The sequence below is a fragment of the Streptomyces sp. NPDC030820 genome (genome assembly GCF_055572075.1).
In genome coordinates this window covers 1-55,476 of the sequence record NZ_JBVIEB010000025.1, presented here as the reverse complement: position 1 = coordinate 55,476, position 55,476 = coordinate 1, and the positions used below count along the sequence as shown (strand labels likewise).

General features: G+C 68.9%; 57 protein-coding genes, 6 pseudogenes and 1 riboswitch. Of the genes and pseudogenes, 26 read left to right on the top strand and 37 right to left on the bottom strand.

Annotated elements, in window-relative coordinates:
* Positions 1-10 precede the first annotated feature (10 nt).
* Entirely contained in the window at positions 11-496 is a 486-nt protein-coding gene (locus tag ACZ418_RS40720; RefSeq protein WP_468373353.1) for a hypothetical protein, read from the top strand.
* Positions 497-550: 54 nt separating this feature from the next.
* The gene (locus tag ACZ418_RS40715) at positions 551-1,282 is read left to right on the top strand and encodes a hypothetical protein (RefSeq protein ID WP_468373423.1); all 732 of its coding nucleotides are present in this window, start codon (positions 551-553) and stop codon (positions 1,280-1,282) included.
* Between the two features lie 104 nt (positions 1,283-1,386).
* On the opposite strand, the pseudogene ACZ418_RS40710 reads toward ACZ418_RS40715, so the two are convergent.
* Together ACZ418_RS40710 and ACZ418_RS40705 are read right to left on the bottom strand one after the other, a co-directional pair.
* Positions 1,387-1,741: pseudogene (locus ACZ418_RS40710) on the bottom strand (transposase); the annotation flags it as partial.
* A gap of 434 nt (positions 1,742-2,175) precedes the next feature.
* Entirely contained in the window at positions 2,176-2,808 is a 633-nt protein-coding gene (locus ACZ418_RS40705; protein WP_468373351.1) for a M15 family metallopeptidase, read from the bottom strand.
* A 342-nt stretch (positions 2,809-3,150) separates the two neighbouring features.
* Between ACZ418_RS40705 and ACZ418_RS40700 the strand changes: the two genes are divergently transcribed.
* Both ACZ418_RS40700 and ACZ418_RS40695 read left to right on the top strand, forming a co-directional pair.
* A complete protein-coding gene (locus tag ACZ418_RS40700; protein ID WP_468373349.1) occupies positions 3,151-3,690 on the top strand; it encodes a GNAT family N-acetyltransferase in 540 nt (179 codons plus the stop codon).
* 237 nt (positions 3,691-3,927) lie between these two features.
* Complete coding sequence (locus ACZ418_RS40695) at positions 3,928-4,842, top strand: IS982 family transposase (protein WP_468373347.1); 915 nt, start codon at positions 3,928-3,930, stop codon at positions 4,840-4,842.
* 144 nt (positions 4,843-4,986) lie between these two features.
* Here ACZ418_RS40695 and ACZ418_RS40690 read toward each other — a convergent pair whose 3' ends face one another.
* From ACZ418_RS40690 to ACZ418_RS40640, 11 genes are all read right to left on the bottom strand, one after another.
* Positions 4,987-5,382: a nuclear transport factor 2 family protein gene (locus ACZ418_RS40690; RefSeq protein ID WP_468373344.1), complete on the bottom strand. Its 396-nt coding sequence runs from the start codon at positions 5,380-5,382 to the stop codon at positions 4,987-4,989.
* Positions 5,383-5,526: 144 nt separating this feature from the next.
* Positions 5,527-5,679, bottom strand: a complete 153-nt coding sequence (locus ACZ418_RS40685) for a hypothetical protein (RefSeq protein WP_468373341.1) — start codon at positions 5,677-5,679, stop codon at positions 5,527-5,529.
* A 25-nt stretch (positions 5,680-5,704) separates the two neighbouring features.
* Positions 5,705-6,049 carry a helicase associated domain-containing protein gene (locus ACZ418_RS40680; RefSeq protein ID WP_468373339.1) on the bottom strand — a complete coding sequence of 115 codons (345 nt, stop codon included), beginning with the start codon at positions 6,047-6,049 and terminating at the stop codon, positions 5,705-5,707.
* An 865-nt stretch (positions 6,050-6,914) separates the two neighbouring features.
* The gene (locus tag ACZ418_RS40675) at positions 6,915-7,475 is read right to left on the bottom strand and encodes a P-loop NTPase family protein (RefSeq protein ID WP_468373336.1); all 561 of its coding nucleotides are present in this window, start codon (positions 7,473-7,475) and stop codon (positions 6,915-6,917) included.
* On the bottom strand, positions 7,475-8,287 hold the full coding sequence (locus tag ACZ418_RS40670; RefSeq protein ID WP_468373333.1) for a DUF6042 family protein: 813 nt from the start codon (positions 8,285-8,287) through the stop codon (positions 7,475-7,477). The genes ACZ418_RS40675 and ACZ418_RS40670 overlap by 1 nt, the downstream gene beginning before the upstream one ends.
* The gene (locus ACZ418_RS40665) at positions 8,280-8,714 is read right to left on the bottom strand and encodes a hypothetical protein (protein WP_468373331.1); all 435 of its coding nucleotides are present in this window, start codon (positions 8,712-8,714) and stop codon (positions 8,280-8,282) included. The genes ACZ418_RS40670 and ACZ418_RS40665 overlap by 8 nt, the downstream gene beginning before the upstream one ends.
* Positions 8,715-9,287: 573 nt before the next feature.
* Positions 9,288-9,929 (bottom strand): hypothetical protein, encoded by a 642-nt coding sequence (locus tag ACZ418_RS40660; RefSeq protein ID WP_468373329.1) that lies wholly within the window; start codon positions 9,927-9,929, stop codon positions 9,288-9,290.
* A 372-nt stretch (positions 9,930-10,301) separates the two neighbouring features.
* On the bottom strand, positions 10,302-10,547 hold the full coding sequence (locus ACZ418_RS40655; protein WP_468373328.1) for a hypothetical protein: 246 nt from the start codon (positions 10,545-10,547) through the stop codon (positions 10,302-10,304).
* Positions 10,548-10,705: 158 nt separating this feature from the next.
* Positions 10,706-10,978, bottom strand: a complete 273-nt coding sequence (locus ACZ418_RS40650) for a hypothetical protein (RefSeq protein ID WP_468373326.1) — start codon at positions 10,976-10,978, stop codon at positions 10,706-10,708.
* A 314-nt stretch (positions 10,979-11,292) separates the two neighbouring features.
* On the bottom strand, positions 11,293-11,505 hold the full coding sequence (locus tag ACZ418_RS40645) for a hypothetical protein (RefSeq protein WP_468373324.1): 213 nt from the start codon (positions 11,503-11,505) through the stop codon (positions 11,293-11,295).
* A gap of 189 nt (positions 11,506-11,694) precedes the next feature.
* A complete protein-coding gene (locus tag ACZ418_RS40640) occupies positions 11,695-12,612 on the bottom strand; it encodes a dihydrodipicolinate synthase family protein (protein ID WP_468373322.1) in 918 nt (305 codons plus the stop codon).
* Positions 12,613-12,683: 71 nt separating this feature from the next.
* On the opposite strand from ACZ418_RS40640, the gene ACZ418_RS40635 reads away from it, so the two are divergent.
* Together ACZ418_RS40635 and ACZ418_RS40630 are read left to right on the top strand one after the other, a co-directional pair.
* Positions 12,684-13,619, top strand: coding sequence for a LysR substrate-binding domain-containing protein (locus ACZ418_RS40635; RefSeq protein ID WP_468373320.1), 936 nt, complete (start codon positions 12,684-12,686; stop codon positions 13,617-13,619).
* Between the two features lie 188 nt (positions 13,620-13,807).
* Positions 13,808-13,945: pseudogene (locus ACZ418_RS40630) on the top strand (IS5/IS1182 family transposase); the annotation flags it as partial.
* Between the two features lie 196 nt (positions 13,946-14,141).
* On the opposite strand, the gene ACZ418_RS40625 reads toward ACZ418_RS40630, so the two are convergent.
* Genes ACZ418_RS40625 through ACZ418_RS40615 form a run of 3 tightly spaced genes read right to left on the bottom strand, consistent with a single transcriptional unit; the run spans position 14,142 to position 19,767 of the window.
* Positions 14,142-15,410 carry a KAP family P-loop NTPase fold protein gene (locus ACZ418_RS40625; protein ID WP_468373318.1) on the bottom strand — a complete coding sequence of 423 codons (1,269 nt, stop codon included), beginning with the start codon at positions 15,408-15,410 and terminating at the stop codon, positions 14,142-14,144.
* 44 nt (positions 15,411-15,454) lie between these two features.
* Positions 15,455-17,857, bottom strand: coding sequence for an FxSxx-COOH system tetratricopeptide repeat protein (fxsT, locus tag ACZ418_RS40620; RefSeq protein ID WP_468373316.1), 2,403 nt, complete (start codon positions 17,855-17,857; stop codon positions 15,455-15,457).
* On the bottom strand, positions 17,854-19,767 hold the full coding sequence (locus ACZ418_RS40615; protein ID WP_468373314.1) for a VMAP-C domain-containing protein: 1,914 nt from the start codon (positions 19,765-19,767) through the stop codon (positions 17,854-17,856). The genes fxsT and ACZ418_RS40615 overlap by 4 nt, the downstream gene beginning before the upstream one ends.
* A gap of 43 nt (positions 19,768-19,810) precedes the next feature.
* Between ACZ418_RS40615 and ACZ418_RS40610 the strand changes: the two genes are divergently transcribed.
* Together ACZ418_RS40610 and ACZ418_RS40605 are read left to right on the top strand one after the other, a co-directional pair.
* Positions 19,811-20,125 carry a hypothetical protein gene (locus tag ACZ418_RS40610; RefSeq protein ID WP_468373312.1) on the top strand — a complete coding sequence of 105 codons (315 nt, stop codon included), beginning with the start codon at positions 19,811-19,813 and terminating at the stop codon, positions 20,123-20,125.
* A 710-nt stretch (positions 20,126-20,835) separates the two neighbouring features.
* Positions 20,836-21,099 carry a hypothetical protein gene (locus tag ACZ418_RS40605; protein ID WP_468373309.1) on the top strand — a complete coding sequence of 88 codons (264 nt, stop codon included), beginning with the start codon at positions 20,836-20,838 and terminating at the stop codon, positions 21,097-21,099.
* On the opposite strand, the gene ACZ418_RS40600 is transcribed toward ACZ418_RS40605, so the two are convergent.
* The 5 genes from ACZ418_RS40600 to ACZ418_RS40580 form a co-directional block, all read right to left on the bottom strand.
* On the bottom strand, positions 21,062-22,006 hold the full coding sequence (locus tag ACZ418_RS40600) for a DUF3710 domain-containing protein (RefSeq protein ID WP_468373306.1): 945 nt from the start codon (positions 22,004-22,006) through the stop codon (positions 21,062-21,064). The genes ACZ418_RS40605 and ACZ418_RS40600 overlap by 38 nt on opposite strands.
* Positions 22,007-23,085: 1,079 nt before the next feature.
* On the bottom strand, positions 23,086-24,162 hold the full coding sequence (locus ACZ418_RS40595) for a UbiA family prenyltransferase (protein ID WP_468373303.1): 1,077 nt from the start codon (positions 24,160-24,162) through the stop codon (positions 23,086-23,088).
* Positions 24,159-24,809 (bottom strand): hypothetical protein, encoded by a 651-nt coding sequence (locus tag ACZ418_RS40590; protein WP_468373300.1) that lies wholly within the window; start codon positions 24,807-24,809, stop codon positions 24,159-24,161. The genes ACZ418_RS40595 and ACZ418_RS40590 overlap by 4 nt, the downstream gene beginning before the upstream one ends.
* Positions 24,793-25,740: a hypothetical protein gene (locus ACZ418_RS40585; protein WP_468373298.1), complete on the bottom strand. Its 948-nt coding sequence runs from the start codon at positions 25,738-25,740 to the stop codon at positions 24,793-24,795. Before ACZ418_RS40585 ends, ACZ418_RS40590 begins: the two co-directional genes overlap by 17 nt.
* The gene (locus ACZ418_RS40580) at positions 25,740-26,675 is read right to left on the bottom strand and encodes a UbiA family prenyltransferase (RefSeq protein WP_468373413.1); all 936 of its coding nucleotides are present in this window, start codon (positions 26,673-26,675) and stop codon (positions 25,740-25,742) included. Before ACZ418_RS40580 ends, ACZ418_RS40585 begins: the two co-directional genes overlap by 1 nt.
* A gap of 442 nt (positions 26,676-27,117) precedes the next feature.
* Between ACZ418_RS40580 and ACZ418_RS40575 the strand changes: the two genes are divergently transcribed.
* Positions 27,118-27,747, top strand: a complete 630-nt coding sequence (locus tag ACZ418_RS40575) for a class I SAM-dependent methyltransferase (RefSeq protein WP_468373296.1) — start codon at positions 27,118-27,120, stop codon at positions 27,745-27,747.
* Here the strand turns inward: ACZ418_RS40575 and ACZ418_RS40570 are convergent.
* Together ACZ418_RS40570 and ACZ418_RS40565 are read right to left on the bottom strand one after the other, a co-directional pair.
* Entirely contained in the window at positions 27,744-28,391 is a 648-nt protein-coding gene (locus ACZ418_RS40570; protein ID WP_468373293.1) for a DUF3159 domain-containing protein, read from the bottom strand. The genes ACZ418_RS40575 and ACZ418_RS40570 overlap by 4 nt on opposite strands.
* A 68-nt stretch (positions 28,392-28,459) precedes the next feature.
* Entirely contained in the window at positions 28,460-28,822 is a 363-nt protein-coding gene (locus tag ACZ418_RS40565; protein ID WP_468373290.1) for a hypothetical protein, read from the bottom strand.
* A 187-nt stretch (positions 28,823-29,009) separates the two neighbouring features.
* Here ACZ418_RS40565 and ACZ418_RS40560 point away from each other — a divergent pair.
* From ACZ418_RS40560 to ACZ418_RS40535, 6 genes and pseudogenes are all read left to right on the top strand, one after another.
* Positions 29,010-29,929 (top strand): annotated as a pseudogene (locus ACZ418_RS40560) (helix-turn-helix domain-containing protein); the annotation flags it as partial.
* Positions 29,930-30,641: 712 nt separating this feature from the next.
* Positions 30,642-32,534 carry a pentapeptide repeat-containing protein gene (locus ACZ418_RS40555; RefSeq protein ID WP_468373288.1) on the top strand — a complete coding sequence of 631 codons (1,893 nt, stop codon included), beginning with the start codon at positions 30,642-30,644 and terminating at the stop codon, positions 32,532-32,534.
* 129 nt (positions 32,535-32,663) lie between these two features.
* A complete protein-coding gene (locus tag ACZ418_RS40550) occupies positions 32,664-33,881 on the top strand; it encodes a hypothetical protein (RefSeq protein ID WP_468373286.1) in 1,218 nt (405 codons plus the stop codon).
* Between the two features lie 153 nt (positions 33,882-34,034).
* Entirely contained in the window at positions 34,035-34,568 is a 534-nt protein-coding gene (locus ACZ418_RS40545) for a hypothetical protein (protein ID WP_468373283.1), read from the top strand.
* Between the two features lie 86 nt (positions 34,569-34,654).
* Positions 34,655-34,804 carry a hypothetical protein gene (locus tag ACZ418_RS40540; protein ID WP_468373281.1) on the top strand — a complete coding sequence of 50 codons (150 nt, stop codon included), beginning with the start codon at positions 34,655-34,657 and terminating at the stop codon, positions 34,802-34,804.
* Between the two features lie 200 nt (positions 34,805-35,004).
* A complete protein-coding gene (locus ACZ418_RS40535; RefSeq protein WP_468373279.1) occupies positions 35,005-35,550 on the top strand; it encodes a hypothetical protein in 546 nt (181 codons plus the stop codon).
* Between the two features lie 31 nt (positions 35,551-35,581).
* On the opposite strand, the pseudogene ACZ418_RS40530 reads toward ACZ418_RS40535, so the two are convergent.
* The 3 genes and pseudogenes from ACZ418_RS40530 to ACZ418_RS40520 form a co-directional block, all read right to left on the bottom strand.
* Positions 35,582-35,904 (bottom strand): annotated as a pseudogene (locus tag ACZ418_RS40530) (transposase); the annotation flags it as partial.
* A 77-nt stretch (positions 35,905-35,981) separates the two neighbouring features.
* A complete protein-coding gene (locus ACZ418_RS40525) occupies positions 35,982-36,857 on the bottom strand; it encodes a PhzF family phenazine biosynthesis protein (RefSeq protein ID WP_468373277.1) in 876 nt (291 codons plus the stop codon).
* Positions 36,858-37,331: 474 nt separating this feature from the next.
* Positions 37,332-37,655, bottom strand: a complete 324-nt coding sequence (locus ACZ418_RS40520; RefSeq protein ID WP_468373274.1) for a hypothetical protein — start codon at positions 37,653-37,655, stop codon at positions 37,332-37,334.
* Positions 37,656-38,358: 703 nt separating this feature from the next.
* Between ACZ418_RS40520 and ACZ418_RS40515 the strand changes: the two genes are divergently transcribed.
* From ACZ418_RS40515 to ACZ418_RS40500, 4 genes are all read left to right on the top strand, one after another.
* Positions 38,359-39,261: an FG-GAP repeat domain-containing protein gene (locus tag ACZ418_RS40515; protein ID WP_468373272.1), complete on the top strand. Its 903-nt coding sequence runs from the start codon at positions 38,359-38,361 to the stop codon at positions 39,259-39,261.
* 196 nt (positions 39,262-39,457) lie between these two features.
* Positions 39,458-39,588: riboswitch (FMN riboswitch) on the top strand.
* Between the two features lie 249 nt (positions 39,589-39,837).
* Complete coding sequence (gene ribB / locus ACZ418_RS40510; RefSeq protein ID WP_468373270.1) at positions 39,838-40,494, top strand: 3,4-dihydroxy-2-butanone-4-phosphate synthase; 657 nt, start codon at positions 39,838-39,840, stop codon at positions 40,492-40,494.
* 94 nt (positions 40,495-40,588) lie between these two features.
* Entirely contained in the window at positions 40,589-40,738 is a 150-nt protein-coding gene (locus tag ACZ418_RS40505; protein ID WP_468373268.1) for a VOC family protein, read from the top strand.
* A gap of 24 nt (positions 40,739-40,762) precedes the next feature.
* Complete coding sequence (locus ACZ418_RS40500; RefSeq protein WP_468373265.1) at positions 40,763-40,987, top strand: VOC family protein; 225 nt, start codon at positions 40,763-40,765, stop codon at positions 40,985-40,987.
* Here ACZ418_RS40500 and ACZ418_RS40495 read toward each other — a convergent pair.
* A complete protein-coding gene (locus tag ACZ418_RS40495) occupies positions 40,977-41,753 on the bottom strand; it encodes an alpha/beta hydrolase family protein (protein ID WP_468373263.1) in 777 nt (258 codons plus the stop codon). The genes ACZ418_RS40500 and ACZ418_RS40495 overlap by 11 nt on opposite strands.
* Positions 41,754-42,098: 345 nt before the next feature.
* On the opposite strand from ACZ418_RS40495, the gene ACZ418_RS40490 reads away from it, so the two are divergent.
* Positions 42,099-42,506: a hypothetical protein gene (locus tag ACZ418_RS40490; RefSeq protein ID WP_450987212.1), complete on the top strand. Its 408-nt coding sequence runs from the start codon at positions 42,099-42,101 to the stop codon at positions 42,504-42,506.
* Between the two features lie 9 nt (positions 42,507-42,515).
* A complete protein-coding gene (locus ACZ418_RS40485; protein WP_351811225.1) occupies positions 42,516-42,734 on the top strand; it encodes a helix-turn-helix transcriptional regulator in 219 nt (72 codons plus the stop codon).
* A gap of 346 nt (positions 42,735-43,080) precedes the next feature.
* On the opposite strand, the gene ACZ418_RS40480 is transcribed toward ACZ418_RS40485, so the two are convergent.
* The 3 genes from ACZ418_RS40480 to ACZ418_RS40470 all read right to left on the bottom strand — a co-directional run bounded on the left by ACZ418_RS40480 (position 43,081) and on the right by ACZ418_RS40470 (position 44,697).
* A complete protein-coding gene (locus tag ACZ418_RS40480) occupies positions 43,081-43,473 on the bottom strand; it encodes a hypothetical protein (protein ID WP_468373260.1) in 393 nt (130 codons plus the stop codon).
* Positions 43,474-43,636: 163 nt separating this feature from the next.
* Entirely contained in the window at positions 43,637-43,795 is a 159-nt protein-coding gene (locus ACZ418_RS40475) for a hypothetical protein (protein WP_468373257.1), read from the bottom strand.
* 5 nt (positions 43,796-43,800) lie between these two features.
* Complete coding sequence (locus ACZ418_RS40470) at positions 43,801-44,697, bottom strand: recombinase family protein (RefSeq protein WP_468373254.1); 897 nt, start codon at positions 44,695-44,697, stop codon at positions 43,801-43,803.
* Positions 44,698-44,922: 225 nt separating this feature from the next.
* Between ACZ418_RS40470 and ACZ418_RS40465 the strand changes: the two genes are divergently transcribed.
* The gene (locus ACZ418_RS40465; protein WP_468373252.1) at positions 44,923-45,648 is read left to right on the top strand and encodes a dienelactone hydrolase family protein; all 726 of its coding nucleotides are present in this window, start codon (positions 44,923-44,925) and stop codon (positions 45,646-45,648) included.
* A gap of 85 nt (positions 45,649-45,733) precedes the next feature.
* On the opposite strand, the gene ACZ418_RS40460 is transcribed toward ACZ418_RS40465, so the two are convergent.
* From ACZ418_RS40460 to ACZ418_RS40445, 4 genes and pseudogenes are all read right to left on the bottom strand, one after another.
* Positions 45,734-46,171 (bottom strand): hypothetical protein, encoded by a 438-nt coding sequence (locus tag ACZ418_RS40460; protein WP_468373250.1) that lies wholly within the window; start codon positions 46,169-46,171, stop codon positions 45,734-45,736.
* Positions 46,172-46,513: 342 nt separating this feature from the next.
* Positions 46,514-47,277: pseudogene (istB, locus tag ACZ418_RS40455) on the bottom strand (IS21-like element helper ATPase IstB); the annotation flags it as partial.
* 282 nt (positions 47,278-47,559) lie between these two features.
* Entirely contained in the window at positions 47,560-48,282 is a 723-nt protein-coding gene (locus ACZ418_RS40450) for an ABC transporter permease (protein ID WP_468373247.1), read from the bottom strand.
* A 2-nt stretch (positions 48,283-48,284) separates the two neighbouring features.
* Positions 48,285-49,205 (bottom strand): ABC transporter ATP-binding protein, encoded by a 921-nt coding sequence (locus ACZ418_RS40445; protein WP_468373245.1) that lies wholly within the window; start codon positions 49,203-49,205, stop codon positions 48,285-48,287.
* 122 nt (positions 49,206-49,327) lie between these two features.
* Between ACZ418_RS40445 and ACZ418_RS40440 the strand changes: the two genes are divergently transcribed.
* Together ACZ418_RS40440 and ACZ418_RS40435 are read left to right on the top strand one after the other, a co-directional pair.
* On the top strand, positions 49,328-50,482 hold the full coding sequence (locus ACZ418_RS40440) for a sensor histidine kinase (RefSeq protein ID WP_468373411.1): 1,155 nt from the start codon (positions 49,328-49,330) through the stop codon (positions 50,480-50,482).
* 14 nt (positions 50,483-50,496) lie between these two features.
* On the top strand, positions 50,497-51,159 hold the full coding sequence (locus tag ACZ418_RS40435; protein WP_468373242.1) for a response regulator transcription factor: 663 nt from the start codon (positions 50,497-50,499) through the stop codon (positions 51,157-51,159).
* A 374-nt stretch (positions 51,160-51,533) separates the two neighbouring features.
* Here the strand turns inward: ACZ418_RS40435 and ACZ418_RS40430 are convergent, their stop codons facing one another.
* A complete protein-coding gene (locus tag ACZ418_RS40430) occupies positions 51,534-51,725 on the bottom strand; it encodes a hypothetical protein (protein ID WP_468373238.1) in 192 nt (63 codons plus the stop codon).
* A gap of 487 nt (positions 51,726-52,212) precedes the next feature.
* Entirely contained in the window at positions 52,213-53,409 is a 1,197-nt protein-coding gene (locus tag ACZ418_RS40425) for an NAD(P)/FAD-dependent oxidoreductase (RefSeq protein WP_468373236.1), read from the bottom strand.
* A gap of 118 nt (positions 53,410-53,527) precedes the next feature.
* On the opposite strand from ACZ418_RS40425, the pseudogene ACZ418_RS40420 reads away from it, so the two are divergent.
* Positions 53,528-53,861 (top strand): annotated as a pseudogene (locus ACZ418_RS40420) (IS110 family transposase); the annotation flags it as partial.
* Between the two features lie 196 nt (positions 53,862-54,057).
* Here ACZ418_RS40420 and ACZ418_RS40415 read toward each other — a convergent pair.
* Positions 54,058-54,840 (bottom strand): dienelactone hydrolase family protein, encoded by a 783-nt coding sequence (locus ACZ418_RS40415; RefSeq protein ID WP_468373233.1) that lies wholly within the window; start codon positions 54,838-54,840, stop codon positions 54,058-54,060.
* A 127-nt stretch (positions 54,841-54,967) separates the two neighbouring features.
* On the opposite strand from ACZ418_RS40415, the gene ACZ418_RS40410 reads away from it, so the two are divergent.
* Positions 54,968-55,476, top strand: a 509-nt coding sequence (locus ACZ418_RS40410) for a DJ-1/PfpI family protein (protein ID WP_468373230.1), incomplete at its 3' end; no start/stop codon positions are given.

Sequence of the window (55,476 nt, the reverse complement as noted above, 5' to 3'; positions counted from 1 at the left end):
TCACGTGTCGATGAGCACTGTGCACCGAAGGGCGGCGCTCGCCACCGCCGCGGTCGCCATCGCGGCCGGGGTGGGACTCGGATCCGGCCCCGTCGCCACCGCCTCGCCGGGGCCTGCGCCCTCAGCCCGTCACTACGTCACCGATGCACTGGGCACGCACCAGGCCGGACTGGCTTCGGGCGGAGCGTCCGCGGCCAGCGCCACCTGCGCCCATGCCTCCTACGGCGGCGGGTTCTACACCAGCCTGGGCGGAGGCTGGAGCAGCCTCGCCGAGCGCTCCGCACCCTGTCGGGCCGCCTCCGCCACCGGAACCCACACCACGGGGTCGCGGTGGTACGTCTACAACGAGAGCCAGGGAGAGTTCATCTGCCAAGGCCGCGCGTCCGGCGTCGGCAGTTCGATCTGGTACAACTCGGGCAAACCGCGTGTCGACCCGTGGGAGTGGTCGTGGTCCGGAGGGACGTCCGACCCCCAGTGGAACCGCTTCTGTAACTGATACCCGGGGTGGGGGCGCGACACCGCGCCCCCACCCGGGCCGTCGGGAGACATCATGAAAAAATGCGGCACCACCCGTATACGCGCTCTGTCCGCCTTCACGCTCCTTATATCCGTGGCGTCCGCCGGCTGCACGGCCAAGCCCCTTGCCGCACCACCCGATCAACACCGGCAGCCGTTCCACCCAGGACAGGGTCCGCTCATCGACCCGGCAACCCTCGCGAAGCTGACCGGTGTGGCCAAAATCCGTCTGAGCCCCGGACCGTACGGCCTCGCCGACGTCAAAGACACTCTCACCGACTGCCGGTATCCCCTGCGTGGCGCCCTCCGATGGCTCACCCACGCACGCCACCTGACCCTGTGGGACCTCATGACGTACGAGAAGGGACCGGCCAAAGCAACGAGCGTCATGACGTTCACCGGTGATTATGCAGCCCACCTCAAAAACCCGCTGTCGTCGGCGCAGGACGGGCTGGCGCGCTGTGGTGCGGCCACCATGCGCGGCACAGTACGTATGCCCAGCGGTCCACTGCCGGTCATCAGTTTCAACGACGGCCCGCCGCCGTTGAAAATCCCCCGGGCCACCTGGCACCCGAGCGCCTGCACTCTCGCCGTCACCAGCATCCGCCAGGATGTCGGTAACACCACGGTCACCGGTGCCCTCACCTGCCACGATGGCACAGTTCCAACCTCACGAAACGCCACCGACATCCTGGTACCGCAAGAGCGCGACCTGCTGGGTGTCGCGCTTACACGGGCAACAACGCTCGCACCAGCGCGGAAGTGAGTGCAGGGGCATGTCAGATCAAATCGCCGAGAGCGGTCTTCACCGGCTCCCCGGGAGCCGGGCCCCGCCGGTCCCCTGAGCGCCGCAGCAGCAAACACCGTGCCAATGACGAAGCCGGGGGTGTTCGGCGGCCGGCTGACTGTCTTCAGGGTCAGTCCGAGGTGCTTCTTCGCCCAGGTCACGAACTTTCCGGCATAGCCGGAGTCTGCCCAGGCGATGGTGATTTCGGGGTGCATCAGCCGCAGGCGGAACAGGACTTCCTTCGCCGCGTCGCGGTCGGTCATGTCGGCCGGGGTGACCATGACGAACAGTGGCAGGCCCTTGGTGTCCACAACCAGGTGCTTTGCGGCCGTTGATTTTCTTCGCGCTGTCGTAGCCGCGCGAGTCGCGGCCGACGGTCTCCGCAGCTTTGACCGACTGGGAGTCGATGACGGTGGCGACCGCTCCAGGCGCCCGGCCCTTGACCAGGTTCTGCCCGGAGTTGGGATTCGTATGCGTTCGCGATGCGGTCACTGCGACCCTTCGCCGAACGTTTCCTTCCGGGCCCTCCAGGCCCTCGTGACGCACCGCCGCGAGCAGTAGACCGCGTTCGAACGGCGGTCCACCCCAGCCACCCAAGTCGCCCCGCACTCGGGGCACTCGGCCCGGCCCGCACCGCTCAACTCCGCGGCCACCCGCTTGCGCAACCGGCGGTCCCGGCGCCACTGCCTGGCACGACATGACACCCAGCAGTACACGGCACCGGGCCATGCGTCTGGCCGCAGCCGTTCACCGCAACCCCCGCACACCCGGTCCCCGGCCTCCCCGGCGTCCTCGGACACCAAGCCAGCCTAGATGATTGATTCCAAGGGGTGTCGGTGACTGTCTGCTGGCGTTCCTGCCGCTCGAGTTGGTCAGGCTGGTCCGTAGATGGCACTGCCAGCCTTGCTGATCAGTGCCCAGTAGCGGTCGCCGTAAGACCAGTGCCACCACTCAGTGGGGTAGTTGACGAAGCCAGCGCCGCTCATGGCTCGGGCCAGGATGTCGCGGTTGCGACGTGCTTGGTCTGATATTCCCGAGGCGTCCAGCGGACAGTACTTCTCGTCTCCGGTGCGGTGGCCGTTCACAGCACCGCCCATGTCCAGCTCGACGCCATCGGCATCAACGAGCGTCAGATCGAGGGCCGCGCCGGCACAGTGTGGCGCCACCTCGACCGGGGAGACGAAGGCGCTGGCCTGGCGCCGCAGTTCGACCGGGTCGGTGATGCCGGAGCGGCGTAGGCGGTCCTCGTAGAGGGCAAACCGCCGCGCCTGCTCGGTGCTACTGCGATGCCCTTCTATGACGAGGAACCTGACGCCGTCGGGAAGCATCTCCGAGGCCGAGCACAAACGCTCAAGCACGCCGATCCGGACCCGGCCGTATGCCCCTGCCTCGTCTCGCTCCCGGGGGTCCAGCACAATCACCGGGACCGAGGCGATCTCTGCGAGAGGTTCGCCGCAGTCCTGCACCGGGATATTGATCACCTTGGGATCACTCAGCAAGATCATGGATCTTGAGCCTAAACGTTGCGGGCCCGCGAAGTATCCCGCCTCACCTGCTGCCGGCACCACCAGCTTCCGCCCGTCGGGCCGACAAGTTCCAGCCGCCGGGCCTACAGGCAAAGGACCTGCTGGTTCTATTCACGAATCCCGAGAATCCCGACAGCAGATGTACGGCACTTCAGGAGGCGGCCCGCCGCCGAAGTCGATGTTCACGAGAACGGGAGGCATCTCGTCCCTGGCAGCGTGGCTCGTAGGGCCCGGCCCCGTTGGCGAGGATGGGGCTCGGGCCGTGGGTTGATCGGTCCGCGATTCTTGATCGCTGCCGAGCCTGCTGATTAGCTGGCCGGTATGACTGATCTTGGACCCATCGCCTGGCCACCTGCCCCGATCAGGACCGAAAGGCTCGTGCTCCGTGAGCCCGAGGCCCGGGACCGTGCGGCGTTCATCGAGCTGCTCGCCTCGCCAGAGGTGCACACCTACCTCGGCGGCCCCCGGCCGCGTGACGAGCTTGAGCGCGAACTGCCCGGGGTTCCCGAGCGGTGGCCCGGGAGTTTCGTCGTTGATCTCGACGGGTCGATGATCGGCCAGATTTTGCTCAGGAGAGCAACGGGGCACCGTCGCCCGGCCGCCATGGGGAAGGCCGATCTCGGCTACCTGTTCCTGCCGCGGGCTTGGGGATTCGGGTACGCAGCCGAGGCATGCGCGGCGGCACTCGGCTGGCTCGCCGGCGTGCTCCCCGGTGAGCCGGTGGTGCTCACCACCCAGACCGCCAACGTCGGCTCGATGCGTCTCGCGGCGAAGCTGGGGTTCACCGAGGTAGAGCGGTTCGAGGCATGGGGCGCCGAGCAGTGGCTCGGCATGTGGTCCCCGGCCACGCCGTCCGATTGAGCTCGTGCTCGACAGGGCGGATCGCAACTCGACAGCACTGCTAGGACGGAGCCCAGCGCTGTTGAAACTCGTGAACATCTCACCAGGCGGAGACGGCCGAACCCCTCCCGAAACGATGTCGAAGCGCTGTCCGTTCTCATGGACGAAGCCAACCTGCCGTCGATCACGGAAAGCGACCGTGAACCGAAAACCGCCCGCGGCTCCCCACGCAGAGGCGAGGGAGTCCAGCATCGATGGGTGAAGCCGGAGTTGGAGTCCCTCGCAACCGCACTCTATGTGAAGACCGACGACCTGTTGAAGGCGTCACCGCATCTGGCGCCCTGGCGTCCGATGGTGGGGATCGCTCCGCAGCTGACCGATGCCGAGCTGGTCACGCTGGCGATGATGCAGGCCATGCTGGGCTTCACATCCGAGGCCAAGTGGCTTCGCTACGCGCACTGTCACCTGCGGCATCTCTTCCCGTACCTGCCGAAGCAGCCCGGCTACAACAAACGGCTGCGCAAGACCACCGAGCTGCTGCGGCAGGTGACCCGACTGCTGGCCATCGACACCTCCGTATGGAGCGACGACGTGTGGATCGTGGATTCCACTCCGGTGGAGTGCGGACGTTCTCGCGAGACCGTCAAGCGCTCCGACCTGGCAGGATGGGCCGAGTACGGGTACTACGCCAGTCACAGCCGTTTCTTTTGGGGCCTTCGCCTGCACCTGGTGTGCACCTTGCAGGGTCTGCCGATCGCCTTCGCCCTGACCGGCGCCAAGGCCAACGAACGTGAGACCCTGCTGGACCTGCTCACCGCCGAACCGGGCCTGGCCGTCGCACGGCCTGGACAGACACTGATCGGCGACAAGAACTACTTCGGCCGCGCCTTCGAGCGCGAGTTGGCCGAACAGGACATCCAGCTGCTGCGGCCGGCCCGCAAGGGCGAGCCGGAACGGCCTGGTGCCCCACTGTTCAAACCGTTGCGGCAGGTCATCGAGTCGGTCAACGAGACCTTCAAGGGCCAGCTCAACCTCGAACAGCACCGAGGCCGCACACCGCGTGGCGTGATCGCCCGCGTCATGCAGCGCATCCTCGCGCTGACCGCCGCGATCTGGCACAACGACCGTACCGGCCAGCCCGTCCTGCGCTCACTGACCGCTTACGATCACTGACCCCTTGGAATTGATCATCTAGGGCCCAAAGCTACTCAAAACCGGGGGATAGAAAACAGGCACCAATCTCCAAGGGGGCTTCTCTGGCGCCCCAGCTGAGGAATGTCGCCGTCGGTCACACTGCGGCCGACGGCGTTGACGGGCTCAGGGCTCGCTGAAGAAGGCGCTCATGCCTTCGACGTCCGACAGGTAGCTGTCGATGGCGGTGATGCGGCCGCATTGGGTGGTCAGCACGGTCGCGAGGTGTTCGTCGAGCCTGCGTCCGTCGGGGGCAGTTGCCGTGTTGCGGAGCGAGAGGGCGGCGCCATGTGCGCCGACGAGCACGTGCAACAACTCGGTGTGCAGTCCCTGCCCAGCGATGTGCCGGGCTCTGCCCACGACCGCATCCTTGCCACGGATCGTGCCTGAGATGGTGCCGGTTCCCGGCATGGTCCAGGTGACGTCGTCGGCCAGCAGGCCGCTCAGCCTCTCCCAGTCCCGGGCCTGGAACTCGGCGAGGAAGCGTTCGGCGACCGTCAGGTCGGCACTGTTCTCGGACATGATCTCCCCTTCTTCAGCGGCCGTCGTCAATCCCCCATCGACCCTAGGTCGTTCGACACCGCAGCACGCGCCAGCAGCCTGGTGCTCTCACTACCGGCACTGTTTATGCGGTCAAGGACAGGACGGCCCACCACCACATGCTCATCACGACGACGGATGGCACCCCGACTGTCCGGCACCTCGTCTCTGACCGGGGATTCGCATGCGGGCCGCGCGGCGGCCGTCACCGACGACGACGTGGCGCAGGGAGTAGCGGTACATCTGCCCGGAAATGATCAGCTCGATATCCATCGTCATGCAGACCACGCCACACGGTCCTGACCTACAAGAAAATCCGCTGCCGGGCCAGCCACTTTTCGATGTCCATGCCGTGGACGGTGATGCCGGGTGTGACGATCGTGGGGTCGCTTTCCTCGCGTACGAGTTCGCGTAGTGCGGCGTAGTGGCGTTGCCAGTCCGCCGGCCACGAGGGGTTCCAGTCCTGGTCCACGGCCTCCAGCGCGGTCTTCCATTCGGGGTGGTCGTGGAGGGCGCTGGGGCGGCGGAGGTGGGACAGCCACTGCCCGATCGGCCTGCCCTGCCCGTCCGTCAGGGCCTGCCAGACGTCGGCGAACGCCTGGAACAGCTCGGCATCACGCCGCTGGCCCGGAGCCTGCGGAGCCCGCAAAGCCGTCCACGACGCCCGCAGGAGCCTTCGAGCGGGGCGTCGCGGCCCTGGCCCAGTACAAGGCACGCACGGTCTCCGTGACAGTCCCCAGAGGCCACGTAGAGCGGCTGGAAGACGGGACCGAGGTCCGACTTGGGGTGTTCCTGAGCAACACCAAGACCAGACGCGGGAAGCTCACCCCGACAAACTCCAGCAGCTCGCCCACCTCGGACTCGAATGGGCAGCGGCATAGGGCAGGCAACCGGCGGTTCGCAATAGACGCGGACCGCGATGCCTTCGCTGCGCATCAGGACCCGGTACCGAGCAAGACCGTCACTCGTTCGCCGTGTATCGGCAAACAGACGCACTGGGATGGCGCAGCGTGCGCGGGGACGCCGTCCTGATCGGGTCGCGCACGAGAGGCAGTCGGGTGGAGGGAGTTCTGTGGGTGGTGCCCGTAGTCGGTGAGACGACGTGGTCGCTTGTGCATCGGGTGGCGTCCGCCTACGGGATACAGGCCGCGGATCTGGCGGGAGGGTGGCGGTGGGCGAATCGGGTGCAGCGCAAAGACCATGGACGTGCAGACGTGGAGGTGTTCCTCGACGGGATGGCGCAGAAGCAGCTGGCCCCCTCGATCAGGTCAGTTTCCACCTGCACCGCGCGGCCGGAATCATGGAGGGCATGCAGACGAAGCTGAATCTGCTCCGGCCCCCGTACTTCACGTCGGAGCGATTCGCGGATTTCCGCGGTCTTCTGTCTCGGCATCCGGAGCACAGTCTCCCGGCTTCTCTGAAGTGCGGCGCTTCCTTGGCCTTGAGGATGTGCATGTAGGCGCTGGTATCCCGGGCCGCTCGCCCTGTGACATGCGTGGTGCCCGGGAGGGGCGTCAACGGTCGATCGGGAGCACCTGGTCCAGGCCGCTCTCGCGCAGGATCTGCTGGACGGTGTCGTCCAGGGTGCTTGCCGCGTCGATAACGGTCTCCAGGCCGTCGGGCAGTAGGTCCTTCTCTCGGTACCAGTCGCGCAGGTGGTCTTCGGTGACGTGCTTGAGGTACTCGGCATCGGGTTTCGTCGCGTGCCGGAGCACCGTCTCCGTGTAGGGCACGTCGAGGTAGTAGCAGCGTGAGACGCCTCGGTGGGCGCGCACCAGGTCCTGGAGCATCGTGCCGTAGCGGTCGGCGTACAGGATGCCCTCCACGACGACATGGAAGCCATTGTTCAGGGCGTAGCGGGCGGTCAAGTCGATCAGGCCGATGTTGGCGCCGCCGGGCCGGTCGCGTTCGCGCAGCACGATGCGGCGCAGGTTGTCCTGGCCGACGATCGCGAGGTTGCGGCCGAACTTCTCGCGCAGGCCGGCCGCGACGGACGACTTCCCCGAGGCACTGTTGCCCCGGATCATGATCAGGCGCGTGTCTTCCGTTCCCACCGTGCCCGGCACGCTCTCCATCACGCGTCGTCGCCCTCGATAGTCAACTGCAGCCGGTTCTCGTGGAAGTGGTCCCAGTTCATGACCAGGCGGAAGCGCTGGTGAGCCTCCAGGCGTTCCGCGTCGGCCGGCTCCCGGCCACACTGCACGCGGGCGTCCCCGGACTTCACGAGCTCCGCGAGGGCGATACGGACGTCGTCGGCATCCTGGCTGGTGGCGGCCGCCAGTCGGTCCAGGGACGTGAGGATCTCCTGCGGTTCGCCCAGATCGTCAACCAAGTGGTTGATGAGCCCGTCGACGAGCGGGCCGGTGCGCACTGTCCAGCGGATCCGGTCGAGCCGCTTGGCGAGGTTGGCGTCCAGGGGCAGCAGGTCACCAGGCAACGGCAGCGCTGCGGGCATCGACCACCGGGTGCCGTCCGGTGTCTCCTCGCGGCGCGCCAGGCCCCACGTCAGGTAGAGCTCGGAGAGGCCCCGCACGGTCTCGGGCACCGGGTAGCCGGCGGCCGTGAGCATGGCGCCGAACTTCTCCCAGCGATGTGCCTCGTTCGCTTCACGTCCCTCCGGCGCCTCCTCGTAGTCCCATCCCTCATCGGGCCACGAGAACGTGAGCACGCCGTCGAGATCACCGCCGATCATGTCCCAGTGGCCTTCGAAGAGCTCCTGCAGGAGGTCGTCCAGGGAACCGGTGAAACCGGGCTGGCTCGCGGTCGCGATCAGCATCGTCAGCGGGAAGCCCTGGCGGGGCAGGACGTGGTCCCAGCCCGAAGCCCACCAGTCGTTGTGCATCGCCATGTCCCGACGCGGCTCGGGTACAGACGGGTTCTCAGTCATCCGCAGCTCTTCCTGGAAAACGGCCGGACGCTCGCAGCGTACGCACTGAGGCGCGGCACGCTTTCACGGGCGCGACCCAGGCTTGATGGTCGGGGGCGACGTGCAGTTGCTTGCGTAGGCGCCCGCGCAGAAAACCGACGCGCGTTCGGCCCTCCAGGACCCGGAGCCCGCTCTCCGACGGGTCCAGGAGACGCCCCTCGATGAGGATCGGCGGGCGCAGCCACGTCCCGTGCTCTTCCCAGTGCCGACCCACCTCGGGGCGGCGAATCTTGACCCAGTACACCGGGTTCTCGGCGTAGCTTTCGATACAGCCGGCGTCGGACGCTCCGGTCGGCATGCCGCGGAAGTCCGCGGAGGGGATCGTCTCCAGCCGCCACGTGACGTCGCGCAGGTCGATGCCGCCGTAGTCGTGTATGGCTTCGTTCACTTCAAGCAGCAGCGTCTGTCTGCCGGTTTGGGCAGCGGTTGACGATGTCGGGCCCGTGGATGTTCACGAGAAATAGCAGCACGCCATGGGGACGGCCCGCCGCCCTCCGGGCGGCGGGCCGTCGAGTAGGAACCTGCGGTTGTCAGCCGGCTTTGGCGGGCCGAGACGGGGCTGGTTCCGTGCAGCTCAGATGTGGTTGACGCTGGATGCGACCTCGCGGGTCATGCCGAGCAGGGCTCGACCGCCTGATCACATGCCCGCGTCACACGGGGACCCGCACCGAGGCGATCACAGCGGACCTCGTTTGCCGAACGGACAATTCTGCGCCCCTGAGCACGCCACGTGCCACAATCGTTCCGAGCTCGAACAGGCGAACGCGAACGGGCCGCCCCGCGGGTGCTGGCCGGCCCGGAAGCACAGGACAGGGCGCCAGCACGAGACGGCAGCCCGGGGGCGGGGCGACACGGGAGGGCGGAGCGGCAGCCCGGAGCGCCGGGCGACAGCCCCACGGGGCGCGGCGGCCGGGGCGTCACTCGACGAGGGCGGGCGGACCCGTGACCGTCGGGGCGGTGGTCACTGCCCGGTCAGGCCCCACACGACGCCGTCGAACTGCATGGAGGTGGTGTCCTTGTTCGCCATGGTCACCGTCAGTCGCCCGACCCGTCCCTCGCTCGTCCTGATGCACAGGACCGTGCCAGCCTTCACCGGCTGGGCCCCGGCGCCGGCGGCGTCCACTGTGCCGGCGCAGTCCGCGTAGTCCGGAATGCCACTGCCGGTCCACAGGGACGCCTTCGCGTTGTTGTGGGCTCTGATCTCGCCGAAGTAACCGGAGAAGTCGGTCTTGTCGTCCAGCGGGTTGCCCGACGACACCGGCCGGACCGGGTCCAGGTCCTTGCTTCCCTCGGGCTGGTCGTCCAGCAGCAGCACACCCTGCCACTGCACCGCGGCGCTCTGCACCACGCCGGTCGGTCTGGTGCCCGCGGTCCCGGGAGACGCGGTATCCGCTCCCGGGGCGTCGGACGTCGCCGCGGCGGGCGACTCCGACGCGGATGGCTCCGACGCGGGCCGCGTGCTCGTCGCCGGCCGGGAGCCAGCGGCCGGGCCGGCATCGGCGCCCTGGTTGCCCAGCACCTGCCCTACGACGCCGACCACCGCGACCGCCACGGCTCCGGCCGCTGTGATCCCGGCGGTGATCCAGGCCGCCTTGTGTTCCACGGGCCAGCGGCCGCGGCCCTGACGCCTGCCGTCCCCAGCCCGCGCCCGCGTCTGCGCGTCCTGCTGCTCGCCACTTGTCTGGTTTTTGGCCACTGCCGCTCAACGCCCCCCGGCTTCCCTGGTGACCGATGTCACTCGGCGGCAGCGTACCGGCATGCCCGGCCACCCGACCGGAGAATCACGCTCTTGGCGGGTCCCCGGCGGTGCCGGCGGTTAGGTCGGTGTCGCCGGTGGGGCTCAGGCGGGCCCGCATGGTCCGACCGGCAGTGATCCGTCGGACGACCAGGACCGCCAGGGCCGCCGAGGCGAGCGAGGTCAGCGGGCCGTACGCCGTCCGCGACCCACGGGATCCGGGAACGGTGGCGCGGGGCGTCAGCCGAAACGGCCGGCGACGTAGTCGGCGGTGCGGGGGGGCGGCCGGGCTGCCGAAGACGGTGGCCGTGGGGCCGTGCTCGACGCTGCCCCCCCGGGGGCGCCCTGCTCGGCGAAGAAGAAGGCCCACTGGTGGGAGACGCGCGCGGCCTGCCGCTCGTGGGCAGGGCCGCCGCGCCATTCCACCCACTGCGGGTCGTCCAGGATGGTCTCGGGGTCGGCGATGCCGGCGCCCTCGAGGAACACGACCAGGTCGTGGTCGCTGTGGGCGGTGCCGAGGACCTCGTCCCGGCCTTGACTGTCCGGCCGCCCGTTCCGGCGGGCCGGTGCACGATGATCGGTGCGCTGGTCACGCCTCCCAGCGTGCCCTTGACGGGATCGCGGAGCGAGTCGGCCAGGGGCGGTCAGGGAGTGTCGCCGCACCAGTCCCAGCGGGTCGGGCCGCCGGGGCGCGGGTCGTAGAGCGCCCGCCCGTCGGGGCCGAACTGTCCCAGCTCGGTCTGGAGGGAGACGCCGGTGTCGACTTCGTTCTGCGTCCAGCCGGTGATGTCGAGGAGCAGGCCGTCCAGCGGCCCGCCGACCAGTTCGGCGTAGTGCCGGTCTGGCCGCGGGCCTGGATGGTCGTAGTCGGCGCCGTAAACCCGGCGGCGCAGCAGCTGCTCGTCATCACGGTCCATCCGTTCAGCTTTGCAGTCACCACTGACAGCGCGGGCCTGTCCGGGTCAGCTGCGGAAGCGTGAGAGCCAGGTGCCGCTGGCCTTCTGCGCTTGGCGTTCGGCGGTGATGGCGCGCTGTTTGCAGTCGTCGCACAGGTGCGGGTGGGTCTCCCGTGGGACGTCCCACCCGGTGGGCTCGATCGCCGAGCACAGGACCGCGACTCAACTCACTGAAGCGATCAGTAAGGGGCCCAGGGCCTGGCACCCTGCTGCTTGCTGCCGCCCACTTCGGATCACTCTCGGACGATATGCCCATCTCGCAACCCGAGAGCGCATCAGCCTCGCACCAACCCCGTTGGCAGCGGCGGCAGAACGCCGGTTTCCTGGCCTTGGAGGACGCTAGCCACAAGGTGGCCGGCCAACCCACCCACTGACATCCCGGAGAGCACGGACTCGGTCTCCCAGAATCGGGCTACCTGCTCTGTGGCCAGCAGGTGCGCCGCCTTCTCGACCGCCTGCAGGTATGTCTTCCGGATCTCATCCGTCATTCGGCCACCGTTCCGACCTCATCAACAGCCGCTGACAGGTCCATGTTGTGGATCGATCGCCGCCTCGGCCGCCTGGGAAGCTCGCCCCCGTGCGGAGTGTGGTGGCGCGGGAGCGGGCGGGCCCCATCGGCTTGCAGTCGAAGTCCACCGGGTTCCCCCGGGGGCCACGGGCCCGATGTCCCGCCGGTGTCAGGCCGCGGTCTCTTGGGGGGTCCTGGCGGCGGCCAGGTCTGCCGCTCGCCGGACCGAATCGGCGGAGGCGGCCAGCAGCGGCAGCCGGACGGCCGGGCTCGGGATACGGCCCTGGGCATGCAACACCCCCTTGATCACGGTCGGGTTCGGCTCGGCGAAGAGCGCGGCGGACAGCCGGGCCAGCTCGGCCCCCAGCCTGCGGGCCGGTCCGGCGGCGCCGCGCTGCCACAGCGAGATGAGCTCGGCGTAGTCAGCGGTGCGGACGTTGGCCGACGCCAGGATGCCGCCGCTGGCGCCCGCCGCGAGCAACGGCGAGATGACGGCGTCGTCGCCGCCGAGCACCGCGAAGCCCGGTGGCGGCGAGCCGAGCAGTTCCATCGCGGCTGCGTCGATCGCGCCGGTCGCGTACTTCGCCCCGACGACCTGCGGTAGGTGCCCGAGCGCGTTCAGGGTTCTGGTGCTGAGGGGCTGAGCGGTGCGGTACGGGATGTCGTAGACGACCAGCGGCAGACCCCCGTGTTCGGCGAGTGCCGTGAAGTGCGCCAGCGTTCCCGCCTCGCCGGGCCGGGTGTAGGGCGGCGCGGGAACCAGCGCCGCGGCGACGTCACCGCTCTGAGCGAGCTCCCGCAGTGTCGTGATGGCGGCGGCGGTGTCGTTCGTGCCGACGCCGACGATCAGCGGAGCTCCGTGTGCCCGACAGGCGGCCGAGCAGATACGGACCACGGCCTGCTTCTCCTCCGTGGTCAACGTGGCCGCCTCCGCGGTGGTGCCCAGGGCAACGAGTCCGCGAGCGCCGCCGACTGACAGTGCCTCATTGGCAAGCCAGGCGAGCGCGTCCGGGTCGAGGCGCAGGTCGTCGGTGAACGGGGTCACCAAGGGGACAAACAGGCCGGTGAGGTTCGCTTCGGGCTTCATGCGCCCAGCCTGACCGACACAAACCCAGTAGATCCAGTTCATGTTTCTTCGCTTATACGTAAGATCACCTTATGCTCGATGTCCGACGTCTCCACCTGCTGCGCGAACTGGACCGACGCGGCACCATCGCGGCCGTCGCCGAGGCGCTGACCTTCACCGCCTCGGCCGTCTCCCAGCAGCTGAGCGTGCTTGAGCGCGAGGCGGGCGTGCCCCTGCTGGAACGAAGTGGCAGACGGGTGGTGCTCACCCCCGCCGGCCGCACCCTCGTCACTCACGCCGACGCGGTCCTCGAACGCCTGGAACTGGCGGTCTCCGAGCTGGCCGGGGCACGCGAGGGCATCGGCGGGCCGCTGCGGATCGGGACGTTTCCCTCTGGTGGCCCCGCGATCGTGCCCGCCACCCTGGCCGAACTGGCCCGGCGGCATCCCGCGCTGGAACCGATGGTGCAGGAGATCGACTCGGCGCGGGTCTCCGACGGCCTGCGCGCCGGCGAACTCGACGTGGCCCTCGTCCACGACTACGACTTCGTGCCCGCGTCCCCGGACACCACGGTCGACCAAGTGCCCCTGTTGGAGGAGCCGATGTACCTGGCCACGGGCGCCGCCACCGACGCCGATCCCGCAAGAGGTCCCGCCGCCCGCGGTGACACGCTGGCAAAGCTGCTCGGACCGTGGGCCACGGCCCCATGGATCACGGCCCGGGACGGCACGACCGGTCACGCGATGGCCGTACGCGCTTGCCAGGCGGCCGGTTTCCAGCCGCGCATCCGCCACCAGGTCAACGACTTCCGTACGGTCCTGGCACTGGCTGCCATCGGGCAAGGCGCCGGATTCGTACCGGAGATGGCCACCGCACACGCCCCCGAGAACGTGGTCCTGACCCGGCTGCCCCTCTTCCGCCGTTCGAAGGTCGCCTTCCGCGCGGGGGGCGGCACCCACCCGGCAATCGCAGCATTCGTGGCGGCGGCGCGAACAGCGGTGGCGCCACGGGCCGTGCCTCCTTACTGATCGCTTCAGTGAGTTGAGTCGCGGGCCTTATGCTCGGCGATCTTGGTCGGCAGGGTTTGCGGAGTGTGTGCTGATCTTGTTCCTGACGACCTGTGGGAGCGGCTGGCCCCGCTGCTGCCGCCCGCTCCCGCACGGCGCCGCCGCTACCCTGGTCGGCTGCCTGTTCCCGACCGGGCAGCATTCGCCCCCTGTCAGCGGCACGAGCACCGGTCGAACGAAGCGTCGCGAGACTGAAATCCTGGCGGATCTTCCGCAGAGCCCGCTGCAGCCCCAACCGCCTGACCGTCATCGCCGCTGCCGTCCTCACCCTGGAAAGGCAACGCTGAAAACGCTCACTGACGGCGAGACGTCCCGATTCCCAGCGCGGAATCCCAGGCGCTGCCAAGACGCTTTCCGGCACCCGAGCGCCGTGTGTTGTCCAGATCGACCGCTGCGGACAAGCGGTCCGACGGAACTCTCGCACCAGGTTGGTGAACTCGCCTGTCAGACGGTTCCGGACTGACGCACAGCTTTCCCGGCGAGTCAGTCGGCGGTGTCCGGGCCCGCCGTACTGCGCAGCGTGCTGATCATCGCCAGCACCTCGGGACCGTCCGGCGGTGTGACGCGGTGCGGACCGCCGTAGGTGAGGAGGCTCTCCAGGGCGGCGTTTTCGGTGAACTCCCGCAGGCGAGTGGAGAAGCCGACCCGGTGGGCCTCCGCGTTCCGCGGTTCCGCCTGCGCGCGTTCGAAGTAGCCGGTCAGGATGCGCCAGGTCTCCGGTTCGGCGGCGAGGAGATGGAAGAAGGTGCGATGCCGGGTGCGGATGATCAGCAGGATCGCGAGCCGCAGCCGGAAGTCGTCCGTCAGGGCATGGCCGTTCTGGGCCCGGGCGACGGCCAGCGCCATACTGAGCACGTTGAGGTAGCGCTTCAGCCGCCGGGGGTTGCCGCCCAGGCTGGTCTGCAACAGGCCCCAGAAGAAGTCGGAGCCTGCGAGCTCGGGAATGGCCGTGGCGTAGGCCGCCCGCAGGGTGTCGAAGCCCACATCCGGCAGGAAGAAGGGCAGTTGGACGATCTTGTCGAGGTAGGCCATGCCCGACACGACCTCGGACGGAGCGCCCTTAAGCGCATCTCCGAACTTGTTCGTGGCCACCGCCGCCAGCACGTCCAGGTCCAGCGCAAGCACGAACACGCACTGCGTCTCCGCCAGGAACAGCTTCAGTGACTCCAGTACCGTCATGGCGGATTCCGGCGTGCATCGGTCGAGGTCGTCCACGAAGACCACGAGCCTGCCGTCGGTGCCGACGAACTCCTCCACCGCCAGGGCGAAATCGGACTCGAAGCGGTTGATCTGCCGGTACTGCTCGGAATCCCGTACGGAGATGTCCTGGAGCATCTGGTCCACGGCCTCGCCCTTGATGACGCCCCCGGTGCCGAGCGCGGTCGCCGCTCCCAGGCCCGCCCTGACGGACAGCCAGGTCGCCGCCTTGGCAAGCCGGCGCGCCTTGTCCTTCAGTTTCTCCTCCTTCTCCAGCTCGGCGAGGATCGTGTGCAGCAGCGCGGCCCAGACCTCGACCTTCCGGTCGTACTTCCATGGGTTGAACCAGATGGTGCGTACGCCGTTCTTCTCGAAGCGCTGTTCCCACAGCTTCAAGAAGCTCGACTTGCCCGCTCCCCAGGAGCCGAACACGCCCACGGTGAGCGGCAGCGGCCTGGCCTCGGTGACGGCCTCGTGCAGGACGGTGACGTACGGCTCGAAGTGGAAGGCGTCGTCCTCGGGGCGGCTGATGGGATTGTCGGTCAGCGGACGCAAAGGGGGGTCTCCTGTCGCTCAACTGCTGTCGGTCGAGAAGGTGGTCAGGCAGGGTGCGAGGAGCCGTCCATGCAGCGGCGGACCGCCTCCAGCCGGTCCGGTCGGGCCCGGGGGCCGGTCCGCCAGGCCCTCTCCGCGAGCTCGGCCGCCACTCGGGCGGCGTCGAAGTCTCCGCGGTCCTTGTGGTGGCGCACGGCGGCAAGCACGAGGTCGTTCACCTCCGGGCGTTCGCTCGCCAGGGCGGGAGCGAGGTTCAGGCGTCGGACGATCTCGGTGACGCGCTGTCGGGCACCGGGCGCGGAGGACGAGTCCGGCATGGCTGCCGCGAGCAGACACAGGACCGCTTCGTCGGCCTCTCGGCGCTCCTTCGGTTCCATGAAGCGTTGACGCGCGACGAGTTGGAGGACCCGGTGGACCTCGACCGCGTGGATGGCCTTGTCCACGGTGGCCAGGCCGGCATCACCGAGTCGGCGCAACGCCTGCTGCAGGCCGACCCGTCGGCACAGCACCGCGCCGGGCCCGGGCGGCATCACACGCCCCACGGCGGCGAACAGCAGGTCCTGCGGAACCGGCCCCACGCCCAGATGACAGAGCAGGTGGAAGAGGTGGACGGCCGCGGGCATGTCCTTGACCAGCACCTCCAGGGTGGCCCGCCAGCTCGCCACGAGCGGCACGGGATAGCCCAGCAGGCCGCCCTCCTGGAGGAGCATCGCGCAGAGCTCGTCGAACTCCGTCAGGTACGCAGCCACGTTCGTGCCGACGTCCGACAGGAACCGCCCGATCTGCAGGATGGCGAGCGGCAGATCGCCAGCCCGCTCGGCCAGGGCATCGGCGTCCGCCTCGGGCAGCGTCGGCACCAGGCGCCGGAGCACGGAGAGGCTCTCCCCGCGCTCGAAGGGAGTGACGGGCACGACGTCGGGGACCTGGTGCGTCCAGCTGAACGTGCGGCTCGTGACGATGACATGTCCGTTGCCGTGCGGCAGCAGCGGGCCCAGCTTGTCGACGGACTCGGCGTTGTCTAGCACCAACAGCCAACCCTTGCGGACCCGCCCGCGGCGCAGCCGGTCGAGGACGGCTTGCACCGGGGGTGCGCCCGACGGGCCGGGCTCGATGCCCAGGGCCGTGCCCAGTGCCTCCAACGACTGGGTGAGCTTGGCGGAATCGGTTGCCTCCAGCCACCAGACGAAGTCGTAGTCGTCCTGGTGGCGGTGCGCGTACTCCAGCGCGGTCCGGCTCTTGCCCACGCCCCCGGTGCCGTACAGCACGCACGGGCCGGTCCCGGCCGTCAGCTTGCCGCCCAACTCCCGCAGCAGTGCCTCCCGGCCAGTGAAGTAACCGTTGCGGGAGGGGAGATGATCGTAGGCCGCCTTCAACTCCGGGCCCGACTCCCGCGGTCCGGGCACGGCCCGCTGACCGTGTGAGGCCGGGGCCCAGAGCCGGGCGCCGTCCCAGGCGCCCGGCGGCAGGAACTCCTCCGCGACGCTCAGCGCGCGCTGTACGTCCGACGGGGGGAGCGTCGCCCTGAGGGCTTCTGCGACCTCCGGCTGGAAGACGTAGGCCCGCTCGGTCACCCCGGCGGAGGCGGGCGCGGGGCTGAGCAGGCCACTCAGGAACGCCTCGGCGACCGGGTATTCGCCCCGGTCGGGCAGCAGCCGGCGGTGCATGCCGCGCAGCAGCGGCACCGTGACCAGCGGCGCGACCGCGAGCAGGGCGGCAAGCCGGACCGAGTCGCGCTCGGCGGTGCGCTGGAAGAGACGGACGAGGTCCTGCCCGTCGGCCGGAGGCATCGGGTGCACCGGCGACAGCGGCGGTATCAGGCGCAACCCCAGCCCCTGGTGCCAGACACCGCCACCGACTGCGGTCAGCCATGCCCAGGTCCGCAGGGCGGCGAGGTCTAGGGCGATCAGCGGCACGGCGTCGCCGACCGGTGGCTTCGACCCGGGGGTCGGACTCGGCGGTCTGCGGCGCAGGGCCGCGGCGGGTATGCCAGGGCCGTCCGCGCGCCATTCCACGTCGACGATGGGGTTGCCGGTGCGGAACCACAGACGCTGCGGCAGCACTTGCATCACGCCCAGGGGCGTGTGGGCGGCGCACGCGCCCAGCAGCTGCGTCATCCGGCCGTCCCGCCAGCCCGCCCCCAGTCCGTCGGTCGCCAGCACCAGCACACGGCCGTGCGCACGTTCCCCGAGGACGTCGCTCGCCGGGGCCGCCCTGCCGTTGTCGTCGACACACAGGAGGTTCCCGGACGCGGACGTGTCGAGACGATGCACCCGGACGCCGCGGAACGACGCGCGCCGGGTCACGGAGGCGAACAGCGCCAGGTTGTCGTGCCACATCTCCATGGAGGGCGCGTCGTCCACCACGAGATGGAGGTCGAAGGCCCCGCCCGCGAACGGCCGCAGGGCCCCGAGAAGGGCCGAGTCGGCCTGGGTCCTCGCGGCACTCATGGCGATGTCAGGGGGAGTTGGGGGGATTCGGAAAGGTCGGAGTTCGGATCGTCGTAGAGCAGAGCGATCGACTGCGCCCACGGGCTTTCACCCCGGCGTAACTCCAGGATCGTCTCGGGAAGGGTGGTCAGGGTCGCGTCCGCGGCGAGCTCCTCGATCCGGGCGTCGGTCTCGGCCGCCCCGTCGCGTGACCAGAGGGCCACCGGTACGCCGGCCGCCATGATCGCGCTCCAGAGCCTTGTTCGGGATGCCTGCGGCGACGGCTCGTCCTCAAGACCGCCCAGGCACAGGACCCGACGGCCGCCGCCCTCGTACCACTTCCGGCCCAGCGGGCGGGCCCGGGACAGTTCCTGCCAGCGCGCGCGCCAGGCGGAGTCGCGATGGAGGCGCGGGACGCGGACGACCACCTGATGGAGCGTGCCGAGGGCCGGGCCCTCGGACACGCCGTCCACCGGCCACTCGTCAACGCGGAGTTCGAGGAGATCAGGGGGCAGCTCGAACTCGACACGCAGGCGGTCGGCGTGGGAGGCGTGCCCTACGACCTCCCCGAGCGTCTCGCCGACCGCTGCCCGCACGGTGTCCAGCGACATCGGCTCGCTGCTGCCCCGAAGGGGCACGGCCTCGTCGTCCGGTCCGCGCAGCAGCCACGACGACAGTTCGAACCGTGCGTTGTCCCAGGCAGCCTTCTGCAGTACGAACTTCAGCACCCACGGCGCTTCGGGGGACCCGACCGGCGGCTGTGCGGGCACGGCGTGCGGCCCCAGGCGCTCGGCCGTGCCGCGGCGCCAGTCGAGCAGCGCCTCCTGCACCGGCGGATCGGCGCGCGCGGCGACTTCGGAGACGAACTCCAGCAGGGCGACGGGGCCGCCGGGCGGGGCAGCGCTGTCCTCCAGCTCGGCAGCGCGTTCAAGGAGGTCCTCGCCCTGCGCCCGGAAGGTTACGGCGGCCAGCAGCCGGTGCAACTGGATACGTTCGGCCGGCAGCAGGAGCGGCTCCGAGGTCATTTTGTCCACCAGGGCCGCGAACGTCTCCAGCTCCGGGCCCGCGGCCTGGACCATGTGGAGAGTGGTGACCAGCGTGCGCAGCCCGTCCGGCCATCGTGCGCAGGTCCGGAGGAGCGCGATGGCCTGCACGCGTGGCGCGGAAAACCGTGGCACGCTCGCGGCCAACGCCGGACTCAAGTGGCTCAGGATCAGATCGAGTTCCATCGGCACGAGAGGCACGGCCAGCAGCGCGTCGACCAGTTCGCCCAGCTCCCGCACGGTGAGCCGGCTCGGGCCCGGTTCTCCGCCGCCCGGCGGGCGTACGGCGGTGAGGGGGACGAGGCCCAGCGCCTCGCTCACCGGGAGCATCCAGCCCACAGTCCGGTCCTCGTGGCCCGCGCCCGCCATGAGAATGCCTACCACCCGGCCGCTGTCCCGGTCCCAGACCGGCGCGCCGCTGGCCCCCGGCCCGGGCGCCGGTCCCGGGAACTCCAGCCGGGACCACGCGGTCGACCCGGGCTCGGGGCTGTCCAGCACGACCGCCCTCCACCAGGAACCAAACCCCTCGGGATCGTGATGCCAGATCTCGACGACGGCTCCGGCCTCGGCCGGCTCCCGGCTTGGCGGACGAGGCCTGTGCTCGGCGGGGTCGACGAGATGGAGTACGGCGAGATCTCCGCTGCCCGGGCGCCACGGCAGCCACCCGCCGGGCACGACCTCGGCCCTGCGCTCCGCCGGCGACCCGGGGAGCCGCACCAGGACGTGCCCTTGCGGCCGGTCGCCGGACGCGGGGGCGTCGAGGGCGTCGGCCACAACATGCGCGCAGGTCAGCACATGGTTTGTGGCGACCAGAAAGCCGGACCCCCGGGCGTGTCCCCCAAGGTCCGTGATCAGGACGCCCTGCCGGTCGGAGCGAGCCTCGCTCACCGCGTCCCCCCTTCCGTGCCTCGCGCGCCGATTATCCGGTGCGGTGCGGGGCTCTGTCAGGAGGACGGCCGACATCGAGGTCGGCTCCGGAATCCTCTCACCGCTGAAGCGGAATGACCCGGTCCGGCGTCGGTGTCCGCACCGGCACACCCCTCACGACGAAGCGCTTCACGCGCTGTTCGAACTCGCGCTCCGCACCGGATTCCGCAAGGACCAACTCCTCGATCTCAAAGAACTCTTCCAGGCCTGGGTGAAAGCCCAGGACAGCACACTCGAGGCGTTCAGCCGCAAGCTGAGCGAGCACGAGCAACTCAAGGAGAAGTACGCCGACACCTCGTCAGCTCTGGTGAGACCGTAGCGGCCATCAGGTCAATCACCCCGACCGAGCAGATCTCCCAAGCCGCAGCTCTCCCGGGACGGCAGTTGTGGTGCCTGGACAGCTGGGCAAGGTACTGGCGTGGCAAGATCACCGAGGAAGCCCACCAAGCTGTGGCGTGATGGCCTGCACCTCGAGAACACCCCCGCGTCGGCAGGGAGAACCGCCTCTCCACGGTCGTGGAGAGGTCCGGTGAGCCCGTCGGCTCAGACCGGAACACCCCCGCATCGGCGGGGGTGTTCCGAGCGGCCACGACGTCAACGAACCGGCCTTAGCGTTTCCGAGGAGCTCATACGCCAACGCCGACATCAGAGACATCCAGCTCTACAGCGCCGTCCTCCCCGTATCCGAGGTAACTGCACTCGACTTTCGCGAAACCCCAGAACTTCAGCCCTGAGAGGAAGCGAATCCTTGGTCCTGCGGCGCGGAGCGCCGCAGCATCACTTCGGACTGCGGCCCTTCTGGATGGGTGGTTGAGGTTACCCCGAGATGCGGAGGGTGATCTCCCGCAGACCGGCAGGTGCGTTCGGCGAACTGGTGGCCTGTCGGCCTCGGCGACAACTCGGTCGCCTCCGGCGCCGGCTGTCGCTCGTCCAGCGGCGCCGGTGTGGGGCGGAGGCAGCCGCCTACTGCACCCGCGAGCGGGGCGGGTGCCCCAGGGAGCGCAGCTGGCGGGCGCTGGTGGAGGGACGGTGCGGCCGGAGGACGTCGCGCTGCGTGATGCGTTTGATCTCGCGGCCACCGGGCGCGCCCCGGCAGCGGCCGAACGGGGGCAGAAGGCGGTGAACCACCTCGGCGAGGGCGACAGGGCGCTGCGGGGCTGGCTGCGGGAGCAGAAGGCCGCCTACCTGCACTTGACCGATCCCGTGGCCGCCCAGCAGGCCGTGGCCGACGAGGCCGGGCGCCGCGCCGAGTGGCTCATTCCCTGGCCGGCCAACGCACCTCTACGTCTGTAATCTCCTGGGTCGCATCTGTCTGGGCCTCCGCGGCCGAAAGGTCGACCACCATCTGGGTGAAGAGGTGGTAGGCCCGCGGGTCCACCAGATCCGCCAATGCTGCTGGCCCTCCGTAGCCCCCACGCAGGAGCCATCCTGGCCCGTCGCAACCGATGATCCGGGTGGGCTGGAGCACCTGCTTCCCGTCCCGTACAACAGGGATCCGAGCACGAACCTCGGCGCCGAGGCCGCTGACGGCTTCCTCCGCGCTACCGCCCTGGTTCTGGATACCCTGAATGACTTTCGGACGGACCCTATCCCAGACCGGGCCCGTCGGAGCCTTGAACACCTGGAGACTCAGCGCTTGATCGTTGAGGGAAACGATCACCCCGACGATGCGCTCACCGGCGTGCAGCGGGTGTATCCGCGCGCCCTCCAGTCGCGGCACTTTCAGAACGCCGTAGTCGAGGCGTTCCACCCCGGAAGGCACCGGCGTTTCCTCCGCGTCCCAAGGCCCGGACTCGCCATCTCGGACCCGGGGGCGGGCCATCTCGCCGGATTCGAGCACTTCGGACCAGAGGTCTTCCGCCTGCGTCAACAAGACATCGAGCGCGTCCGACGAGGCATACGCCGATAGCCGGGCCATTGCCTGCTCCCAGACCATGGACGCGTCCTCGGCGTCCAGTTCGATCGCCCGGAAGTCCCCCGAGACCAGCCGGGACAACAGTGAGTCGCCGGACTCCGCCATCCGATCGGCCAGTGCTGGGTCCTCGGTCGCGGCGAGGCAGAGGGCCGCTACGAGAAGCGCACCCGGAGTCAGCCGGTCCCAGACCCCGAACTCCGCCGAGTCGAGACTCTGAACGGAGAGACCCCCGTCCCGGCCATACTGCTCGACGATCTCTTTGGCTCTCGCCCTGACCTGGTTCATCAGCCGCCCTCTGCCACCCTTCGTGTCAGCCCCTTCTTGAGCGCGTCGATCCCAACAGTGATGGTGACAGCCACCGCGCTGACCGGGTCGCAGACCTGCACGCCGTGCCCGATAGTCGTACATTGAGCGTAGCCATCGACACCGTCAGTACCGCCCTTGGCGGCCCTGCCAACGACGAGTCGACCCGCGACGACGGCGACGACCCGCCGCTGTGCGGAGCCACCGTCCACTGACGTTGCCGTCATCTACTGCCGTCACCCACCGCTGAAGCCCGCCAGGACACACCTGGCGGGCCTTCAGATTTGCTGTAGCGATCGAATGCATCCGTCGGTTGCGTAAATGGAAGCCTTACGCCTCGCCTATCCCCCGGCGATGTGGCGAGCGGCATCATCCGCCACCTCGCTCCATACGACCAAACCCTCCGATTCGAACTCCTCCAAGAGGGCCTGCCGAACTTCATCCAGCGTGTGACCACTGTGGCTTCGACGCACATTCGCGACGGCTCGTTCAAACTTCTCCAGATGCTCTTGAACGCGCGGCATGTCCCTATCGTATTCAGCGGGATCAACCATCCGGGCATCACCACCTATCACTCTCTCAGCACTCTACAGCGATCAAAAATCCCTGCGATAGATCTGCTGCAAGTACGGCATCGCTCCCGGGCCAAAGATGTGCTCGACCCTTCCACTCACCTCGTCAGTGACACGGGTGGTCATATGCCCCTCCGCACGGAGTCGTTCGTAGGTGCATTTACACATGCGGAAGATAAGGATGGCCGGGCGATCGCCAGAAGCTGTGCGGCTCCCACCAAACGTTGCCGCGGCACTGAGGGTATCCGAGTCGCCAGGGCTTACCTGGTAAGTAAAGAGGTCTCCCGGCTGCCCCACGGATCCGCCAGCGGAATTCTCCCGAGCCGCCTCACCACTCAGCCCATTGGCCTCGATGTTATCGGCATGAGACGATCTGGTTCCGCCTGAAGTTGTAGGGGTCCCCGCCGGCAGGCCATCGGACCGCGGTGCGCTCACAAACCCAGCCCGCGACCCGGGTCTTCTGACCCGTTCCCCAGGTCGGGCGGCCCTTCACGCCTCCGGCAGCTCCTTGTGCGCAGACGGCAGGCGCCGTGCGGTGCGGGCCAGGAGCCGTCGGCCGAGGGCGGCCGCGAGCGTGGCTCCCGTCACGGCTCCCATGCTCAGGGCGACTTGGGCGGGGCGGGGTGCCAGGGCCGCCGTCGCGCCCAGCACCGCGACGAACGGGCCGGCCAGGAACAGCACGCTGCGGCCGCCGGCCGAGACGCGCCGTCCGGCGGTGTGGCGTGCCAGGGGCGCAGTGCCCGCGAGGAGGGCCGTGAGGGTGGTCAGGAGGAGCGGAAGCTGAGCCGACGCGGTAAGGAGTGCCGTCAGGCACAGCGCCCCTGTCACCGCGTAGCCGGCTGTCATCGTCAGCCGGAACGCGGTGGATGTGCCGACACCGTGCGGTCCGGGCCGCAGGCCCAGCACGATCGCCGTGGTGCGGAGCCCGGCGGACAGGTCCGTCTCCAGGTCCTTGACGTCTCCTCCCGCCACGTCGAACGCGGTGACCACCAGGGCGAGAGCGGCCGCCGCCGCCAGATGTCCGACCGTGGGCGCCGGGGTGAACGCGAGCAGCGGCGCGGCCACGCTGACGCCCCAGAGCAGGTCGGACACCGGTGTGGGGACACGGGAGCGCTTCTGCCGCGTGTTGCCCCAGACAGTGAGGGCCAGGGAGACCCACAGGAGGGAAGGGTGCTCGCTCGGCAGGGTGAGCACCGCGAGCGTGAACAGCGCGCCCAGGAGCAGCGACAGGACGACAGCGTGCCGGACCGGTACGCGTCCCGAGGTCAGGGGCCGGTTGGCTCGCCGTGGGTCCAGGGCGTCCAGTTCCCTGTCGGCGATGTCGTTGCTGGCACAGCTGAGGCCGTGCAGGGCCAGACCGGCTGCGAACCAGGCGTATGCCGTCGCCGGTGAGCCGGTGGGTAACACGGCAAAGCCCAGCAGGAAAGGCGCCGACAGCAGGGGCAGGCACTCCAGCCGCACCAGACCCGTGTAGTCCCAGAGGCGTCCGGCGATCCCTGTGCCGTCACGGCCGGAGACGGCTACGGCCGGTACGGCAGTGCCGTGCGCGGTCCTAGCGTCCCTCATGGTGTCTCTCGCCCGCCTGGTGCCGCCTCGCTCAGTGCGTCCAGGGCGTGCTGGAGTATCTCCCGGCTCCGCTCGGTTCCGGCCGCGGACAGCGCGGCGGCGGGGATCGGCTCGCCCCGGGCGACCCGGATCGTACTGAACGGACGGGGCACCGACTGGCCCTGGAACTCCCAGGCCCGGTCCGCGCGGACGCGCAAGGGGGCGACCGCCCTGCCGGTGTCCTTCGCCAGCGCTGCAAGGGAAGTCCTCACCCTGCCGTCCCGGCGGCCTCCGTCCGTGAAGATCCCGACGGGCCCCGTGCGCTCGCGGAGGAAATCCCGGACCTGCTGGTACGGGCTGCGGTGTCCTCCACGGCCGATGCGGAAGACGTCCACTCCTGCGGCCAGAGCGGGCAGTGCTGCCGCGTAGCCGCCGACCGTGTTGTCGTTGACCCAGGCGAAATGACGGAATCCGCGAGCGGCGAAGACCCCGGGGACGAGGTCCCCGTGCGGCATGTAGTAGAGCACCGGGTCCGGGGGCATCACCGTGCGCGGCACCCGCACGGTGGGGCGGAAGAGACCGATGCAGAGGGTGTAGTAGACACCGTAGGTGTGCCCGGTCAGCCGGGTGCGGACCGGGGGCTTCACGCGGTCACCCCAGACGAGCATGGGCGCCTGATCCCTTCTCCGCTCGGTCGAGCTGCCCTGCGGCGCGCTCGGCCCATGTGTCGGTCAGTCCGAGGACGACTCCGGCGTCGGTCCGCGACAGCGCGGCGCGCGCCCGCTCCAGGCAGCGCAGTGCGAGTCGCAGCACAACGGCTGCTCCGCCGCTCAGATACAGCGCGTCGAGGAGGTCGTCCGCGGTGTGGGCGGCGAAGGGCGTGTGCGAGGGATCGGCACTGTCCGGGGCGCTGATGCCCAGCGCGCTGATACCCAAGGAGACGGGGAAGGTGACGTTGCGGTGTTCCCAGTCCTCCCTCAGATCTTGCAGGTCGTCGAGCAACTGAAGTCCGGAACACAGGTCCGTGACGGCCTGTGGCAGCTCCGCGAGGTGCCGCGACCGTCCGCAGCGCGCCGCCACGACGACCAGGGCCAGAATCCCGGGGGCGGCCTTCTCTCCCAGACGGAACACGTCGTCGGGGCTGTAGTCGTCTCCCGGCCGCTCGTTGTGCGCGATGTCCCGCAAGAGCGCCTCGGCATAGGCGGCCGCACTGGCGGCATGGGAGGCCAGGAAGCGCTCGGTTCCGGCCCCGAGCCGTACCCCGCGCGTCAGGTACAGGGTGAGCGCGGCGTCCATGAGCACAGCTTGCCTGGGGGAAAGCCGTCCGTGGTCGACGAGCTGGTCGTGCAGGACGTAATACAGGTGCCCGAGGCCGAAGACGGTGGCGACCTCCTCCAGCCAGCCTCCGTCCTCCTCCCCCCAGTGCATGGCCTGGGCGAGTGGCATGTAGAAGAAGCCGGAATCGAGGCCGAACACCTTGTGAGGGAGTTCCCGGACCGTCGTGTCGAGCGCGGGTACGGCGCGGGTGATCTCGTGGTGAATGCGAGCGACGACGGTTTCCCAGGGCACGGCGGAGCGCGCCTCGTTCAGGGACGGCATCAGGCGATCTTCTCCTGCTCACGGGTAGGGAGGGCCACCAGGCCGCGGGTCAGCACGAGCCACACGGCGGTGAGGACGGCGACGACGACCGTCGCGAGGGGTGCCCAGAGCAAGCACGCCACCATCAACGAGAAGAAATTCAAGCCGAGATAACGCTCCCGGCCGTTCGGGTTCACGGCCCGCGCCTGCCGCACCAGCGTCCACAGCGAATGGCCGGCCATGCCCTGGAGGACGAGCAGTACGGCCGTCGCCACCGCGCGGTGTCCGGCCGGAGACGGCGCTGCCAGGACCAGTGCGAGAAGGGAGGCCACCGAACCGAGCAGCAGAACGCAGAGCAGCAGCAGATAGGAGCGCGTCGGTATCAGCCGGCCTGAATCGGTCAGCCGCACCCCCGCCCGGAGCGCCGTCGTGTCGTCTCCCACCGCCCGGTCGTGTTCGAGGTCCTTGAGATTTCCGGCGACGACATTGAGCAGGACCATGTGGATACCGAAGGCCACGGCCACCAGCCATGCGGGCGTGAGATCACGCGGGGCCGTCACGGCACAGCACAGGACAGCCGGTGCGCCCATGTTCACGCCGAACAGGAGGTCCATCACCAAGGGATGGGCGATCCTGCGCTTCTGACTGGTGTTGGAAAAAGTGACGGTCGCGAAAAGGACGGTCATGCCTACGGCGAACAACCACCCCGATTCTCCGGCGACCGCGGCGAAGATCGTCAGCACGACGGCCAGAGCCAGCTGAGCTGCGAGCGCGATACGCGCCCCGGTAATACTGACAGCACCACTGACCAGAACACTTCTGCGTCGCGCCGGGTTCCGTCGGTCGGACTCCAGATCGGCGAGGTCGTTGACCGTGCATCCATAGGTGTGACCGAGCACCCCGAGGGCCGAGACCGCGATCAGCGGTCTTGGGGACACGTCTCCCCCCGCGGCCACCAAGGGGCCGAGGGGGTAGACGAAGGCCGCGGCGCTCGCGGCATGAACCCTGGTCAGCCGGCTGTACCGCCGGAGACCGGAATCCTTTCTCACCAAGTGACGCCTTCATCGGCGCGCGGTTCGAGAAGCCGCCGGCGTTCTCGTGTGCTGTCCGCCGTCTCCGCCCTACGCCAGTCCTGCTTGATCGAACCCACGAGTTCTTCGAATATTTCGCGATCTGCGATGGTTGCCGAAATACCTTGCTGCACACCCGCCCCCTTGATCAGTCATGCAAAGTTCCAACAGTGTGACCGAGCACACCATGAACTGTCCATATGTGCTGAGTAGTTCGATTAGCCGAGATCGGAAGTGCACAATGATGCGAGAAACTCACCGGAAAAATCTCGATCGCTCACGGCAAACGATCAGAACTGGGCGGGGAACCGGGGAATTCTACGCATGCGTGTTCGGTTCGGAAGTGGTGGACCGCGCGGGCCCGATTCTCGACATCGGCGCCGGCGACTCACCCTTCGGGCGTGAGCGGCTGAATGTCGTCCGAGTCGACCCCGCGTACGCGGACGAGCCCCCGGCGGGTTCGAGGGCGGTCGCCGCGCTCGGGCAAGCCCTGCCTTTCGGTGACGGCACGTTCTCCGTCGTCCTGGGGAGCTTCGTCGCCCAGCATGTACCGGACGTCGACGAACTGCTGACCGAGTTGTTCCGGGTGGTACGGCCGGAGGGCTTGCTCGCGCTGCACCCGGTCTGGCGGCCGTCCGCCGGGCGCCGCGCGGTGAGCGAACTGGACGGGCATGCCCGCTTGTTGCTGTCTGCCGACATCCGGGCATCCTGGTACGGCGATCTGCGCCCGCCCCCGCGACGGACGCGGTGGAGGACGCTGCCTTCCTTGGTCCTGCGCCGGCCACCGCACGGGTCGCCGGGGGAACTCGGCCGGATCGCGGAGACGATCGCCCGGAGCCGCGCACTCGTCCCCCCTGCCGTCATCGCCGTACCGGCGCACTGGGGCATGCGGGCCCTGGTCCGCGCAAGGGGTACGACACGGCTCACCCTGCCCGGCAACCGAGACTCGTCTCCCTAATTCCCGGCAGCCTTCGGCGAGTCGGTCTCCGCCTTACCCTGCCGGGCGCCGTGAGCCAGGACGGCGAGCGTCACCGCGGCGCAGGCGATCTGCAACGGCGCGCGCAGCACGAAGCGCGCCACGAGCAAGACATCGGTGTCGCCGCGCAGGTACAGGACGGTCATCACTACGGCTTCCGCGGCGAACCGTGCCGCCCACAGCAAGGTGAGCAGTGCGTGCACCCGCTTCGAACCCGAAACCCGGAACCGCCATCGCCCGGCGACGGCCCGCAGCACCACACCGATCAGGGGCCGCCGCAGCGCCACGCTCGCCGACAGCACCACCGCGTAGAGCGCGTCGATCAGAATGCCCGGCAGGAAGTAGTCCTGCGCCCGGCCCGTGAGCGCCGCGAGAGCCACAGAAAGAGCCAGCAATCCCAGGGCCACCAGCATCTTCCGCGCATGCCCCAGGCGAGAGGCGATCAGCGTGGCGGCACAACCGACTGCCAGGGCGACGCACGCCGCCACGGCCAGGGACACCGACGCGAAGCGCCAGGCGCCGTACCAGACGAGGGTCGGTGTGCCGACGAGAGCCACCAGGCAGGCGTCGCGGGCCATCACCGAGCGCCGCGGCTGCACCGGCTCCGTCGAATCCGGGGATGTCACGGCAGAGTTGCCCCTCTTCCATCCACTGACGCGTTCCATCCGCGGTCGTGCGGCCTCGAAGGGGCCGGCTACCCGAAGAGCAGCATGCCGAGGAACAGCACGCCCACGATGCCGCCCGCGACGGCTGCCGCCTGCGTCCCCGACGTCATGAACACCGCCAGGACGAGCCAGAGGACGAGGAACATCACCGACGCGATCATCAGGGGGAAGCCGAGATCGCTGGGTTTGGCCCGGGCGAGGGCCGACAGATTCTCGGCGACCTTCGCGACGATCGCAAAGAGGATGATGCCCCCCAGAATCACGCTGACGACGGCCGTGGCCACCGTCTGACTGCCGTCCGCGAGCCGCACGTACTCCACCGATACGGCCCCTCCCTTCCCGCTGCCGGTCAGCTTCTCGATGCCGGCCAGTGTGGAGGGACCGATCGCCAACTGTCCTGACATCGGAGGCTTGTTGCTCGTTTCGTGACCGAAGCGACGCGAGGCGTTGCCGCCGGGGGCCGCCGAGAAAAGCCTGGTACCGCCGGCATCCTAGTGCCGCATCAAGCAACGTTCGCCCTGTTGTGACGCGCTGTCCGGATGGTGATCCGGCCGGCGCGTTGTGCGTCATGCTGGGCAGGTGGCTAAGTGTGTGCGGGTCCGCGAGATCGATGACGACGAGGGGCAGCGGCTGCTGCGGATCGTCCGCCGAGGTACCGGATCGGTGGTGACCTGGCGCCGAGCACAGAGGGTGCTCTTATCGGCCCAAGGCATGGGCGTGGCCAAGATCGCCGAGGTAACGTTCACCAGCCCCGACCGGGTCCGGGATGTGATCCACAACTTCAACACCGACGGCTTCACCTCGCTCTACCCGAAGTACAAGGGCGGCCGACCCAAGACGTTCATCCTGCCGGAGCGGCGTGAGATCAAGAAGATCGCCAAGTCCAGGCCGATCGAGCATGGCCTGCCGTTCTCTCGACCTAGAGCCTGGCCAAACTGGCTGACTTCCTGGTCGCCGAGGGGTGGTCGACGACATCAGCCACGAGGGCCTGCGCATCCTGCTCCGCGAGGAGGGCGTCACATTTCAACGCCTGAAGACCTGGAAGGCTTCCGGCGACCCCGACTATGCGTTCAAAAAGGCCCGGGTCGAGCACCCTCTACGCCATCGCCGACCGCGAGGTCATACCCGAGGAAGGCGAGTCCGAAGTCACATTCTGCCTGGACGAGTTCGGGCGGCTCAACCTGCAGCCCCACCCCGGCCACCAGTGGGCTGCAGTCGGCGGCAAGGGCAAGGACCCCGACCGCGAACCGCGCCCGCGCCGCCGCGCGACCTACACCCGCCCGCACGGGGTCCGGCACCTGCTTGCCGCCTACGACCTGGACAAAGACCAGCTCTACGGCCACATCAAGAAGACCAAGGACCGCTCAAAGTTCCTGGAGTTCTGCCGCTACCTGCGCTCCCTCCACCCGGCCGGCAAGCGCATCGCGATCAGCTGCGACAACTACTCACCGCATCTGAGCACCAAGCGCGGGAGTACTTCCCCCACCTGGCCTTCGGCGTAGCACGTAGCGAGGCGATCAAGGCTGTACTCGGTTTCCACGACACGCCACGCGCCATGCCCTCAACACCCGTGGCGGGACTACACGAACCGCTTCCTGCGTATGTCCACTGACTCCTTGCCCCAACTCCGTGGGACGTCCAGCAGCAATTGAAGAACCGCTTCGCCCAGGGAAGTTGCCGCACACGCCTCCTCCGCCGCGGGGAACCGTTGCCCACTCCGGCTCCCCGAGATGCAGATCCGCTGCTGGATGAGCTGATTCGCCGCTTCGTCCAGCCCCCTGCCTCCATGCCGGATCTCACCGCTCGCCGGCACGCCCGCCTCATGGCCGCCGCACCCCCGCCCTCAGCGACCAAAGCGACGGAGGTGCAAGATCACCTCGCTGTAGACGTGGTGGGCCTCGCTGTGGGCGAGGCCCACCATCCGGACGCGACACCAATCCGGTGGCCTTCGGCAAACGAGTCCACCGCATGAGCAATCAACTGGCCGCCGGAATAGGGCGCCGTGACCGCTACACCGGCCGCGCCGAGGCGGGGACAGCGATGAAAGTCTTGGTCACGGAGACAGAGGCGATGGTAACGACGGCATCACAACGTGTAATCCCTGGGCGGGTACGGCGGCGAACAGGCCACCATGCTCGAGTAACTGACCGAACCGTGTGGCTGGCCTAGCGAGCCCCGGAACCGGTACATGACAGCTGGAGCCGCCACGCCATGAGCACACCGCCGCCGTCCTGGTCCCCGTGTGACCACCCCACCACCCCGACCGACCCCCACCTCTGCCGCGGCATCCACATACCCGGGCAAACCGAATGCCTCACCCACCTCGCGGACACCGAGCGCCAGGCCTACCTGGCCAGCCTCACCCCCGGCGCCGACATCGACCTCCGAGGAACCCCCTTCACCCAAGAACTGCTACAGCAACTCCTCGACGCTCTGACCGATCCGACCTTTGGAACCCCGAGCTTCGGTAGAGCCAGATTCGGCGAAGCCCAGTTCAACGGCACCGCTGATTTCAATAAGGCCGAGTTCAACGGCAGAGCCGAGTTCGAGAGGGCGCATTTCAACGGCACCGCCGATTTCGGCAGTGCGCAGATCCGCGGCACCGCAAACTTCACGGGATCGCGTTTTAGCGGCGACGTTTGGTTCCGAGGGGCAAAATTTGATGAAACCGCCGACTTCGTTGCTGCGGGCTTCTCAAGAAGTTCGGTGTTCGCGGCTGCGGAGTTTTTCGGCGAAGCCGATTTCCGGGAAGCCGAGTTCTCGGGTGAAGCTTATTTTGACGAAGCCAAGTTCTCCAGCACGTCCGTGTTCAGCGGAGCGCAGTTCTCCAGCGGGGCCTGGTTCAGAACGGCGCAATTCATCGCCGATGCCCTATTCGATGAGGTGCAATTCTCAGACAACGCCAGGTTCGGAGGAGCCCAGTTCCACGACAACGCCAGGTTCGAGCTGGCGCGTTTTGCGGCGACTTCTCTCTTTGGGCCCTTGGTGTGCGAGAACGTGGTCACCTTGTGGGGCGCCGTGTTCGAGACACCAGTGACGCTGGAAATCGCTGCGCGTGAAGTGCAGTTCATCAGGACTCGGTGGGAGTCGACAGCAACCGTGAGATTGCGATACGCCACCGCAGACCTCAGCCAGGCCGTACTGTCGGCTCCCGTAGCGCTCGTCACCCACCCCAGCCACTTCGCCACCCCCACCGTGCAGGTCGTGGACGAAAGCTCACTGACATACCTCCCTGTTGGGGCACGGCTGTCCTCCATGCAAGGAGTAGACGCCGCGCACCTCGTCCTGACGGACATCGATCTGACCGACTGCCTCTTCTCCGGCGCCTTCCACCTCGACCAGCTCCGTCTCGAAGGACGCATCACCTTCGCCCCCGTGCCCACCGGCTGGCACCGCCGCGGCATCGCCCCGGCACGCTGGACCCGCCGACGCACCCTGGCCGAAGAACACCACTGGCGCGCCCAGACCGCCGGCCACTCCGCACCACCCCGCGGCGTCGTCCCTTCGCCGCGTCAGTGGCGTCCCGGCCCACACCACCCCGCCCCCGAACTGACCCCCGACCCCGAGGACGTCGTCGCTCTCTACCGGCAGCTACGCAAGGCGTTCGAAGACGGCAAGAACGAACCCGGCGCCGCCGACTTCTACTACGGCGAGATGGAGATGCGCCGTCACGACCGAGTCGACACCTCGCCGGGCGAGCGCGGACTACTGAACGCCTACTGGCTTCTGTCCGGCTACGGTCTGCGCGCCTCCCGCGCCCTCGCGTGGCTTGCCACGGCGATGCTGACCACCATCTTGCTACTCATGGGCTTCGGCCTGCCCCAGCACTCCCCCAAACAGGAAGCCAGCGGCATCGTTCCGGCCGGCGGCGGCCGTGTCACCTTCACCATCGACACGGACGACCCGCAAAACCCCACTGGCAACCGGTTCACCGGCCAGCGGTTCGAGAAAGGCCTCAACGTCACACTCAACTCGGTCATCTTCCGCTCCAGCGGACAAGACCTCACCACCGCCGGCACCTACATCGAGATGACCTCCCGCCTACTCGAACCCGCCCTCCTGGCCCTCGCGGTCCTCGCGGTACGCGGACGCATCAAACGCTGACGGTCGCGCACGGCTGCACCGCGGACCCTGATGTGACTGACGCCACATTGAGCGGCCGAGATTTTTTGCCGCTGTACCCACCACCCGAGCCCGAGAAGGGAAGCTGATACCTCTGAAGGAGCCGCCGAAGTGAACGCCAGCAGTGACCTCCCCCGTGCGCTTGAGGGCAAAGTCCGGCGCAGCCCCAGGCTCATCGAAGTCGACCGGACCAGGCGCGCGGTCTGTAGTGGGGACTCGGTATTGCGCGTCATACCAGCTGAACCTACCTGCGAAGGCACGGCCTGCGTCCGGCTGTTCAACCACCCTCCGCGGCTCTACGTGGGTGTGGCCTCGGACGGTGTCGTGTGGGACGTCGTGGACGAGCGCGTTCCAGTCAAAGCGGTGTGCGACGGTGTCCAAGTCGTGCCTGAGTCAGCCGAAACTCTCAGCGCTGTAGCCAGCGCCGAGGGGCTAGCTGCCGTCAGCTTGATGGCAGCACTCAGGGCGCGGGCCGACGTGGCACTCGGCCCCAACCGCCGCCCAGCCTTCTTTCAACGGAAGCGCGGCTGGACGGTGGGGGACGTGGTGAAGCAGCACGTGGAACAGTTTGCCCGCAAACACCTTCTCCTGCCGGTCAGCAACCGGTGGGAAGAGGCTCTTTCGACGGCGCTCGTCGGCGACTGGGCCGCTGCGATTGAGTACACCGGACGCCTGCCCTGCGACGCTCTCGGCGTCCTAAGAGCTGAGGCCCGGACACTGCATCGACAGTTGGTACCGCTGTGGCGCCGGAGGACCCGCCACGGACGCGTGCTGTCCCTGGACGCCGACCTCGGAGGCCTGTCGCTGCACGATCTGGTCGCCGCCGACGTGGATCTGCTTGCCCGGACAGCGGGCGGGGTATTCGAGGACGAGCGCCTCAACCACGTGCTGCGCGGCCTGACGGAGGCCGAGAGGCGGGTGGTGTTCCGTACGCCGAGGGCGAGGGCACCACCTGGACCGAGGCAGCCAGGCATGCCAACGCCCGTGACCCGGAGGCTTTCGGGGAACGGGTTCGCCGCAAGGCCAAACGGCTCGCCGCCGAACAGCGCCGCCGCACCGAACAGCGGCGCTTCGCTCCCCCGGCGACCTGACCTAACTCAACCTCCTGCCAGGCTGGTTTTCCTCATTTCCTCCTGGAGTACAGCACTGTGCAATCCGCAGCCGACCCGACGCAGGGGTACAGCTTCTTCGGTCCCATGGCATGGGACCGGGGCCCACAGCCTCCTCGCCATGACCGCCGTTTCATCCACACCGTCACAGCCGGCGTCCGCTTGCTCGATCCGGGGCACGCCCATACCCGTGTCGTCGGCTGTCCCGAGCCCGAGTTGATGCAGTCACTGAAGCTCCGCGGCCGGGCCCTCGGGCTGGTCGAGTGGTTCTGCGGCCCAACTGCGCTCACCCTGGAGCAGTCCCCGGTGGAGGTGGGCTCCCTCAGCGCCAGGGTCCTGGGTACTACCACGCAGCGAGCGATGGCGGGAGGCCGTGACCACCGCGATCCTCGGCGGCTGGTGCGATCCTCTACTGCGCACCGGCTACCTGCCGACCACCGCACTCGGCGCTCTGAAGGCGGAAGCACGCGCGGTGCACCGGCAGCTGGTGCCATTGTGGCGACGCCGGACCCGGCACGGACGGGTGCTTTCCCTGGACGCTGATCTTGGCGAGCTGTCGCTGTATGACCTCGTCGCCGCCGACGTCGACCTGCTCACCCACACCGCGGGCGGAGTGTTCGAGGACGAGCGGCTCGGCGCCGTGCTGCGCGGGCTCGCCCCGGCCGAACTCGCGGTCGTCTTCGCGTACGCCGAGGGCGAGGGCACCACCTGGGCCGAGGCGGCGGCCGTCGCCGGCGTCTGTGACCCGGGAGCCTTTGGCGAGCGGGTGCGGCGCAAGGTCAAACGGCTCGCCGCCGAGCAGCATCGCCGCGCTGCACAGCGCCGCCCCGCTCCCCTGGCAACCTGCATCACAGAAACTCCCCAAGTTTCTTTGCCGGTAGGGCCGGAGCCTGGGACCGAGAGGTGAACACCCTCTCGTCGAAGGAACACAGCCACCATGATCCTGATCCTCTTCCTGGCCCTGCTGGTCCTCGCCCTCGTCGTGTGGCGGGTATGGACAAGGCCCGGGAAGCCGACGTCACCGGCATCGTGCGGATGGCCCTCGCAGCGATCGTGACCCTGGTCCTCACCTACGTGGCTCTCCACGTCGTACCCCCGGAGGCCGTCCCCAACCTCCTGAACGGCGCCCTCAACGCCCTCTGAACAACATGACGTACTGCGCCTGAGACACGGCGCGGACCGCCCCCCCAGGCACCTTGACGTGGCCCCTGGCGTTCGGTGTAGGGGGCCACGCCGTCGCTCGTACGTAGCCGCCGACAAGCCGGAGCGGATACCGGCCGCCGCTGGGCTACTCAGGTTGGACTCGCGATGTCGGTGACCAAGGCTGTGGCATGCTCGTCCGCGTGATCGATGCCCCGAATGATGACTGGTCGTTTGCAACAGCGCGGGAGCCGGCCCGATTCGGCGCCTGCGAGGTGAACGACGTTCCCGGTGTCGAGCACGCGGTGGGCGTGCGCGGGACGCTATGCGGCATCTCGGCCCGGTATACCACCCGCTACTTGCATCTGTTCGTTCCCGACGCCCTGCAGTCGTGCCGACGGTGCCGCCAGGAGGCTGAGACCGCCCCGACGCAGCCATGCGTCCAGGAGCGCCTTCACGGCCGAGTCCTGGACTCGGCTCAGGGCGCGACGCGTGACGAGTTGCTCGCCGCCCTTCGTATTGGGGCGAATGTCCGCTTGTGGATCAACGGCCGCTCCACAGATCTGGCGAAGTTCTACGCAAGGCTCGATGAACTGACCGACGGCGCCGGGCCCGCTGCCGAGGCTTTCGCATCCGCGGCGACAATCGGATTGGCGAACGTTGAGCACGACGTCTGGCGGTTCCTAGTTGTCCTGCCAGAGGACGGCGGCCCACCGATCATCGCCCGCGGACCACGCGGCCTTCACTGATGGGACCAGCACCGGCCAAGGTCGGACGAGATCACGGCAAACTGGCCAGCCCGGTCGCGGCCAGACAGCCGTCGATGAGCTGCGGCCGGTACTGGATCTCCGTAAGCCGCGTCTGACCGTCCGCACGAGGTGGTCCGGGTCGGCGAAGGCGACGTTGGCCAGGAAGCCGCGTCGCAACAGCGACCAGATGCCCTCGACTGGGTTGAGGTCGGGCGCGTACGGGGGCAACTGGTAGACGGTGAGCCACTCCTCAGCGGCGATGAACTCTTTCATGCCAGCAGCCAGGTGGGTGTTCAGGTTGTCCCAGATCAGGACGATCGGTCCTCCCAGCTGGCTGTGCGCCGCGGTGATCAGGGCCTCAACTCCTTGGTGAACTCCTGGTCCACCTTCCGCTCCGCCATGCCGGTCGACCACCATCTTCGGCGGGCTTGTCAGCTGATGCGCGTTCCTGTGCCGCTGACGCGGACGCGCTGGTCACCCGCGCGCAGCGTCACCGTGAGTTCGCCAGGGCGGCCCAGGTCTTCGCCCTGGTGCAGGGTGAGGACGGCGTCCTGGGGAACCAGGCCGAGGTCACGGGCATAGGCACCGAAAGCTGCGGCCGCAGCGCCGGTTGCCGGGTCCTCGACGACGCCGCCGACGGGGAACGGGTCACGGACATGGAAGACGGTGGCCGACTCCCGCCACACCAGCTGCAGCGTGGTCAGGTCCAAGCGGTGCATGAGGGCTTCCAGGTGCGCGAAGTCGTACGCGAGATCTGCCAGGCGCTCGCGCGTCGCCGCCGCGAGAACGAGATGGCGGGCACCGGCGAACGCCACACGGGGCGGGAATGCCGGGTCGAGATCGGCGGCCGGCCAGCCGAGCGCGGCCAGTGCCTCCGTGAGGTCGGCGTCGGCGATCTCCTCTATGTGCGGCTCGACACTGGTGAGGGTGGCCCTGACCGTGCCGCCCTCCTCTGCCACCTCCACCGGCACGATGCCTGCGCGCGTGGCGAATACCAGTTCCCCGGGGCCTATCCGCTCGGCGAGTGCGACGGCGGTCGCAACGGTGGCGTGTCCGCAGAACGGCACCTCGGCCTTGGGGCTGAAGTAGCGGATGCTGTACGCCCGCCCCTGCCGGCTGCCGAGGCCCTTTGGAGGCGCTGTCAGGAACGCGGATTCCGAGTATCCAAGGTCCGCGGCGATCGCGAGCATGTCGCTGTCGTCCAGGCCGGTGGCGTCCAGGACCACGCCGGCCGGGTTTCCGCCATCGGGGGCGCTGGAGAAGGCGGTGTATCGCAGTACCTCGGGCCGCGGCGCATTCGTCGTCATGCTTGGAGCAACCATGGCCGGCCAGCGGCTATTTCACGGCACCAGCCGAACCGAGGACCTGATCGCCTGCAGCACACTCCGGCCGGAACCAGTGACGAGCAGATGCGACCCTACCCGGGCCTGCCTCGCTCGCCGGTACACCGGGCGCGAAGGGGGTTCTCAGCCCTCCGGCCCGCGGCACGACACGGGAGAATGGCAGGGCAAGGCCTGTCGACAAGCACTCCCCCGCGGATGGCGGTGCCACAGCCGGCTCGGGGACCAGCCACAGCACCGCCATGACCAGACCACCACCAAGAGGAACCCCACGCCCGGGCAAGCGGCTGCGCCTCACCGAATCGCCGCACCGCAACGCCGCCAGACGAGTGCCACCCCGATGAGTCCGTGACGCCACCCGGCACGTCCTACGCCTGTACGCGTGACCAGGCTCGAACGGGGGGAACGAATCCGGCAAAGCCCCGGCTCAACGCAGTCGGGTCAGCCGCAGGCCTGCTGTGGACCGGACCGGGCGGAAGGCGGCGCCGTACTCCCTGGCGGACCGGTTGGCCTCAGCACTGGAGCCCCCACCGAGCGCAGGTAGAAGGCGTAGGCCACCGACGCGACCTGCTTCTCGTTCAGGTACAGCACCCACAGGTTGCCGAGCCGGCGCGCGGTGCGCACCTTCTCCTCCAGGCCGTCGGCGGATCCGGGCTCGCACGCCACCGCGGTGCAGCCCTGCGACAGGCGGCGGATGGCCGCGCGTGCCAGCACCGGACCCGGGCCTGCCCCACGCCATGCGGGCTCGAGGACGACCCGGTCCATGACCAGCAGGTCACCGACGGGGGTGTGGTCCTGGCTGCCGAAGGGGGTCGCCTAGAACTTTCCCGGAGCTATCAGGTGCGGAGCCAGATGATGAGGGCCGCGACGATGGCGGTGCCGAGGTAGACGTAGCGGTCGTTTATCGAGGGAGTTCCGGAGTTACCGCGTGCGGGCGGGAGTCGGCCTCGCCGCGGGTTCCTGAAACTGCAGGTCGAGCGTCAGGCGATGCCTCAGCAGGCGTCCGAGCCGACGCTCCACCGTTGTGTGGATGAGCAGGGACAGCCCCAGCACGCAGCCGACGGACACCGCCATGGAAGGCAGCAGCCCCAGCCTCGGAAAGGCCCGGATCAAGCCTTTGGCGACGGGAATTCCGATGCTCTGGTGGACGAGGTAGAAGGGGTACGTGAGTCCCCCCTCGTGCCCGGGGTGACCTCGGGCGGCGTGGGGCCGGCCTGATCAGCCTCACCAAGACGGCACCAGGAAATCCCGGAGACCCACTCGGGTTGATTTCCGAGAGCGCGGAAAAGGGCCGCAACGCATAGGCGGTGGGGGCACTTCCACGGTGCCGTCCGGGCGGAATTTCGTATTCCGAACCCCACTACAAAACCACTGGGACAGACGTGCGAAGATCCGGACAATGATGCGAGCGCTGCCCACGCCTGAACAGAGCGCACCGCCTGATTCCGCATACCTCATGGAGTCATACGTGACCCAGTATTCCCGGCGTGTTCGCGCACTGTCGCGTCTCGTCACCTCGGCGATCGCCGTCGCCCTGGTCGGCGCCACCGCCGGCACCGCCCTGGCCGATGCCCCTGCGACGACCGGTCCGGCGAAGAACGTCGCCCGGAGCGCCGCCGCGGCCGGGCAGCACAAGCCCACCCCCGCCGCCCCGTCCTTCTTCCTTTCCGGGATCCTGCCGTCGGGCCAGATGTACGTCTACATGCCCGACGGGAAGGGCGGCTTCGACGACCGGTCGGGCGCGTACGTCTGGCCGCACTTCAGGTTCGGTGTGTCGATCGACCCCGATCTGACCGGCTACCAGGACGGCGCGTACCACGTCATGGACGACGGCACGCTGAATCTCTGGCGCAACGGGCGACTCAAGAAGGTGGCCACCGGCTGGGGCCGGTACGACGTCGTCCTCTCCCCCGGCACTCTGGGCGGCGCCAAGCACCCCGACCTGCTCGCCCGCAACAGGCAGGGCGTCCTGTGGCGCTTGCAGACCAAGGCGGACGGCTCCCTGGCACCGCGCGTCAAGGTCGGGTCCGGCTTCGATCAGTTCACTCAGATCACCGGGCAGGGCGACCTGAGCGGTGACAGCAAGCCGGACATCGTCGCCCGTGACAGGCAGGGCGTCCTCTGGCTGTACAGGGGCACCGGCGATCCGCGGAAGCCGTTCGCGTCCCGTCTGAAGGTGGGTCCCGGCTGGAACCAGTTCAACAAGCTGGTGGCCACGGGGGACGTCGACGGCGACGGCCACAGCGACCTGCTCGCCCGCGACCCCAAGGGCAACCTGTGGCTGTACAAGGGGACGGGCAAGGCGGCCGCGCCGTTCACGTCCCGGGTCAAGGTGGGCACGGGTTTCAACCAGTACCGCGACCTCTTCTGACGCCCCTCCAGGGGCCTGACACAATCCCCTGCGCGGATCCCAGAGCGTTCGTGCGGCTCCGCGGAGTGCCGGTTGCCTGGGCGGCGCAGCACACCAGCCTCGTCCCGGTAGGCGACGGGGCACCGGCACCGAAATGGCTGTGCCGCGGAACACGCCCGCACCACGAGCCGTTTGTGCAATGATCGTCACTGAGTGTTCGCGCGCTCCGGGGTCGGTGCAATTCCGAGCCGGCGGTGAAAGTCCGCGACCCAGCCGAAGCCATCGGCTGGTTGACCTGGTGGAACTCCGGGACCGACGGTGAAAGTCCGGATGGAAGGCAGTGCGCGGCGACACGTTGTCCCCCGGCACCGGCATCGAGTGCCTGCCGAGGGACTTGGTGCTCGCTTTCCCCGGAACGGCGTCCGTGCACGGGGGCGAGCCGTCATCCGCCGACTCCCACCGGCATGGTGCGCCGTCCATTGCGGCAGGCCGTCGCGTGCTGAGGCACGCGCCCTGCCGGATGGCCGCGTTCTCTCGCAGATCAGTGCATCGCCCGGATGCACACCGGTCCGGGCGGTCCCGACCGCAGGAGAGCACATGGCGATCGCAGTTCACACCACGACAGACCGGCTACACCGCGTTGAGCAGGCAATCGATGCCTTTCGCCGCGGGGGCTTCGTCATCGTCTTCGACGACGAGTCCCGCGAGAACGAGGGCGACCTGATGGTGGCCGCCGAGTACACGGACAAGGCCGCGATGACATATCTGTTGGACCACACCTCGGGGGTGGTGTGCGCGGCACTGCCCCATCAGCGGTGCACGGACCTCGACCTGCCGCAGATGGCGGACGACAACTCCGGACTGCACGGCACGGCCTTCACCGTGTCCGTGGACCTGATCGCCGGAGGCACCACCGGTATCCCCGCCGAAGAGCGCGCCCGTACTCTGCGGGCGCTCGCCGATCCGGCAGCAGGGCCAGGAGACTTCGCGCGCCCCGGCCACATCTTCCCGGTGCGAGCGGCGCGCGGCGGAGTGCTGGAGCGCGACGGCCACACCGAGGCCGCCGTGGACCTCTCGCTGCTCGCGGGACTGTCCGGAGTGACCACCATGTGCGAGGTCGTCCGGCGCGACTGGGCCATGGCCCGCCACATCGACCTGGAGCAGTTGGCAGAGCGCGATGGGCTGACTCTGATCTCGGTAGGCGACGTGGCCGCCTACCGTCAGACGCGGGCCTCCACAGGACAGCCGTCCTGACATCCCGTCGGTCTGGTCCTGCATCTTTCGTCAGAGGCAGGACCAGACCTTCGCCCGATGCCCTGATGGCCGACGCACACCTACGTTGATGTGCATGAAGATCCCCGCGCAGTACAAGTACGCCGTCATCCCGCACGTCATGGTCGACGGGACCGCCGAGGCGATCAAGTTCTACGAGGCCGCGTTCGGAGCGTCCGAGCACTTCCGGCTCGAAGGAGATGACGGGCGAATCGTGCATGCCTAGATCGGCGTCCATGGTTCCACGCTCATGCTCGGCGACGCCGTGTCCCCGTTCTCGCCCCCGGAAGCGGTCGGAGTGTCCGTTGCCCTGCACGTCTACGTGCCAGACGTCGACGGCCTCAGCGCCCAGGCCGTGAGAGCCGGCGCCGAGCTTCTCTCACCACCGGCCGACATGTCCTATGGCGCCCGCCAGTCAATGCTCCGCGATCCGTTCGGCCACATCTGGATCTTCCTGACGCCCCTTACCGACTGAGCAGGTGGGCAATTACGTGACCGCCGACAGCAGTGGCTGTCGCGCGTTTCCAGCCGTGCTGGCTGGTCCAGAACTGATCCCGGCTGGGATCTTCCGGGCCTGGGCCGGGGTCGCTGCCGAAGAGAAGGAATGGCCGGTCGGTGCCGTCGGTGACGGGTGGCAGGAGGCTGCCGTCCAGGTTGACGCCGGCGCGCAGGCGCCGGTCGGCGCGGATGGCTGTGGCGGCTGTGGCGCCGCCGAGGGAGTGGCCGAGCATGCCGACGCGGGACAGGTCGAACGCGCCGGCGAGGGTGGGTGGCAGGGCTCGCCGTCCGGCGTCGGTGTTGTGTCCGGCGTTGAGCGCGGTGAGCTGGTCCAGCACGAACCGGGTGTCCGCGGTGCGGACAGCGAGGGCCTTGGCGATCAGGGCATCGTCGATGTCGCCGGTAATGGCGAAGGTTTCCACCCGGCCGCCGGGAAACTCGACTTGGTCGGCGTCGTAGGTGTGGTCGATGGCCACGACCAGGTAGCCGTGGCTGGCTAGTTCCTCAATCAGAACAGTGCCGAGGCTGCGGTCGCTGCGCAGGCCCGGTGAGTATAGGGCGACCTGCCTCCCGCACCGGACGTGGTCCACCGGTGCGGCCAGGTGGGCGTGCGTGGTCGGCAGCAGCAGCGTGCCGGGCGGGATGGCCTGTTCCTGCTCGAAGAAGGGGACGGCGCCGGGTGACATCCACGGCGCGGGCGGGTGGCGATGGGCGGCGTGTGCCGGGTACCAGAGCTGGATCATGAGTTCCCTGCCGGGCGGGAATCCTGCCAGGGATCGACGCGCGACCGGTCGACCAGGTGCAACGAGATCGTGCCCAGCGGGTGCGGACCGGTTGGTGCGGGCAGGGTAAGCCGCACCGGAGTCGGCGTGGGGTTGGCGGCGACCGGCGAGTTCGCGACGGGTCGCGGCTGGGCGGATGCCGCGGTGGTTATCGGGACGGAAGCGATGGCTGACGCCACGGCGGTACCGAGCAGTGCTCGGCGGGTCAGGAGCCGTCTCTCGTTCAACCTGGCCAGAATGTAAGGTGTCCTTTCCATCCAGTCAAGGTTGCTTGACTCGATGGAAAGGTCCCCTTACATTCGTCGCATGACCAAGCAGGTACAGCAGGACCATGTGACGCGTGCGGCCCGCCGCGCTGTACTCATCGACGGCATACCCGTGTCCGCTTTGGGGGTGATAGCCCTGGCGCTGGGCAGCAACCCCCATCAGAGCACCGCCCAGAAGGCCTGGTGGATCGCGACCACCGCCGTCTTCACCCTCGCGATCGCCTGGGTGCTGCTGCGGGCATTCCGGCGCGCGGACGAATACCTGCGCAGGATTCAGTTGGAGAGCATGGCCATCGCCTTCGCCGCAGTCCTCGTGGGGCTGCAAGTGGCCACCCTGCTCGATGCCGCAGGCATCATCCAGCTCCATCAGCTCGCGCAATTGATCCTCCTCGGCGGCGTGGCCATCTGGATGACGATCGCGGACCTGCGTACCCGCCTGAACCGGTGACGGCGCGTTGTGAAGAACCGACTACGCGAACTGCGTGCAGCTCGCCGGTGGAGCCAGGCCGACCTGGCCGACCGGTGTCAAGTCTCCCGGCAGGCCATCAACGCCATCGAAACCGAGCGGTACGATCCCAGCCTGCCCCTGGCGTTCACCATCGCCGACGTCTTCGGCCTGACCATCGAGGAAATCTTCCGTCCTGACCGGACGGAAACGACGGACAACCCCGCCTGACATTGAGCCTTCTCAGCCGGTATAGCGGTTCGATTCGATGTCGTGCAGGACGAGTATGGCGTGCACGACGATCGCGGGCAGTAGCGCAGCTTGACCAAGATCGTCCTTGGGGAACATCAGTACAGCGGCAGGGCTGGGTGGCCCGATTCCTTGAGCGCCGGCGGGAGGCTCGCCGCAGGCGGGGACCGCAGCGGTTGTCGTGGGAGGAAGCGGCACAGCGGGCCGCTGACGATCTGAGCGGTGTGGGCCGGGGCGACCGGCCGCCAGCCCGTCGGAGGTCGCTGGAGGAGGCGGCCGACCGCGCCGCCGACTACTTGGAAGGCCGGTAGCGCCCGGGCCCAACTGGTCAGGCCGGGGTGTCCGGTACGGCCTGGGCCAGTGGGCCGAGGTCGCCGTAGAGGGCTGCGTGAAGTGCGGCGGCGAGTTCGCGGGCCCTGTCCTCGTTCTCCAGGTCGTACAGGACGAAGTAGACCGGTCCGGCGGAGGAGTCGGGGCGGATCTCGCGGGAGCGGATCAGACGGATGACCGCGTTGCGGACGGCGTCGTACACCGTGGCGCTGATGGCGTGCTGCGGGGCGGTGAGCGCGTCGGCCTTGACCGTCCACCGTTCGGCCTGGCACTCGATGGCGACGAAGACGGCACGCTGCTTCCTCGCTGCCTTGTAGGCGGCGTTGAACGCGTCCTGGCCCGTGGCGTCGGGAATCAGATCGGCGGGGCAGGGCGTCGGCAGCGGCTCCATGCGGAGCATCGTGCCAGTCCGGAGCGGATGCCGGGCGTTCTGACAGCGGGGGCATCCGCGTGACCTTCGAGGAGCGGTCGCGTTGCACCGGGGGACACGTGCACGTCCCCGCGTGGTGCGACGGCCCCCGACTCCACGCCCGGCAGTCGGGGGCCGTCGTGCGCTACCGCCCGGCGGCCGGTGCTGCCGTGCCGTTGGAACTGGCGCCTGTGGTGTCGTCCTCTTCCCCGGTCTCTTGGGGGTCGGGCCAGTGGCCGAACGGCCCGATGGGCCGCTCGGGGCTGGCGCCGAGTACGCCGGGCCCCTTCGTACGGTGCGGCATCGGGATCACGCGTCCTCCCCTTCGTGTCGGGCCTGCGCCGGCAGCGCCGCCACGACGTCGTCTGTCCCGTCCTCGCTGTGTTCAACGAACGTGTCCACCACGTCGCCGGCAGCGGGGTTGAGGACCTGCCGGGTGAGGCGTTCCATCAGCTCGGGGTCGGTTCCGCTGCCGGGTCCGGTGAAGTCCACCTGCATCGGCCGACGCAGGGCGATGACCTCCGGCCCAACCGGTACCTCGGCCTGCTCCGCTTCGGCGAGCGCGCGGTAGACCGAGGCCACCGAGGGATGCTGGCCTGCGTTCTTGCCCGTCTTGATGGTCAGCTTCTTCGCGATCTCGGGGACGGGAACGCCGCGGTCCTTCAGCGCGCGGGCGAAGAGGAGCATGTCGTCGTCGATGACCTTGGGCCGCCCGCCGTGGTTGCCTTTGGCCGCGGCGGTCACCTGGCCTTCGAGGGTCTTCTCGCGGATGTAGTTGCGCTCGATCTGGGCGGCGGCCAGGACGGCGAAGAACATCGCGCCCATGCCGTTGGGGTCGTAGATGCCGCTGAGCGGGCCGGTGAGGAGTTCGAGCTGGACGCCGGCGGCCTGGAGCTGGCCGGACAGGGTCATCAGCTCGGCGGCGTTGCGGGCGAGGCGCTTGAGCTCGTGGACGGTGAGGATGACCTCCTGGTCGGGGGCGGCCTCCTTGATGTCGTACGCGAGCTTGAGCGCCTTCTCCAGCTCCGGCCGCGTCTTGACCCGGGTGGAGATCTTCTCGGAGAAGATGCGCTTGCAGACCGGTTCGAGCGCGTCGAGCTGGACTGGAGTTCCTGCTGGGCGGTCGAGCAGCGTGCGTACCCGATCCGGATCGGCTTGGACGCTGCGGCGGCGGGCGCCGCCTCGACGGGCGGGCCCGGCTTCCACGGCCGCCCCGGGCCGCGGTCCTCCGGCACGGGACGTCGAGTTCCTCGCGGAGCACGGGCACGATGATGAAGCGGGCGGTGTGGTATGTGACCTTCAGAGATTCACGGCGCCGAATCTTCAGCGGTATCTGGCGCGGAGGGGTGATTTGAGAGGGCAACCCTCGCTGTTCTGCCAGCGGCAGAACAGCGGCCCGACCGGGCTCGACGATCACTACAGTCCAGTCTCATGGCGACGATTACAACGCGCACGGTCGAGTACCTAGCCGACGGTCTGACGATGGTCGGGCACTTCGCGCTCCCGGTCGGTGTCGACCGCCGGCCCGCGGTGTTGCTCGGACCAGAGGGCCCGGGGCTCAGCGACGTTGAGCGCCGCCGGGCCGATGCACTGGCCGAGCTGGGATACGTAGTGCTGGCCTTCGACCTCCACGGCGGGCGCTATTTGGGCGACCCCGAGCAGATGCTGGCCCGTTGCATGCCTCTGCTCGCCGACCCCGACCGGATGCGGGGCATCGGCCACGCGGCGCTCGATGTGTTGCGCGCCGAACCGCGGACCGACCCTGACCGGATCGCCGCTGTCGGCTACGGCACCGGGGGCGCCATCGGGCTGGAACTCGGGCGCGACGGCGTCAACCTGCGCGTAATCGGGACAGTCAACGCACTGACCACGGGCCGACCGGGCGAGGCGGCGCGCATTCGCTGCCCGGTGTGGGCCGGGGTCGGGTCGGAAGACCCGATCATGCCGCCCTCGCAACGGGACGCGTTCACCGCCGAGATGCAGGCGGCGGGCGTCGACTGGCGCCTCGTGGTCTACGGCGGCGCCTTGCACGCCTTCCACCACCCGCCGGTCGACCAGCCCGTGGTCCCCGGCGTCGGCTACCACCCACGGCACGCGCAGCGAGCCTGGCGCGACGTCGTCGACCTGCTCGCCGAGTGCTTGCCCGTAACAGAGTGATCTGGTCAGTCCAAGATAGGACGCCCTGCTGACCAGCGCCTACCCGTCACCACGGCAGGTCTCTGGCGTATCCGGTCCTACCCCTTCAGAGGCGCAGGACGTTGACGACGCGCTCTCTGCCCGAGATCGGGACGTCCACGCACCCTTCGGTCGGTCCGACGAGGCGTCTGCTTCGCCGGACCGACCGGAGCCGGAACTGGTCCTCCGTCGTGACCAGCGCGGCGTGCGCGTCGTCGACGACGATTCCCAGATCGATCGGCTCGCGTCCGTCACCGACGACGCCGAACACCGACTTGCCGTTGATCAGCTCGTAGTAGTTCGTCACCAGCACGGCCTGCGCAGCGAGGAACGCCGTGGCGTGGTCTGAACTGGCCCCACTTTTCCGGCCCGAACTGGCCCCACTTCGGGGCTGGTGCGGCGATTCTTCCGGCTTGAAGTGGCCCCGGCTTCCGGTCTGCTCCGGCCCCACCTTCGCCGGGACGGCTGTGCTGGGCGACTCGCTGTGGGAGAGAATGCTGGGCATGACGACTTGAAGAGCACCGACCGGGCGGCAGCACTGGCGCAAGGTCGGAAACTGGGACGCGGTCTCCGACGGGGACCGCCGGGTCTGTGCCGCCTGCAAAACGCCTGTCCGCTCGTACCAGTACCGATGCCATCCGCCCGAGTCGTCCATGTTCGAGCGGTGCATCGGACTTGCCTGGTGTTCCAGTTGCCGCATTTACTCCGGCAACATGGTGCACGTCCCGCGAAAGCGGGTTCTGGTCGACGCCCTCGCTTCGCTTCCTGGCGAACAACGGGAGAGGCTTGCACGTTCTGAAACACGGCTGATTGAGTTCCTGGACCGCCGGGCCCGGGGCAGCGGAGATTAGCTTCCACCGGCCAGCTGGCCTCGGGGCGGCTGCTTCTTCGTCTGCTCCTGCTTGGCCTTGGTCTGGGCGAGGCGGTAGGACTCGGTGCCGGTCTCGATGATGGTGCCGTTGAAGGTGAGTCGGTCGACGATGGCCGCGCAGAGCCGGGGGTCGGTGAACGTCTTGGTCCAGCCTCCGAACGATTCGTTCGAGGCGATGGCCACGCTGTTTTTCTCCTCGCGTTCGGTCAGAACCTGGAACAGCATCTCGGCTCCGCGACAGTCGAGTTCGAGGTAGCCCAGTTCGTCGATGCACAGCAGATCGACGCGCCCGTAACGGGCGATGGTCTTGTCAGCTGTTTCTCGTCGGCGGCTTCGACGAGTTCGTTGACGAGCTTTGCGGCGAGCGCGTAGCGGACCCGGAATCCGGCCATCGCGGCGGCGGAACCGAGGCCGATCAGCAGATGGGACTTGCCGGTGCCGGAGTCGCCGATCAAGCAGAGCGGCTCGCCCTTCTTGACCCATTCGCAGGTGGCGAGGTTGTTGATCAGGGCTGGGGTGACGTTCTGGTTGGCCGTGTAGTCGAAATCCGAGAGCCACTTCGGGCGTGGGAAGCCGGCCGCGCGGATGCGGCGCTCGGAGCGGCGGCGGTCTCGGTCCTCGCACTCGGCCATCAGCAGCTCGGCGAGGAACCCGCGGTAGGACAGGTGCCCGCTCTCGGCGCAGGCGGTGAACTGGGCCCGCATCGTTGGCAGCCGCAGGACCCGGCATTGCGCGCCAACTCACGGACCGACAGCCCCTGCTGCCACGAGTCCCGGCGGATCAGCAGGAACAGTTCTTCCTTCGAGGACGCCACCCGGGCTGTCGGCAGACCAGATCACCGGCACTGGCGGCTGGCCCACCTCGGTCTGAACACAGGCCCGGACCGCGGGGCCCACCATGCCCCGACGCACCGTCAGACGCTTACACACCCAACAACGTGGCAGCGCCCGTTGATGAGGGTGATGTGCTGCGCGATGCTCAAGGTCAAGTAGACCCGTTCGCCACTGACAGTTGGCGCACCGTCATGCGTCCCGGCGCCGTACGCTCCACGCTCCCGCACCCAGTGCCGCCGCCGTCCAGAGCGCAGTCACGGCGAGCCCGCTCCAGGGCCCCAGCGTCCCGTCCCGGGTCCCGTGGAGCACCACCTGGCCCGCGCGGTCGGGCAGGAAGTCGGCGACGCCGCCCGACATGTCGCCGATCACGAAGGACACGATCAGGAGGAACGGTACGAGGATGCTCAGGGTGGCGACTCCGCTGCGCAGCACGGCACTCAGCCCGGCTGCGAACAGCGCCATCAGGGTCAGGTAGATCCCACAGCCCACGGCGCCCCGCACCCCCTGGGCCCAGGTGATCCCGTCACCGGCGGACCCGAGCACCGCCTCCCCCACCGCCAGGCTTACGAACCCGGTGAGCAGTCCGACCGCCAGGACCGGTGCCGCGATCGCCGTCGCCTTGGCCGCGAACCACCGCCCGCGCCGCGGCACCGCCGCCAGCGAGACCCGCAGCGCCCCGCCCTGGAACTCCGACGAGACGGCCGTCGCACCGAACGCAATCGCCGCGACCTGTCCCAAGCTGATGCCGAAGAATGCCGCGAAGAGGGGGTCGCCGGTGCTGCTGCCGGGGTCCGTCGAGGCGAGGGCGGAGAAGACGGTTGTGGCGAGCAGGACGGCGCCCAGGCTGCCGGTCAGCGACCGCAGCGTACGGATCTTGATCCACTCGGAGTGGAGCACGGGCGTGAAGGACATGGTCAGGCCTCCTGGGGCTGTGCGGCGAACTCGGCTTCGGTCGCGGTCAGATCGAGGTAGGCCTCCTCCAAGGTGCCCTCCTCCGCCGCCAGTTCGAGGATCGGCACGCCCGCTGCCGACGCGAGGCGGCCGATGTCGTCCACGCGCGCGTGGGACACGGTCCAGTGCCCGTCCTCGTGTTGCTCGGCTTCATGGCCGTGTCGGGCCAGTGCGCTCCGGAGGGCGTCGGTGTCGGTCGTGCGGATCCGTACGCGGGGCTGCACGCGCGCGTGGATGAAGTCCCGCATCGGGGTGTCGGCCAGCAGGCGGCCGCGGCCGAGGACGACGAGATGGTCGGCGAAGGACGCGGTCTCGTTCATCAGATGGCTGGAGACCAGGACCGTGCGGCCCTCCTCAGCCAGTCGGCGCAACAACGCTCGGATCCAGACGATGCCTTCGGGGTCGAGGCCGTTGGAGGGCTCGTCGAGCAGGACCACCTCGGGGTCGCCGAGGAGCGCGGCAGCGATGCCGAGCCGTTGCCGCATGCCCAGCGAGTACGTCTTTACCCGGCGCCGCGCCGCCGGAGCGAGGCCCGCCTCCTCCAGTACCTCGTCGACGCGGCGGAGCGGGATGCGGTTGCTCGTCGCCAGGGCCCGCAGATGGTCGCGGCCGGTGCGGGAACCGTGCGCGGCCTGCGCGTCAAGCAGGGCGCCCACGTGGCGCAGGGGTTCGGTGAGCGTGGCGTAGGGGCGGCCGCCGACCGTGGCGGTCCCGAACGTAGGCCGGTCCAGGCCGAGGGCAAGCCGCATGGTGGTGGATTTTCCGGCGCCGTTGGGGCCGAGGAAGCCGGTGACGCGGCCGGGACGGACGCTGAAGGTGAGGTGGTCCACGGCCCGTCGCGTGCCGTACTCCTTGGTGAGGTCTCGTACGTCGATGCTGGTCATGGCAACAGCCTGGCCGTTCGCGGTGTTTGGCTCCTCCCCCGCCGGTGGAGATCGTCTCCCCCGCGCGGGGGAGGTCCGTTGTCAGTGGCGCCTGTCACGATGACGGAATGGACGACGTCGGAATGGCCCGCTTCCTCCGTCCGCTGCTCCGGGGGACGACGTACACGCGCTTGCTGCACCTGTGGGTGCCGATGCTGATCGTCAGCGTGTGGCTGTTCATCGACATGTCGAGGCCGTGGGTGCCCGCGCTCCTGCTGCTTCCCGTGGGTCTGATCCCGGCGGTGCGGATGGGCGAGGGCGTGCAGGCGCGGCTGCTGCTCACGCCGGGCGAACCGGAGTCGGGGATCTCCGTGGCTCCCTCGGCGACCTGGCGGGACCGGGGGCGCACCATGCTGTGGCTGGAGGTGCGCATGGCCCTCGGGGTGCCGGCCATGTTCGCCTGCGTGTGGCTGCCGCTGATCGCCTTTGAGCTGGGCCGGATCGCCTTCGGACACGTGCCCGCCGAGATCCCGGTCCTGGGGCAGGCGCAGCCCCACTGGGCGTACGCCCTCCTGATCCCGCTCCCCCTGGTCGCGCTCTACGCCGTCGTCGTCGGCCTGGGCGAGCTGGTCACCGCCGTCGCCAGGCAGCTGCTCGGCCCCTCGGCCGCGGAGCGGCTGGCGGCCATGGAAGAGCGCACGGAGCAGCTCCTGGAGCGCAACCGCATCGCGCGCGAGCTGCACGACTCGATCGGGCACGCCCTGACGGTCGCGGTGGTCCAGGCCGGCGCGGCGCGCGCGGCCGGCGATCCGGAGTTCACCGACCGGGCCCTGGACGCCATCGAGGAGACCGGCCGTGCGGCCCTGGAGGACCTGGAGCGGGTGCTCGGCATCCTGCGCGAGTCGCAGCGGCCGGTGAGCAGCAGGCCGACGCTGGCCGAAGCCGATCGGCTGCTGGAGTCCGCGCGCGCGTCCGGCGCGAAGGTCGACGCCGAGGTGAGCGGAGCGTTGGAGACGGTGCCGGGTCCGGTGTCCCGCGAGGGGTACCGCATCCTCCAGGAGGCGCTGACGAACGTGTTGCGGCACGCGGGCGCGGTGCCCGTCCGGGTCCGCGTCACGGTCGGCGGTGGCAGCCTCGACCTGGAGGTGCGTAATCCGCTGAACGCGGCCACACCCGGCCCGGGCCGGGGCAGCGGCCTGCGCGGCATACGCGAGCGGGCGGCCCTGCTCGGCGGGCGTGCGCAGACCGGTCCGCACGAGGGCGACTGGCAGGTGCACGCCGAACTGCCGCTGCGCTGATCTACGATGACCGGATGCCGGTCACCGTTCTCCTTGTCGACGACGAACCTCTCGTACGCGCCGGTCTGAGGGCCGTCCTGGAAGCGCAGCCCGACATCGAGGTGGTCGGGGAGGCGGCCGACGGAGCCGCGGTGATCCCGCTGGTGCGGCAGCTGCGGCCGGACGTCGTCGCCATGGACGTCCGCATGCCGCTCCTGGACGGGATCGGGGCGACGCGCGCGGTGCTGAAGACCGTCGACGAGCCGCCGAAGATCCTCGTGGTGACGACGTTCGAGAACGACGAGTACGTGTACGAGGCACTGCGCGCGGGCGCCGACGGGTTCCTGCTCAAGCGGGCCCGGCCCGCCGAGATCGTGCACGCCGTGCGGCTGGTCGCCGAGGGAGAGTCGCTTCTGTTCCCGGCCTCCGTGCGGCAGCTGGCCGCGCAGTACGCCGACGGAGGCGGGAACCGGGCGGCGCGCGCGGTGTTGGAGCGGGCCCGGCTGACCGAGCGGGAGGCCGAGGTGCTGCGGCTGATGGCGCGCGGGATGTCCAACGCGGAGATCGCCGCCCGCCTCGTCGTCGGCACCGAGACCGTGAAGTCGCACGTGAGCGCCGTCCTGGCGAAGCTGGGCGCACGGGACCGGACGCAGGCGGTGATCGCGGCGTACGAGTCGGGGTTCGTGGCGCCGGGCTGATCCGGCAAGGGCACAGGGCCGGGGCGCCCGGGGCGTTGTCAAGTTGTTCGAGTGATGGCTGGCTGAGGGTGCGTCGGGTCGTGGGGGCGGTTGCTGCCCTTGGGTTAACGAGTTGGTGCGTGATAGCGGGTGGGCATGCTCGTGTGGTGAGGGGCATGGTCGATCGGGCGGTGTTGGCGCATCCGTTGTTCACGGGCGTCTCGATGGCTCATCTTGCGTCGTTCGTTGAGGAGTTGGCCCGTCCGTGGGCAGCCGCGGTGGAGGGGCGGCGTCGCTGGTTGGAACTGCGACGCTTTCGGGGGCTGTTGGGGTCCGGGGCGATGACGCAGCGACTGCATCCGGCAAACCGGGCCAGCTCGTCAGGGCGCGATGTTCTAGGCGAAGCGTTCCCGCAGCAGACTGCGGGCCCGTGCTATGGCGGCCATGTCCACCTGGCCCTGCAGGTCCGGCAGACCTGCCGGACGCGTTGCGGCGCCGCGGGACAGGGCCAGCACGGCGGCGGTGAGGCGCTCCTCGATGACCAAGGGGGGTGCGTTGTCGACGACCGCGGTGTGGAGGCGGGCCACGGCTCGGGCCAGGACCTGGGTTGTCTACCACGGGCGTGTCGAAGAGTTGCAGCCCGGCGCTGCCGGGAGCCGCGTCGTCGAGACCTCCCGGAAAGCTCGCCGGAATTGAACGCCATGACTAGTCCGGCCGCGCTGACGTGCCGTTCTCTCCTGCACACGAACGACTGGGCGCTGTCGTCGGTGACTCTGAAGGAGTACATGTCGTAGGCGGGCATTGGATATGCGTACCGGGATGCGTGACCAGTCGTAGACGCGCAGGCCATGAGCCCCTGGCCGCCGGAGCGGCGCTTCTACTTCCGCGGGCAGACCGTCAAACAGGTCCTGGACGGGGTGGTCGATCGACCAGCGGGTGACGTGTCATGTCGGGTGGTGGCCACGACGTGGAAGACGTCGGCCTGCTCCAGCTGCGGTGACCGGGGCGCCCCCTACGAACGCCTATGACAGAAAGCCGAAGACCCACTGACATAGGCGTCCGCCAGCCGCACAGCTAGGCCGATCGTTCAGCGGTGGCCGGCGCCTCGCCACGTTTGGCCTGCAGCAACTGCCGGCGCCTGTCGTCCTTGGCCCAGTTGTGCGAGCCGGGCTTGCGTGTCTCGTCCGCCAGTTGCTTGACGGTGTGCTTGCAAACGAACTCCTTGAGCTTCGCGCCAGGGCGGCCGCTGAGGTAGTACCTCTTCGCGGTGTCGTCCTTGTAGGCGAACTGGAACATGCCGGCGCGACGGCCCAGGCTGATGCACTGGCCAATGAACCCCAGGTTGATGGGCGCGGGTTGCTCACCCGCGATCCGGCTGAGCACCGTGTCAGCGGCATGTGCGCCCAGAGGAATCGCGGCCTGGCAGCTCATCCGAAACGGCAGGTCCGACGGTGCCGCCGAATCACCGGCCGCGACGATGCGCATGTCATCCACGCTCGTCAACGTCTCGTCCGTGAGCAGACGGCCCAAGGCGTCGGCGCTCAGCCCGCTGCGGCCGGCCAGGTCCGGCACGCCGAATCCGGCGGTCCAGATGGTCACCTTGCTCGGCAGCTCGCGGCCGCCACTGAGCTGCACGACATCGCGAGCCACAGCCGTCACCGTCGCGTCGGGGCCTTCGAGCACGGTCACACCGAGTTTGCCCAGCCGCTTGGCAACCGAGCGCCGACCTCGAGGGTGAAGGTAGGGGCCGAGCACCTCGCCGCAGACCAGGGTCACGGCGTAGCCCTCCTCCGCCAGTTCGGCGGCGGTCTCGATGCCGGTCGGACCGGCTCCGACAACCGTCATCGCGGCCGCTGCCGGCGCTGCATCGACGACTGGCCGCAACCGCTCCGCCTCCTCCAGGCTGGCAATCGGGTAGGCGAACTCGGCCGCTCCCCGCACACGCGGGGCGGCGCTGCCACTACCCACTGCGTAGACCAGGTAGTCGTAGCCGACCGTGCCCCCGGTCGCCAACGTCACGCTGCGCTCGGACGCGTCAATCCGTGTCACAGTGTCGACCACCAGCCGGATACCGCTGCCCAGGACTTGTGTGTAGTCGACCAGCGCGTCGTGGGATCCGGCCACCAGTTGGTGCAGGCGGATCCGCTCGACGAAGACCGGGCGCGGGTTGATCAGAGTCACGGTCACGTCGTGGCGCTGCGTCAGGCGATTGGCCGCCATGACGCCGGCGTATCCGCCGCCGATCACGACCACATTGGTGCTCTCAGTCATGGTGTCTCCGTAAGTTGTCACGCGGCCTGGGAGGGCCGGATGTGGCTGTGGGCGGCTTGCCCGATGTGGCTCCGAAGGAGTGGCCCTTCGGTTCTCCAGGGCACCGCTGCTGATGGGGATGTCGCGCCTTGTGCGGTCTGCTGTCCACGGAAATGACGGCGGGGTGGACCAGTTCAGGGCTAACACCGACGCTGGCATGTGCCACCACTGGGCGGCGGTGGTCGACGAGACGGGTGACCCTCTGGTCGAAGAAGATCGACAACGACGACTCGGCAATCCTGACGGCGCTCGGATCCTGGGCCTGGCCGTGAGTGCCACTGGGCCGTAATCATGGCCGGCACGTCCTCCGCCCTGCCCAGCCGCACGGTCAGCCGCATGTCCGGGGCCTGCCGGGTGAGGACAAGACCGACGCAGGTGACACCCACGTCCTCGCCGAAACCGCCCGGCAGCGCCCTCGCTGGGGTGAACCGGGCCGGCAGGCGCGCTGGTCCGCTTGTGGTCAGCCGTGCGGCGTCGGTGTGGGAGAAGTCCAGGTCGGCCACGTCGGCGGGGACATCGGTGCAGTGCATGGGTGACGGCGGCCGACGCCCGGCCTGCGGGCTAGTCAGGCCGGCTCAGGCAGAGTGTTCCGGCGTGGCTCGCGCCTCATCATCTGAGCTGCTCCGTGAGGAAAGCGATGATCTCATCACGGGCACGTACCGTCGGGTGACCCTGCTCGTCCACGAGATGTGCCGTGACGACGCTGTGGGCGCACCCGACGACGTCGCGGAAGAAGGGCGGAGGGTTCGTGTTCGCTGCATCTCCGGGAAGGACGCGTCCGTCGAACGCTTCGCCGAGTAGTGCTTGGTAGGCCGCGAACCGCTGGCCCGTGCACCACCGGTCGTTGTCGAAGCGGTAGCCGAGCACCTTCAATCCGTCTCGTTCGATGCGTTCGGCGAGGGCAACTGCGTCCTCGTCTGCGATCTCCAGTCCTCCGGGGTCGTCGAGCGGCAGCGAGGGATGGTTGACGACCGGGGCGATGACGGCCGGTTCGAGTGCCATGGTCAACGCGAAGTTGCCGGTGAAGCACAGCCCGACCGCGCCGACGCCCGGCCCACCGCACTCCGCGTGCGCGATCCGCGCGAGGCCGCGCAGCCACGCCACGACGGGACTGGTGCCGCCCCCGGCGAACGCCCGGAACTCGGCGCTGACGCATGCGCGCCGCACGACAGCCTCGCCTGCCTCGGTGGTCGGGTAGGCGCCGTCGACACCGAAGAGAGAGGGCAGGTAGACGCAGAAACCGGCATCGCGTACCCAGCGTGCCAACCGCGCGACGTCGGGGCTGATGCCAGGCATCTCGGGCATCAGGATGACGCCGGGTCCTGTCCCGGCAACGTACACGGTCTTGCTGACGTCATCGACGCTGACAACTCTCCGGGAGAAGTCGTCCAAGGGGTCGTCGCGCCGTGTTCGCATCGTTGTCATGATCGAGAGTGTGGTGCGACACTGCTCCCACGAGAAGCGGCGACATCGCCACAAAGTGCGGCGATATCGCCAACCCCGCGGAGCCGGAGGAATCATGAACCCGCTGCGCCTGGGTGTGCTGGCGTATCCCGGCTGCTTCGGCTCGGAGGTGTTCGGGATCCCCGATCTGCTGGCCATGGCCGATCACATCGCGGCGGCGCACGGGTCGGACCGACCGCCGTATGAGGTGTCCGTCGTCTCGCCGCGGCGGCGGGTGGTTGCCTCCGGCGGCTCGGCCATCGAGGTCTCGGCGCTGCGCCCCGTCGACGTCCTGATCGTGCCGGGTTTCGAGCTGTCGCCCAGCCTCGATCTCGACGCCACCCTCGCGAACCTGCGGCCCGAAGTAGCGGCGATTCGGTCGCAGGCAGCCTCCGGTATCGCTGTCGTGTCGATCTGTGTCGGTGCCTTCCTCGTCGCCGAGGCGGGCCTGCTCGACGGGCGCGAGGCGACGACGTCCTGGCTGTTCGCGGACCGGTTCGCCCGTCGGTACGCCAATGTGAAGGTGCGCCCCGAGCATCTGGTGGTCACCGATCGCGGTGTGACGACGACCGCCGCCTTCAGTGC

Bases quoted from the DNA above. Each gene is read 5' to 3' on its own strand.
- ACZ418_RS40460 (WP_468373250.1), bottom strand. From the start codon at position 46,171: ATGCCCAGCATTCTCTCCCACAGCGAGTCGCCCAGCACAGCCGTCCCG.
- ACZ418_RS40690 (WP_468373344.1), bottom strand. From the start codon at position 5,382: ATGTCCGAGAACAGTGCCGACCTGACGGTCGCCGAACGCTTCCTCGCC.
- ACZ418_RS40525 (WP_468373277.1), bottom strand. From the start codon at position 36,857: ATGACGACGAATGCGCCGCGGCCCGAGGTACTGCGATACACCGCCTTC.
- ACZ418_RS40490 (WP_450987212.1), top strand. From the start codon at position 42,099: ATGACCAAGCAGGTACAGCAGGACCATGTGACGCGTGCGGCCCGCCGC.
- ACZ418_RS40520 (WP_468373274.1), bottom strand. From the start codon at position 37,655: ATGGACCGGGTCGTCCTCGAGCCCGCATGGCGTGGGGCAGGCCCGGGT.
- ACZ418_RS40495 (WP_468373263.1), bottom strand. From the start codon at position 41,753: ATGATCCAGCTCTGGTACCCGGCACACGCCGCCCATCGCCACCCGCCC.
- ACZ418_RS40640 (WP_468373322.1), bottom strand. From the start codon at position 12,612: ATGAAGCCCGAAGCGAACCTCACCGGCCTGTTTGTCCCCTTGGTGACC.
- ACZ418_RS40670 (WP_468373333.1), bottom strand. From the start codon at position 8,287: ATGACTGAGAACCCGTCTGTACCCGAGCCGCGTCGGGACATGGCGATG.
- ACZ418_RS40465 (WP_468373252.1), top strand. From the start codon at position 44,923: ATGGCGACGATTACAACGCGCACGGTCGAGTACCTAGCCGACGGTCTG.
- ACZ418_RS40540 (WP_468373281.1), top strand. From the start codon at position 34,655: ATGGACAAGGCCCGGGAAGCCGACGTCACCGGCATCGTGCGGATGGCC.
- ACZ418_RS40445 (WP_468373245.1), bottom strand. From the start codon at position 49,205: ATGACCAGCATCGACGTACGAGACCTCACCAAGGAGTACGGCACGCGA.
- ACZ418_RS40595 (WP_468373303.1), bottom strand. From the start codon at position 24,162: ATGAGGGACGCTAGGACCGCGCACGGCACTGCCGTACCGGCCGTAGCC.
- fxsT (WP_468373316.1), bottom strand. From the start codon at position 17,857: ATGAGTGCCGCGAGGACCCAGGCCGACTCGGCCCTTCTCGGGGCCCTG.
- ACZ418_RS40585 (WP_468373298.1), bottom strand. From the start codon at position 25,740: ATGCCGTCCCTGAACGAGGCGCGCTCCGCCGTGCCCTGGGAAACCGTC.
- ACZ418_RS40685 (WP_468373341.1), bottom strand. From the start codon at position 5,679: ATGACGATGGATATCGAGCTGATCATTTCCGGGCAGATGTACCGCTAC.
- ACZ418_RS40555 (WP_468373288.1), top strand. From the start codon at position 30,642: ATGAGCACACCGCCGCCGTCCTGGTCCCCGTGTGACCACCCCACCACC.
- ACZ418_RS40590 (WP_468373300.1), bottom strand. From the start codon at position 24,809: ATGCTCGTCTGGGGTGACCGCGTGAAGCCCCCGGTCCGCACCCGGCTG.
- ACZ418_RS40600 (WP_468373306.1), bottom strand. From the start codon at position 22,006: ATGAACCAGGTCAGGGCGAGAGCCAAAGAGATCGTCGAGCAGTATGGC.
- ACZ418_RS40505 (WP_468373268.1), top strand. From the start codon at position 40,589: ATGAAGATCCCCGCGCAGTACAAGTACGCCGTCATCCCGCACGTCATG.
- ACZ418_RS40635 (WP_468373320.1), top strand. From the start codon at position 12,684: ATGCTCGATGTCCGACGTCTCCACCTGCTGCGCGAACTGGACCGACGC.
- ACZ418_RS40645 (WP_468373324.1), bottom strand. From the start codon at position 11,505: ATGACGGATGAGATCCGGAAGACATACCTGCAGGCGGTCGAGAAGGCG.
- ACZ418_RS40700 (WP_468373349.1), top strand. From the start codon at position 3,151: ATGACTGATCTTGGACCCATCGCCTGGCCACCTGCCCCGATCAGGACC.
- ACZ418_RS40450 (WP_468373247.1), bottom strand. From the start codon at position 48,282: ATGTCCTTCACGCCCGTGCTCCACTCCGAGTGGATCAAGATCCGTACG.
- ACZ418_RS40480 (WP_468373260.1), bottom strand. From the start codon at position 43,473: ATGGAGCCGCTGCCGACGCCCTGCCCCGCCGATCTGATTCCCGACGCC.
- ACZ418_RS40440 (WP_468373411.1), top strand. From the start codon at position 49,328: ATGGCCCGCTTCCTCCGTCCGCTGCTCCGGGGGACGACGTACACGCGC.
- ACZ418_RS40675 (WP_468373336.1), bottom strand. From the start codon at position 7,475: ATGGAGAGCGTGCCGGGCACGGTGGGAACGGAAGACACGCGCCTGATC.
- ribB (WP_468373270.1), top strand. From the start codon at position 39,838: ATGGCGATCGCAGTTCACACCACGACAGACCGGCTACACCGCGTTGAG.
- ACZ418_RS40435 (WP_468373242.1), top strand. From the start codon at position 50,497: ATGCCGGTCACCGTTCTCCTTGTCGACGACGAACCTCTCGTACGCGCC.
- ACZ418_RS40650 (WP_468373326.1), bottom strand. From the start codon at position 10,978: ATGGACCGTGATGACGAGCAGCTGCTGCGCCGCCGGGTTTACGGCGCC.
- ACZ418_RS40720 (WP_468373353.1), top strand. From the start codon at position 11: ATGAGCACTGTGCACCGAAGGGCGGCGCTCGCCACCGCCGCGGTCGCC.
- ACZ418_RS40705 (WP_468373351.1), bottom strand. From the start codon at position 2,808: ATGATCTTGCTGAGTGATCCCAAGGTGATCAATATCCCGGTGCAGGAC.
- ACZ418_RS40475 (WP_468373257.1), bottom strand. From the start codon at position 43,795: ATGCCGCACCGTACGAAGGGGCCCGGCGTACTCGGCGCCAGCCCCGAG.
- ACZ418_RS40715 (WP_468373423.1), top strand. From the start codon at position 551: ATGAAAAAATGCGGCACCACCCGTATACGCGCTCTGTCCGCCTTCACG.
- ACZ418_RS40500 (WP_468373265.1), top strand. From the start codon at position 40,763: ATGCTCGGCGACGCCGTGTCCCCGTTCTCGCCCCCGGAAGCGGTCGGA.
- ACZ418_RS40425 (WP_468373236.1), bottom strand. From the start codon at position 53,409: ATGACTGAGAGCACCAATGTGGTCGTGATCGGCGGCGGATACGCCGGC.